This is a genomic window from Dysosmobacter sp. HCP28S3_G4, from assembly GCF_052065175.1.
Classification (GTDB): Bacteria; Bacillota; Clostridia; order Oscillospirales; family Oscillospiraceae; genus Oscillibacter.
Map to the genome: position 1 here is coordinate 1 of NZ_JBQHUP010000015.1, position 50,927 is coordinate 50,927.

Annotated in this window: 41 protein-coding genes, 1 tRNA gene and 1 pseudogene; 23 read left to right on the forward strand and 20 right to left on the reverse strand. The window is 61.5% G+C overall.

Annotated features, from left to right (window positions below):
- The 7 genes and pseudogenes from ACTNBU_RS05275 to ACTNBU_RS05305 form a co-directional block, all read right to left on the reverse strand.
- A pseudogene (locus ACTNBU_RS05275) lies at positions 1–339 on the reverse strand (transketolase family protein); the annotation flags it as partial.
- 17 nt (positions 340–356) lie between these two features.
- Complete coding sequence (locus ACTNBU_RS05280) at positions 357–1,193, reverse strand: transketolase (protein WP_441031528.1); 837 nt, start codon at positions 1,191–1,193, stop codon at positions 357–359.
- Between the two features lie 230 nt (positions 1,194–1,423).
- Positions 1,424–2,710, reverse strand: coding sequence for a TRAP transporter large permease (locus tag ACTNBU_RS05285; protein ID WP_441031530.1), 1,287 nt, complete (start codon positions 2,708–2,710; stop codon positions 1,424–1,426).
- Entirely contained in the window at positions 2,711–3,181 is a 471-nt protein-coding gene (locus ACTNBU_RS05290) for a TRAP transporter small permease (RefSeq protein ID WP_441031531.1), read from the reverse strand.
- An 11-nt stretch (positions 3,182–3,192) separates the two neighbouring features.
- Entirely contained in the window at positions 3,193–4,188 is a 996-nt protein-coding gene (locus ACTNBU_RS05295) for a DctP family TRAP transporter solute-binding subunit (protein WP_441031533.1), read from the reverse strand.
- 540 nt (positions 4,189–4,728) lie between these two features.
- Positions 4,729–6,039, reverse strand: a complete 1,311-nt coding sequence (locus tag ACTNBU_RS05300; RefSeq protein WP_441031534.1) for an MATE family efflux transporter — start codon at positions 6,037–6,039, stop codon at positions 4,729–4,731.
- 80 nt (positions 6,040–6,119) lie between these two features.
- Positions 6,120–7,457: a serine hydrolase domain-containing protein gene (locus ACTNBU_RS05305; RefSeq protein WP_441031536.1), complete on the reverse strand. Its 1,338-nt coding sequence runs from the start codon at positions 7,455–7,457 to the stop codon at positions 6,120–6,122.
- Positions 7,458–7,678: 221 nt separating this feature from the next.
- Between ACTNBU_RS05305 and ACTNBU_RS05310 the strand changes: the two genes are divergently transcribed.
- On the forward strand, positions 7,679–8,434 hold the full coding sequence (locus tag ACTNBU_RS05310) for a MurR/RpiR family transcriptional regulator (RefSeq protein WP_441031538.1): 756 nt from the start codon (positions 7,679–7,681) through the stop codon (positions 8,432–8,434).
- Positions 8,434–9,528 (forward strand): agmatine deiminase, encoded by a 1,095-nt coding sequence (gene aguA / locus ACTNBU_RS05315; RefSeq protein WP_441031540.1) that lies wholly within the window; start codon positions 8,434–8,436, stop codon positions 9,526–9,528. Before ACTNBU_RS05310 ends, aguA begins: the two co-directional genes overlap by 1 nt.
- A gap of 88 nt (positions 9,529–9,616) precedes the next feature.
- On the opposite strand, the gene ACTNBU_RS05320 is transcribed toward aguA, so the two are convergent.
- The 4 genes from ACTNBU_RS05320 to ACTNBU_RS05335 form a co-directional block, all read right to left on the reverse strand.
- Entirely contained in the window at positions 9,617–10,954 is a 1,338-nt protein-coding gene (locus tag ACTNBU_RS05320; RefSeq protein ID WP_441031542.1) for an MFS transporter, read from the reverse strand.
- A 373-nt stretch (positions 10,955–11,327) separates the two neighbouring features.
- Positions 11,328–11,735, reverse strand: a complete 408-nt coding sequence (locus tag ACTNBU_RS05325) for an RbsD/FucU family protein (RefSeq protein WP_441031543.1) — start codon at positions 11,733–11,735, stop codon at positions 11,328–11,330.
- Between the two features lie 209 nt (positions 11,736–11,944).
- On the reverse strand, positions 11,945–12,070 hold the full coding sequence (locus ACTNBU_RS05330; protein ID WP_441031545.1) for a hypothetical protein: 126 nt from the start codon (positions 12,068–12,070) through the stop codon (positions 11,945–11,947).
- Entirely contained in the window at positions 12,067–13,350 is a 1,284-nt protein-coding gene (locus ACTNBU_RS05335) for a rhamnulokinase (RefSeq protein ID WP_441031547.1), read from the reverse strand. Before ACTNBU_RS05335 ends, ACTNBU_RS05330 begins: the two co-directional genes overlap by 4 nt.
- Before the next feature lie 206 nt (positions 13,351–13,556).
- On the opposite strand from ACTNBU_RS05335, the gene ACTNBU_RS05340 reads away from it, so the two are divergent.
- A complete protein-coding gene (locus tag ACTNBU_RS05340) occupies positions 13,557–14,552 on the forward strand; it encodes an AraC family transcriptional regulator (protein WP_441031549.1) in 996 nt (331 codons plus the stop codon).
- A 90-nt stretch (positions 14,553–14,642) separates the two neighbouring features.
- Here the strand turns inward: ACTNBU_RS05340 and mnmA are convergent, their stop codons facing one another.
- Together mnmA and cysK are read right to left on the reverse strand one after the other, a co-directional pair.
- The gene (gene mnmA / locus ACTNBU_RS05345; protein ID WP_441031551.1) at positions 14,643–15,722 is read right to left on the reverse strand and encodes a tRNA 2-thiouridine(34) synthase MnmA; all 1,080 of its coding nucleotides are present in this window, start codon (positions 15,720–15,722) and stop codon (positions 14,643–14,645) included.
- Positions 15,723–15,820: 98 nt separating this feature from the next.
- Positions 15,821–16,753, reverse strand: a complete 933-nt coding sequence (gene cysK, locus ACTNBU_RS05350) for a cysteine synthase A (RefSeq protein ID WP_441031552.1) — start codon at positions 16,751–16,753, stop codon at positions 15,821–15,823.
- A gap of 446 nt (positions 16,754–17,199) precedes the next feature.
- On the opposite strand from cysK, the gene ACTNBU_RS05355 reads away from it, so the two are divergent.
- A complete protein-coding gene (locus ACTNBU_RS05355) occupies positions 17,200–17,628 on the forward strand; it encodes an RrF2 family transcriptional regulator (protein ID WP_441031554.1) in 429 nt (142 codons plus the stop codon).
- A 67-nt stretch (positions 17,629–17,695) separates the two neighbouring features.
- On the opposite strand, the gene ACTNBU_RS05360 is transcribed toward ACTNBU_RS05355, so the two are convergent.
- Together ACTNBU_RS05360 and ACTNBU_RS05365 are read right to left on the reverse strand one after the other, a co-directional pair.
- Positions 17,696–19,675, reverse strand: a complete 1,980-nt coding sequence (locus ACTNBU_RS05360) for a peptidoglycan DD-metalloendopeptidase family protein (protein WP_441031555.1) — start codon at positions 19,673–19,675, stop codon at positions 17,696–17,698.
- Between the two features lie 117 nt (positions 19,676–19,792).
- The gene (locus ACTNBU_RS05365; protein ID WP_441031556.1) at positions 19,793–20,044 is read right to left on the reverse strand and encodes a hypothetical protein; all 252 of its coding nucleotides are present in this window, start codon (positions 20,042–20,044) and stop codon (positions 19,793–19,795) included.
- 22 nt (positions 20,045–20,066) lie between these two features.
- On the opposite strand from ACTNBU_RS05365, the gene pta reads away from it, so the two are divergent.
- A complete protein-coding gene (pta, locus tag ACTNBU_RS05370) occupies positions 20,067–21,047 on the forward strand; it encodes a phosphate acetyltransferase (RefSeq protein ID WP_441031557.1) in 981 nt (326 codons plus the stop codon).
- A 102-nt stretch (positions 21,048–21,149) separates the two neighbouring features.
- Here the strand turns inward: pta and ACTNBU_RS05375 are convergent, their stop codons facing one another.
- Both ACTNBU_RS05375 and ACTNBU_RS05380 read right to left on the reverse strand, forming a co-directional pair.
- Positions 21,150–23,231 (reverse strand): sodium-translocating pyrophosphatase, encoded by a 2,082-nt coding sequence (locus tag ACTNBU_RS05375; RefSeq protein ID WP_441031558.1) that lies wholly within the window; start codon positions 23,229–23,231, stop codon positions 21,150–21,152.
- Between the two features lie 241 nt (positions 23,232–23,472).
- Positions 23,473–24,144 carry a hypothetical protein gene (locus ACTNBU_RS05380; RefSeq protein ID WP_441031559.1) on the reverse strand — a complete coding sequence of 224 codons (672 nt, stop codon included), beginning with the start codon at positions 24,142–24,144 and terminating at the stop codon, positions 23,473–23,475.
- Positions 24,145–24,898: 754 nt separating this feature from the next.
- Here ACTNBU_RS05380 and ACTNBU_RS05385 point away from each other — a divergent pair.
- From ACTNBU_RS05385 to ACTNBU_RS05425, 9 genes are all read left to right on the forward strand, one after another.
- Positions 24,899–25,759, forward strand: a complete 861-nt coding sequence (locus ACTNBU_RS05385) for a metallophosphoesterase (protein ID WP_441031561.1) — start codon at positions 24,899–24,901, stop codon at positions 25,757–25,759.
- A gap of 45 nt (positions 25,760–25,804) precedes the next feature.
- Entirely contained in the window at positions 25,805–27,670 is a 1,866-nt protein-coding gene (gene mnmG / locus ACTNBU_RS05390; RefSeq protein ID WP_441031567.1) for a tRNA uridine-5-carboxymethylaminomethyl(34) synthesis enzyme MnmG, read from the forward strand.
- Between the two features lie 35 nt (positions 27,671–27,705).
- Complete coding sequence (locus ACTNBU_RS05395) at positions 27,706–29,052, forward strand: MurT ligase domain-containing protein (protein WP_441031569.1); 1,347 nt, start codon at positions 27,706–27,708, stop codon at positions 29,050–29,052.
- Between the two features lies 1 nt (position 29,053).
- Entirely contained in the window at positions 29,054–29,788 is a 735-nt protein-coding gene (locus ACTNBU_RS05400; protein ID WP_441031570.1) for a type 1 glutamine amidotransferase, read from the forward strand.
- A gap of 435 nt (positions 29,789–30,223) precedes the next feature.
- Positions 30,224–31,690, forward strand: coding sequence for an anthranilate synthase component I (gene trpE / locus ACTNBU_RS05405; protein ID WP_441031572.1), 1,467 nt, complete (start codon positions 30,224–30,226; stop codon positions 31,688–31,690).
- Positions 31,687–32,256 carry an anthranilate synthase component II gene (locus ACTNBU_RS05410; protein WP_441031574.1) on the forward strand — a complete coding sequence of 190 codons (570 nt, stop codon included), beginning with the start codon at positions 31,687–31,689 and terminating at the stop codon, positions 32,254–32,256. The genes trpE and ACTNBU_RS05410 overlap by 4 nt, the downstream gene beginning before the upstream one ends.
- 31 nt (positions 32,257–32,287) lie before the next feature.
- Entirely contained in the window at positions 32,288–33,322 is a 1,035-nt protein-coding gene (gene trpD, locus ACTNBU_RS05415; protein ID WP_441031576.1) for an anthranilate phosphoribosyltransferase, read from the forward strand.
- A complete protein-coding gene (gene trpC / locus ACTNBU_RS05420; protein WP_441031578.1) occupies positions 33,319–34,101 on the forward strand; it encodes an indole-3-glycerol phosphate synthase TrpC in 783 nt (260 codons plus the stop codon). Before trpD ends, trpC begins: the two co-directional genes overlap by 4 nt.
- Positions 34,098–34,706, forward strand: a complete 609-nt coding sequence (locus tag ACTNBU_RS05425) for a phosphoribosylanthranilate isomerase (protein WP_441031580.1) — start codon at positions 34,098–34,100, stop codon at positions 34,704–34,706. Before trpC ends, ACTNBU_RS05425 begins: the two co-directional genes overlap by 4 nt.
- Before the next feature lie 418 nt (positions 34,707–35,124).
- On the opposite strand, the gene ACTNBU_RS05430 is transcribed toward ACTNBU_RS05425, so the two are convergent.
- Positions 35,125–35,209: transfer RNA gene (locus ACTNBU_RS05430), tRNA-Leu, on the reverse strand.
- A gap of 150 nt (positions 35,210–35,359) precedes the next feature.
- Here ACTNBU_RS05430 and ACTNBU_RS05435 point away from each other — a divergent pair.
- On the forward strand, positions 35,360–36,208 hold the full coding sequence (locus ACTNBU_RS05435; protein ID WP_441031582.1) for a pyridoxamine kinase: 849 nt from the start codon (positions 35,360–35,362) through the stop codon (positions 36,206–36,208).
- On the forward strand, positions 36,205–37,413 hold the full coding sequence (locus ACTNBU_RS05440; RefSeq protein WP_441031584.1) for an MFS transporter: 1,209 nt from the start codon (positions 36,205–36,207) through the stop codon (positions 37,411–37,413). Before ACTNBU_RS05435 ends, ACTNBU_RS05440 begins: the two co-directional genes overlap by 4 nt.
- A 64-nt stretch (positions 37,414–37,477) precedes the next feature.
- Here the strand turns inward: ACTNBU_RS05440 and ACTNBU_RS05445 are convergent, their stop codons facing one another.
- Positions 37,478–38,773 carry a helix-turn-helix domain-containing protein gene (locus ACTNBU_RS05445; RefSeq protein WP_441031585.1) on the reverse strand — a complete coding sequence of 432 codons (1,296 nt, stop codon included), beginning with the start codon at positions 38,771–38,773 and terminating at the stop codon, positions 37,478–37,480.
- A gap of 142 nt (positions 38,774–38,915) precedes the next feature.
- On the reverse strand, positions 38,916–41,072 hold the full coding sequence (ftsH, locus tag ACTNBU_RS05450) for an ATP-dependent zinc metalloprotease FtsH (protein ID WP_441031587.1): 2,157 nt from the start codon (positions 41,070–41,072) through the stop codon (positions 38,916–38,918).
- 292 nt (positions 41,073–41,364) lie between these two features.
- On the opposite strand from ftsH, the gene rlmB reads away from it, so the two are divergent.
- The 7 genes from rlmB (at position 41,365) to ACTNBU_RS05485 (ending at position 50,809) form a co-directional block, all read left to right on the forward strand.
- Positions 41,365–42,135, forward strand: a complete 771-nt coding sequence (gene rlmB, locus ACTNBU_RS05455) for a 23S rRNA (guanosine(2251)-2'-O)-methyltransferase RlmB (RefSeq protein WP_441031589.1) — start codon at positions 41,365–41,367, stop codon at positions 42,133–42,135.
- A gap of 62 nt (positions 42,136–42,197) precedes the next feature.
- Positions 42,198–44,474: a hypothetical protein gene (locus tag ACTNBU_RS05460; RefSeq protein ID WP_441031591.1), complete on the forward strand. Its 2,277-nt coding sequence runs from the start codon at positions 42,198–42,200 to the stop codon at positions 44,472–44,474.
- Between the two features lie 306 nt (positions 44,475–44,780).
- The gene (locus ACTNBU_RS05465; protein ID WP_441031593.1) at positions 44,781–46,856 is read left to right on the forward strand and encodes an elongation factor G; all 2,076 of its coding nucleotides are present in this window, start codon (positions 44,781–44,783) and stop codon (positions 46,854–46,856) included.
- Positions 46,857–47,075: 219 nt separating this feature from the next.
- Complete coding sequence (locus ACTNBU_RS05470; RefSeq protein WP_441031595.1) at positions 47,076–47,663, forward strand: NADH peroxidase; 588 nt, start codon at positions 47,076–47,078, stop codon at positions 47,661–47,663.
- Between the two features lie 248 nt (positions 47,664–47,911).
- Complete coding sequence (locus tag ACTNBU_RS05475; RefSeq protein WP_441031597.1) at positions 47,912–49,402, forward strand: glucosyltransferase domain-containing protein; 1,491 nt, start codon at positions 47,912–47,914, stop codon at positions 49,400–49,402.
- A 23-nt stretch (positions 49,403–49,425) separates the two neighbouring features.
- Positions 49,426–50,379: a glycosyltransferase family 2 protein gene (locus ACTNBU_RS05480; RefSeq protein ID WP_441031598.1), complete on the forward strand. Its 954-nt coding sequence runs from the start codon at positions 49,426–49,428 to the stop codon at positions 50,377–50,379.
- Complete coding sequence (locus tag ACTNBU_RS05485) at positions 50,357–50,809, forward strand: GtrA family protein (RefSeq protein ID WP_441031600.1); 453 nt, start codon at positions 50,357–50,359, stop codon at positions 50,807–50,809. The genes ACTNBU_RS05480 and ACTNBU_RS05485 overlap by 23 nt, the downstream gene beginning before the upstream one ends.
- Positions 50,810–50,927 lie beyond the last annotated feature (118 nt).

Consider the following 50,927-nt stretch of genomic DNA (forward strand, 5'->3'; position numbering starts at 1 on the left):
AGTCACGCCGCCGTGAGAGCAGGCGATCTTGACGTTGAGGTTGGGATAGCAGATCTCCTGACGGATCATCTCGCACATCCGCATGGAGCCGAACGCCGCGTAGGTGACGACGTACGGGAGCTTGCCGCAGGTGGCAAGGCCGGCGGCGACGCCCGCGCCGTTCTGCTCAGCGATGCCGACGTTGACATGCTGCTCGGGCAGTTCCTTCATGAACTGCGTGGTCTTGCAGGACTTGCCGATATCGACGTCCACCACCAGAATGTTCTTATTCTCTTTGCCCAGCTCGACGATAGCCTCGCCAAAGCCGTCACGGGTCGCTTTTTTCATGACTTCACTCATTGCTGTTCCCTCCTCGCTTACTGAGCCAGCTGGGCCTTCAGCTCAGCCATTGCCTGCTTGTACTGCTCCTCGTTGGGAGCGACGCCGTGCCAGGAGCAGACGTTCTCCATAAAAGAAACGCCCTTGCCCTTGATGGTATGAGCGTAGATGCACTTGGGCTTGCCGTTCTTGGAGGCGTAGCACTTATCCAGCGTTGCCACGATCTCCTCCATGTTGTGGCCGTCGATCTCGAGGGTCTCCCAGCCGAAGGCCTTGAACTTCTCACCCAGGTCGCCGTTGGGCATGACCTCGTCGCAGGTACCGTCGATCTGGAGGTTGTTGAAGTCCACGAACGTGATCAGGTTGTCCAGCTTGTACTTGTGGGCGGTATTGGCAGCCTCCCAGATCTCGCCCTCCTGGGCCTCGCCGTCGCCCACCACACAGAATACATGATAATCCTTTTGATCCATCTTTCCGGCCATGGCCATACCGACCGCGCAGGCCAGACCCTGACCCAGAGAGCCGGTGGAGATGTCGATGCCGGGGCACTTGTTCATAGAAGGGTGGCCCTGGAGCATGGAGCCTTCCTTCCGCAGAGTGTCCAGCTCAGACTCCGGGAAGAAGCCCACAGAGGCCAGACAGGCGTACTGGATGGGGCACACATGGCCTTTGGAAAGAACCATCCGGTCACGATCCGGCCAGCGGGGATTCTGGGGATCCAGGTTCATGTACTTGAAATAGCAGGCAGTGACAAAGTCTGCCGCCGAAAGGGCGCCGCCCGGATGACCGGACTGGGCCTTATAGATCATATCAATGACCTTCATGCGCATCTGTACGGCGGTGTTTTTCAGTTCCTGAATGGAAATGTCTTTCACAAAAATCACCTCAATAAAAGTTTAGTTCTGCGCCTTCTTTGCAATATGTCGGACAAATGACAACTACAGTATATCGATTTGTCTGACAAAGTCAATAGCATTTTTGAGATTTTCACTTTTGGAAAAATATCGACACATTTTTTGGGGAAATTGACAGTTAGAAAAGCTCCGGACGGGAGCGTTTTCCCGTCCGGAGCTTCGTTTTGTCAATCAGCCCACAGGTTGACAGATCAGGACACAAACATTGTGGAGATGCCGGGGATATACGTGACCAGGAGGAGGACCGCCAGTTCAGCGACGAGACAGGGGATGACCCCCTTGGTGATCTCCTCAATCTTGATGTCACCGATGCCGCAGGCCACGTACAGGTTCACGCCAACAGGCGGCGTGAACAGACCGATCGCCAGGTTGACGATCATGACGACGCCCAGATGGATGGGGCTGATGCCCAGTTCCAGCGCAACGGGTGCAAACAGCGGCGTGAAGATATAGAGGGCGGAGGTGGAGTCCAGGAAGCAGCCGGCAATCAGGAGCACGATGTTGACGATGATAAAGAAGATGATCCAGTTGCCGCCGGTAATGCTCAGCATGAAGTCCTTGATCGCCAGATCCAGTCTGGCCCGGGTGAGTACATAGCCGAACAGGGTCGCACCCATGGTGATGAACATGACGGTGGCGGTGGTGCTGCAAGAGTCGATGAGGATATCCTTCATCTTTTTCAGGTTGATCTCGCCATAGACGAAAACGCCTACGATCAATCCGTAGAACACGGAGACGGCTGCCGCCTCCGTGGGCGTGAAAATGCTGCCATAGATACCGCCCAGAATGATGACGGGCATCAGCAGACCCCAGAAGGCGTCCTTAAACGCTTTCAGACGCTCCTGCGCCGATGCCTTGGGCTGCACCTTCAGATCCATTTTCCGGCCGAGAAACAGCGCGGCCGCAATCAGACCGATGCCCATCAGAAGACCGGGGACCAGGCCGGAGATAAACAGATTCGTGATAGACGCATCGGCGATGGAGCCGAACACTACGAAGGTGATGGACGGCGGGATTACCACGCCGATCGCGCCGCCCGCGGCCATCAGGGCGCAGGCAAAAGGCGCGGAATAGCCAGCTTTCACCAGAGCGGGGATCATGATGAGGCCCAGGGCCGCCACCGTAGCGGGGCCGGAGCCTGAGATGGCCGCGAAAAAGCAGGATACTGCCACGCAGACCATAGCCATGCCGCCGCGGATGTGGCCCAGACATTTTTCGGCCAGGTTGATGAGCCGGCCGGAGATACCGGCCTTCTCCATCACGTTGCCGGAGAGAATGAAGAAGGGAATCGCCAGCAGGACAAATTTACTGCTGGCAGAAGAGCACAGCCGGGGCAAAACGCTCATGATGGCCTCCAGGGGCTTGCCTGCCCCCTGGACCAGAATGGCGCCCACGCTGGACATACCGAGACAGACGGCGATGGGGGCGCCGAATACCAGCAGCAATACGAAGATACCCAGTAATACGATGCCGACCATTTATTTGTCCTCCTCTGCGCGATATTCCTTGTACATATCCGTCATGCCCTCCAGGAATGCAATGGCAGCGAACGCCGCACCCACAGGCACGAAAGAGCCGTAGATCCACTCGGGCCACTGCATGGTGGCGGTCTCCTGACCCATCTGGTACTGGCTGATGACCATCTGAACGCCGAAGATCACGATCAGAAGGCAGAACAGGGCGGAGATCCCGTACATGGATATATTAATGACCAGTCGTGCGCGGGGACTGACGCGATCCGTAATAATGGACAGGCCAAGATGCGCTCTCCGTCGGGCGGCGATGGCCGTGCCCATAAAGCTCATCAGGACGAACAGATATGTGGAGATCTCATCGGAGACGGCCAGAGAGTGGTTGAACACATAGCGGGCGATCACGTTGGCAAAGACCAGCACAGCCATGACAGAGACGCAGACGCAGGCAACAAATTTTTCGATCTTTTCTAACATACGCTACCTCCTTATTTGATGCCAAAGGCGGCGCAGGCTTCCTCACCGTACTCTGCCTTCAGCCCGGCAGACACGTCGGCGACTGCTTCCTGGAACGCCTTGAGCTGTTCCTCAGTCAGAATATCCACCTGCATGCCGGCATCCCGGAAGCCCTTGATCAGCTGGTCTTCCTCGTCCTCCAGCCGGTCACGGCCCCACTCGCAGGACTCCGTGGCGCACTCCTGAAGCAGCTGGCGGGTATTCTCCTCCAGGCTCTCCCAAATCTTCGAATTGGCCACAAAAAGGTCATTCTCATAGCTGTAATTCCAGATGGTCATATAGGATTGGATCTCGTCCATCTTGGAGGATTTCGTGACGGAGCAGCCGTTCTCCTGCCCGTCGATGGTTCCCTGCTGGATCGCGGTGAAGACCTCGCTCCAGCTCATGGCGGTAGGACTGGCTCCAAGTGCCTTGAACACGCTCATGTACACGGCGGAGCCGGGGACGCGGATCTTCAGGTTCTTCAGATCTTCCGGCTTCGTGACGGGGCGCTTGCTGTTGGTGAGCTGCCGGAAGCCGTTATGGAAGGAGCCCAGATAAGTGATGCCCTTCTCCTTCAGGAGCTTTGCGTAGTATTCGCCGCCGGTGGAATCGATCACTTCCCGGGCCTGCTGATAGGATGTAAAGGACCACGGCAGAGTAGCGACAGACATCTTGGGTTCCAGATTTGCCAGAACGCAGGTGGCGTAGGCCCCCAGGTCTGAGCCGCCCACGGCGATATATTCCACGCCTTTGGTACTGTTGCCGCCGGCCAGGGTATCATTGGGGAAGACGTCGATGACGATATTTCCGTCGGAGCGCTCCGCCACCATGTCGGCAAAATGGTGCGCGACCAGAGAGTCAATCTGTGTGTCGGTTCCGTTGACTGCCATAGAGAGGTTGATCTTCTGGTATTCGCCATCACCTCTGCCGGATGTCTCCGTACTGCCGCAGCCAGACAGACTGGCGGCCAGCAGTGCAGCTTCCAACAGGGCAACTATGATTACTTTCCCATGCTTCATACACAGGTACCTCCAGTGATCGTTGTTTTTTGTCATTTGTCCTATGTCCGATAAATGTAAAACGATTATACGTTTCTGCCAGAACAATGTCAAGAGACGACAACACTTCTGGCATTTCTGACAAAATTATCTGCCAATTTTATGGAGAAAGTCAATGGGTCCTCCCTGCAAGCCGTTGATGGACTCCACAATGACCGCGGATCGGATCGTCTTTCGAGAAAAATGTCCCATGAGGGTGGCTTCCGCAGATGGCACGTGCCGGAGCGCGGGAACCGACCCTGATGGGACTGTTTTGCGGCAATGGGAGTATGCGACAAAGATCACAAGAGCAAGCCCTCCCTGAAGCAGACAGGCAAGACCTTCTCCATCCCGGGCGCTTCCGGACATAAGACCTCCCCCAGTTCCCAATACGGCCCGCAGGCCGTATGAGAGCTGAGGGAGGTCTTGTCGTGTAAAGTGTTGCCCCTGAGCAGTGCGCCCTCACCGGCTGACGGCAGAGACTGCGGCTCACTTGCTCCGCAGATACTGCCGGAGGAAGAACAGGGACATGCACAGGCACAGGATCTCGGAGAAGATGGGGGTGAACCAGATGGCGTCGCCGCCGCCGATGGCGGCCAGCGTCAGCAGGCACATGCTCTGGAGGACCAGACCGCGCCCCATGGAGATGCAGATGGCGGGCTTGGGCCGTTCCAGGGCTGTCAGGAAGCCGCCGATGACCACATTGAAGCCCACCAGCAGATAGGAGACGCTGTACTGACGGAAGGCGCGGACGGAGTAGGCCACCAGCTCCGGATTGGACTCCTTGAGAAACGCCTTCACGATCTGGGGGGCGGCGGCATAGAGGCCCGTGAAAGACACCAGCGCCAGGATCGCCGCGGAGACAAGCCCGTACTTCAGCAGACGATGGCAGCTGCCGGTCTCCTTCTTGCCGAAGTAAAAGCTCACCAGCGGCTGGGACCCCTGGGAGATCCCCACCATCAGATTGATGATGACGGTGTTCATATAGGCGATGATGGTATAGGTCACCACACCGTCGGCGCCGATGCAGCGCAGCAGCGTGCGATTGAACAGGAAGATCATCAAGCCGGTACACAGCTCTGTGATGCCGTCGGAGAAGCCAATGGGCAGGATGCGCCGGTAGATGTGAGGATTAAACCGGAATCTCCGGGGATGGAAGGTGCACTTCTTCCCGAAGAAGTGGATGAGGTAGATGACGCAGGTGAGGAACTGGGAGAGTCCCGTGGCCACCGCCGCGCCGAATACGCCAAGCCCCAGATGGAAAATGGCGATATAATCCATCACGCAGTTTGCAAGGCATCCTGTAATGACGGTGTACATGGCCACCTGGGGATACCCGTCCGTCTTGATCAGGATCTCCAGATTATAGGAGATCAGAAAGCACGCACTGAAGGGAGCCAGTCCCATAAGGTATTTCTTGACGTAGTCCAGCGTCACGGAATCGGCGCCCAGCAGTCTGGCGAAGGGCTCCATAAACAGGAACACCAACGCCGTGATGAGCACACCGAGGCATAGGAGCACGGTGAGATTCTGCGAGAAGAGGGCGTCAGCCTCCTGCCGCTGTTTCTGGGCCAGACAGATGGCGATGACGGTAGAGGTGCCGACGGCAAACATCACCGCGATGGAGAACAGTGCGTTGGTGAACGGGAGGGCCAGATTGACGGCGCTCATGGCATATTCCCCGACGCCCCGGGCTACCATCAGACCATCCACCATGGAATAGAGGGAGAAGACCATCAGCGATGCGGCAGTCGCGGAGACGAACCGCAGGAAGCTGGCGAGCAGATTTTTTCCTGCCAATTGCAAAATAAAACAACCTTTCTAATTTTTCAGGAGAGTTTCTGCCGGCCTTCCGGCAGATGGTGAGAACAGGGACCCGGTCACAGCTCCGGGAACAGATTGTCCAGCAGGGCGCTGCACAGCCGCTCTTCCCATTGATACATTCCGGAATAGTTTCCGTGATGCTCCGTGTCGGGCGCGCCCTGCCCGTTGATCACATAGAAGATCCCGCACTTGCGCTGACGGTCCACGAACAGACCGGCCAGCAGTCCGTAGGCTTCACCGAAATGGCCGGACATGACCACGTTGCGCTCCGGCAGGAAGCGGTCTCGCTGGCCGGAAGTGAATTTCTGGATGCCCGGGCCATAACAGGTCATCAGCCCGTCGTAGGTGTCGCCGTTCTGCTTCTGGGGGTCATAGGTCCAGCACGGGGTGAACATGGTATCCACGGATTCTTTGCTCAAAATGCGATTTCCATTCACCAGACCGTCTGTCAGAAACAGCTCCGCCAGAGCCTGCAGCTCCTCCATGGAGATGCGCAGGCCGCCCTGGGGAGAGAACAGTGTGCCGTTGTCGCCGATGCGATACGCGCTCAGATCCGCCAGGACGTTCTCGCCGCCCAGGTCCGGATTGGTGATGAGCACCTTGTCCCGGGGCTGGACCTGATCCTGATAGTCGTCGATCTGGGCCGCCCAGGGCTGGGAGGCGTCCCAGCAGTCTCCGTTTTTGGACTGGTAGAGGGGGGAGAGGTCGTGCAGCTGCTGGGCTGTAAAGTCTCCCACGTTGAAGCTGGCCTGAAGGCCCATGGGCTCCAGCACGTTTTTCTTCATGTATTCATCGAAGCGAAGACCGCTGATCCGCTCAAAAATGGTGCCGATGATACCGTAGTTCAGATTGGTATAGGCAAAGAAGCGGCCGGGACCGCGGTCGATCCCGTCGGAAGAACCGGCGAAATGCTCGCCGCCGGCATAGTATTTGCCGTCCGGCAGGAAGAACTGTTCGATGTTGTCCTCCGGCGGAGTGGAGTAGACGCTTCCGTCTCTGATGGACGAGGTGTGAGACAGCAGCATCCGCAGGGTGATGGGCTCGTCGGGATAGTTGGGATTGCGCAGCCGGAAGCCCAGATAGACGCTGACGTCCGCGTCCAGATCCAGGGTCCCCTGTTCCACCAGCTGCATGACGCCTACGGCAGAGAAGACCTTGGAGATGGACGCCGTGCGGAAGCGCGTGTCCGTGCGGAAGGGCAGGTTGTTTTCCGGATGCGCGGCATCCACGCGGCGGAAGCCGAAGCATCCCTCATACAGGAGTTTTCCGTCCTGAAAGGCCATCACGCCGCACCCGGGTACGGGCATGACCGGATCATTGACGATGGCGCGCAGATCGTTTTCCAGCGCGGAGATCTGGGCGCTCTGCCGCAGATCGGGAAGAATTTTTTCCATGAGAGCAAAGCCTCCTTCTGATTCAGCCGGCGGACGGCAAATCCCTCCGGCGATTTTGGGGTTTATCATTTACAATCTGGCAAAAGTTATATAAAATGGATATTGTGATCAGCGCTGAGATCCCGCAGCAATAATTTTACAACACCGCCACGCTTCTTGGAAAGGTTATACCTGCTATGAAAGAAGATTTTTTTTCCGTTGTCGTCCCATATCTATCTTCTTTGAATGAGACTGAGCTGAAGATATTCGACTACGTGGCGCAGAACATGCACGCCGTGAAAGATAAGAGCATCCGGATCCTGGCGCACGAGTGCTACGTGTCCACGACCACCATATTCCGGTTCGTGCAGAAGCTGGGGTTTGCCGGCTATGCGGACTTCATCAACTCGCTCCGGCTGGCCGATTATCCCACCCAGGAGACGAACGACGCCGGTCAGGAACTGCCAAACGACTGGATCGGGCGCTACTCCGCGGACATCACGCAGTCGCTCCGCTCCATCTCCCCGGACAAGATCGCAATGCTGCTGGATCTGATCCGGGAGCGCAGGATCGTTCTGCTCAGCGACAGTCTCGCCGGCATCGCGGCGGAGTACGCCCAGCGCATGTTCTGCCTTTGCGAGTACCACGCGGAGCGGCCTGTCCACGCCTATGAGCTGAAAGGACTGATCCATTCCGTGGAGGAGAGCGACGTGCTGATGGTGTTTTCCACAGCGGAGCAGAGCCGTGAAGCGGTGGAGCCGGTGACGCGCATTCTGGCGGACAAGCGGCCTGCCGTGATCTCCGTCTCCAATGAACACGGCGGCATCCTTCAGCGGATGAGCGACCTGGACATCCCTGTGTACTCCCAGCAGTCGCCCGTCGCCGCCATGATCGCGGTCATCGATCTGATATTCTATCATCTCCGGCAGGACCGGAACAATCAGGATACCGAAGTAATCAGCGGCGAAGCGATGCCGCAGAAAGGTTGGAATGAGTAATGGCTGTTTTGCATACACTTCCGGCCGCCGAGGGATTTCGTCTCGTGCCGGAATATGCGTGGCACGCGGGCAGCTGGATGGTCTGGCCCCAGCGCCCGGACAACTGGCGCCTGGGCGCCAAGCCGGCCCAGCGCGTGATCTGTGAAATCGCACGGGAGATCAGCCGGTTTGAGCCGCTGACGGTCTGCGTCAGGGCCGACCAGTACGAAAACGCCCGGAATCACCTCTGCCCCGAGGTCCGCGTCATCGAAATGACCACCAACGACGCCTTTGTCCGGGATTTCGGCCCCACGTTCATCACAAACGGCTACAAGGTGCGGGGCGTGGACTGGACCTTCAACGGCTACGGCGGCCAGTTGGAGGGGCTGTATTTCCCCTGGGATGCGGACAACCTGGCCGCGCAGAAGATCTGCGAAGTGGCGGGGATCGACAGCTACCAGCTGCGGGAGTTCGTGTTTGAGGGCTGTGCCTTTTCCTTCGACGGCGAGGATACGCTGGCAGTCACGGAGGAGTGCCTCCTCAGCGAGGGCCGCAATCCCAGCCTGTCCAAAGATCAGATCGAGCGCACCCTGGAAAACTACCTGGGCATCAAAAAGGTGATCTGGCTCCATCGCGGGCTCTATATGGACGAGGGAAAGGGCCATATCGACAATCTGCTCTGCTTTATCCGCCCGGGAGAGCTGATCCTGTCCTGGACGGACGATCCCGCTCACCCGCAGTACGAGATCGTGCGGGAGGCGGAGGAGATCCTCTCCAAAGAGACGGACGCTCAGGGCAGAAAGCTCCGCATCCACAAGATCCCGCTGCCCAGCCCTCTGGTCATTACAAGGGAGGAGGCGGACGGCGTGGACTGGTGCAAGGACACGCTGCCCCGTCTGGCGGGGGACCGGCTGGTGGGCTCTTATCTGAATTTCTACATGCCCAACGGCGCACTGATCTATCCCCGGTTTGACGATCCCTGCGATGAGCAGGCCGAGCAGATCTTCGCCCAGCTGTTTCCCCGCCGCAAACGGATCGGCATTCAGGCGCGGGAGCTGTTTTTGGGCGGCGGCGGCATCCACAGCATGGTCCTCTCCCAGCCCAGCGTGAACTGAATACGGATCTGGATATTAAAGAAAGGCTCCTGAGTCAGCTGAACACATGCGGCAGGAGCCTTTCTTTTATGTCGTCAGAAGCGGAAGATCACTTTTTCGCGGCTTCCAGCTCTGCCATCTTGGCATTGTAGACCTTGCGGGAGTAGGGATACTTGATGGCCAGGAAGGCGATGATCAGGCCGAAGACCAGGCCGCCCACGCCGTAGATGGTGCGGATGCCGGAGACGGCACCGGCGCTCTGAACGGCGGCGGTCTCGTCAAAGTGGAAGAAGTCCAGGCCAACGCCCACCAGCCACATGCCGATGGAGCAGCCGAACTTGTTCACGCAGGAGAGCAGAGACGTCATGGCGCCTGCGCGGTTGACGCCGCTCTCCAGCTCGTTGATGGAGATCACGTCGGCGGCGACGGAGTAGATGAGGGTCCAGAAGGTGGAGTTGCCCAGCGCGGAGAAGCACAGAGCCAGGCAGTACAGGGGGATCGTGGGAGGCAGGATCCGGGGCAGGAACATGCCGAAGCCATAGCAGAAGAAACCGAAGATCATCATGGTGCGCTTGTCGATCTTCTTGGAGATGTTGCCGATCACCATGGCCATCACGATCATGTAGAAGCACTTGCCCATGTTGATGACGCCGATCTGGATGTCGCTGAGCTCATAGAAATAGGTCTGGACGTAGATGTTGCCGGAGGCCTGGATACCAACGATGCAGTTGGCAAACAGGGCGATGAGGACCACGATGATGTAGGTCTTGTCGGTCAGGCACTCCATGAAATCCTTGAAGGAGAAGGAGTTGGCCTTGGCCTCCTCGGTGCTGAGGCTGATCTCCTTGCCCTTGGTGCAGACACCGGCCAGGAAGTAGGAGACAAAGCAGAAGGCGGCGGTCACGACGGCGACGATGGCCCAGCCCACCTTTTCCGTGGAGCAGCGGTTTACCAGGATCATGGTGCAGCCGGAGACCACCAGCTCGCCCGCATACATGAAGGCGGAGGAGAAGCCGCGGATGGAGCTCTGCTCATCGTAGTCCTTGGTCAGTTCCTGGCCGATGATGATGTGGTTCATGTCGCACATCGTGAAGAACAGCCAGAAGAAGATGTTGAGGATCACATAGTAGAAAATCTTGACGCCGTCGGACTCGAAATCAAAGGCGGAGAACAGCAGCCAGACGGTGATGCCGAGAGGTACGGAAGCACGCATCATCATCGGACGGCGGGTGCCGGTCTTGACCTTCATTTTATCGCTGAAGAAACCGATAATAGGATCGGTAACAGCGTCCCAAATAACAGCGAACAGAGAAATGGTGCCGGCCACCGCGGGAGCGACCCCGGCAAAGCTGGTCATGAAGTAGATGAAGTAGTAGTAATACAGGTTGTAGGCCAGTCCGGAACCCAGCTGGCCGATACCATAGCCAATCTTTGTTCCTGTTGACAATTTCCGGTTTAAATTATTCATAACTTTCTCCCTCTTGTGCACGTCCTGCTGAAAAGGTGTAAATTTAGGATGGCCGTCCTTGTTGAAAGTCTACAATATTTCTCTTTTTTATGCAAGCGATCCCGGACACCTCGGAACAGTGTTCCGCAAATCCGAAACGCCTGTGTAACAGACATCCCCGAACAACTGTGCTCCGTCGTACTGCGGAAAGCTGATGAGGATGGCGGGCACGATGATGGCCAGGAATACGCGCCGATGAAGCTGGCAAGGTGCTGGCTGGCCGATGACGCTGCGTATTTCAACCGAAGCTCCGCATATAAAAAACCGGACCGGGCGATCCGCCCGGTCCGGTCTTCGTCTTGTTTGTCTGCGCTTACGCCACGCCAACCGTGATGAGGATGTTGGCGAAGGTGCGCTGCTCGCCGGTGGAGATGGCCAGCCGCAGGGTCTTCTCCCCGCAGGCGTCGTAGAACTCGAACCGGCCCATCTTGCCCGGCTCCATGCCGCCCGGCATCTTCCGGAACTCCCCGAAGATCTCCGGCTCAGTCCCGTCCGCAGGCTCCATCACCTGGGCGCTCTCAATGTTGATGACGCTCTGCAGCGTCTCCAGCACGTCCGTCACCGTGGGCAGGCCCGGACGCAGTCCCAGCCACACCTTCTCCGCCTCGCCCGTCTTGGACGCCAGCGGATAGTTGCCGTCGGCGATCAGGACCTTGTCGCCGTGGCCCAGCAGGGACACCACCCGCATCAGCTCCGGATGGATGCACTTTCCCGTCAGCATTCACCGGCCCTCCTTACTTCTCGTTCTCCCGCAGCTGGCCCAGCTTTCCGCCGGGATGGCAGCGGACGTACTTCACAGGATCCCAGTCCTTCTCCACCTGGAGCGCCACGGACAGGGCCTGCAGCGTCAGCTCCTCCGGCGTACGGGCACGGCCGGGATAGTTGCCGGTGGTCTGGATGCCGCCGGTCAGGGGCTTGCTGGGGTCCGTGTCAAATCCCCGGACGTCGTCTCCCTGCCAGCAGTGGAGAGATGGGGACGGTCTTCAGTTTTTCGATGGCGGCCTCGGCGTCCACGCCGCAGGCGGCGTACTTGACTTTTGCTTCGCTGTAGCTCATATGGTTCCCTCCTGAAGGTTCATTTGAATGTTCAAGTTGCCAAGGGCGGTGGCCTCAATGGGCAGGGCGACGACCTCTTTTCCGGTGGCCTCGGCCGTCAGGCGGTTGAGGAACTGGCTCTTGGCGCCGCCGCCCACGATGTACAGCCGGTCATAGTGCTTTCCGGTGTTGCGCTCCAACTCCTCAATGGCCTGCCGGTAGCACAGGGCCAAGGACCGGTACGCGCAGCGGAAATAGTCGGCCTCGCAGGCAGGTTTGCCGGACAGCTGCCGGTCGAAAGCGGCCTTCATGCTCTCTGGAGACATGAACGCCTGGGCGTTGGCGTCCACCGTCTCGTCGAAGCGGCTGGCCTCGGCCTCCTCCACGATGGCGCCGAAGGGCTTTCCGGGGCACAGCTCCTTCTGGAGCTGGTTCACCAGCCACATGCCCATGATGTTCTTCTGATAGCGGTTGTAGCCCACGCCGCCCTCGTTGGACCAGTTGGCCCGTTCACTTTCCGCGTCCGTCAGGGGCTTTTCCGTCTTGACGCCCAGCAGGCTCCAGGTGCCGGAGGAGATGTAAGGGGCTTCGCCTTCCATGGGGATGCCCTCCACGGCGGAGCCGGTGTCATGGGTGGCGCAGAGGACCACGTCCATGCCCTCGTACTGGCCGATGACGGTGCCGGGAGCCTGCAGCTGCGGGAACAGATGCTCCGGAAGCCCCAGAGTGCGGATCAGCTCCATGTCATACTCGCCGGTCTCGGCGTTGACCAGGCCGCCGGTGGTGGCGTTGGTGTACTCGTGGACCTTCACGCCGCAGAGGCGGTACATCAGCCAGCAGGGGAGCATCAGGAAGTCCGTGGCGCCTTCCAGACGGCCCGCCAGCAGGTCCGCGTAAAGCTGATAGACCGTGTTGAAGGGCTGGAACTGGATGCCGGTGTGCCGGTACAGCTGAGAGAAGGGGACCAGCTCATGCACCCGGGGGATCACGTCCTCCGTTCTGCCGTCCCGGTAGCAGTAGCAGGGGAACAGCTCCCGGTCGCCCTGCATGAGGACGTAGTCCACGCCCCAGGTGTCGATGGACAGGCTCCGGATGTCGGGGAACAGCTCCCGGGCCTGTTCGATGCCTGCCTTTACCGACTCCAGCAGACCCCCGGCGTCCCAGAGCAGGTGCCCGTCCTTCCGGACGGCGCCGTTTGGGAAGCGATAGACCTCTTTTGTTTTCAGCTCACCGTCCTCTCTCCAGCCCACGATGTGGCGGCCGGAGGAGGCGCCGATGTCAATGGCAAGATAGTGGTTCAAGCGCTCACCGCCTTCACGTTTGATCTCTGCGTCCGATTATACAGGAAAAAACCGCCCGGAAAAAGGGGCGGTGTTTGTGTAAGAAAAGTATCCTGATTTGCATTGCGGACCGGCGGCGTGTCTGGTATACTGAAGGCAGACACACCTGCGTCCGCCGCGGCGGAATCCGTTGAAAGGAGGGCGGGCCTGCCCGCCGGAAAACAGCCATGATCGACAGTACCATCCTCAACTGGCTCCGGCCCATCACCGCGGAGGAGCGCTCCATTCTGGACGGCAGCGACGCCGTTGACTGGGAACTCTATATCGAGCGAACCGGCAACGTCATCAACGCCAAAAAGCTGCTGGACAGCGGAAAGCTCATCACCATCCGCCCCCACACCCGCTTTGTCCACTTCCCGCCCCACACCCACGACTATGTGGAATTGGTGTACATGTGCCAGGGGCAGACCACCCATATCGCCAACGGCACACGGATCGAGCTTCAGCAGGGCGAGCTGCTGTTCTTCGGCCAGGGCGCCAGCCAGGAGATATTGCCCGCCGGCGAGGAGGATCTGGCGGTGAACTTCATTATCCAACCTCCGTTCTTTGACAAGGCTCTGGAGATGCTGGATGAGGAGGAGACCCCGCTGCGGAAGTTCATCGTGGACAGCCTGAACCGGCAGAATTCCAACTACCTGTATTTCAAGGTGGCCAACGTGCTGCCCATCCAGAATCTGGTGGAGAACCTGCTGTGGACGCTGATCCAGGACGTGCCCAACAAGCGCAACCTGAACCAGACCACCATGGGCCTGCTGCTGATGCAGCTCATCAACCACGCCGACCGCCTGATCTGCGAATCCGAGGAGGACGAGGCACTCATGCGGGTCTTCCGGTACATCGAGGAGAACTACCGGGACGGAAGCCTGACGGAGCTGGCGGGTCTGCTGCACTATGATCTGGCCTGGCTCTCCCGGCAGATCAAGCGGCGCACCGGAAAGTCCTACACGGAGCATTTGCAGGAAAAGCGGATGAGCCAGGCGGCCTATCTGCTGAAGAACACGGCCATGCACGTGGACCGTATCGCCGAGGCGGTGGGATACAGCAATCTGCGGTATTTCCACCAGCTGTTCCGGGAGCGCTACGGTCTCTCGCCGAAAAAATACCGGGATTCCCTGGGGTTGGCCCATGGGCACGCGCCTGATGTGTCCGCTCGTCCGGAATGAAGGGTTTCCGGGGAAGGCTGGACAGGAACAAGAAAACGGAGATCACGTCCCGGCGTTTTTCGCCGGAGAACGGGATCTCCGTTTTGCACTTCACAGGATCGTGGCGCCGCCCAGCACCGCGTCCCCGTCGTAGAACACCACCGCCTGACCGGCGGCAATGGCCCGCTGGGGCACGTCGAAGGTGAGATGGATGCGGTCCGGGCCGGTGATGCGGAGGACGGCGGGCTGCTCCGGCTGGTGATAGCGGGTCCGGGCCGTGACCCGGATGGGACTGTCCGGCGCGGGGATGGACAGCCAGTTCACGTCGTCCGCGTCCAGGTCGGCGGTGAACAGCCGGTCATTGGGAGCCAGCGTCACGGTGTTGGACGCCGCGTCTTTCTTCTGGACGTACACGGGCTCGTCCGCGGAGACGCCCAGCCCCTTCCGCTGGCCGATGGTGTACCGGATGATACCCTTGTGGGTGCCCAGCCGGTTTCCGGCCTCGTCCAGAAAGTCTCCCGGCGGATAGGAATGGCCGGTGTACCGCTCTAGGAAGGCGGCGTAATCCCCATCGGGGACAAAGCAGATGTCCTGGCTGTCATGCTTCCGGGCATTGACGAAGCCCTGCGCTTCCGCAATCTCCCGGACCTGGGCCTTGGTCAGCTCTCCCAGCGGGAGCAGGGTGTGGGCCAGCTGCTCCTGGGTGAGAGAATAGAGGACATAGCTCTGGTCCTTAGGCCCATCCACGGCCTTTTTCAGCTGCCAGCGGCCATTGGACGCCTGGCTGATCCGGGCATAGTGGCCGGTGGCGATGAAATCGCAGCCCAGTTCCCTGGCCCGGCGGTACAGCCCACCGAATTTCAGGTAGCGGTTGCAGTCGATGCAGGGATTGGGAGTGCGTCCCTGCTCATAGGCGTCCACGAAGCGGCGGATGACGTTTTCCGAGAAGTCATCTTTGAAATTGAACACATAGAAGGGCATCTCCAGCCGCCGGGCCACGCTGCGGGCGTCCTCCACATCCTCCAGGGAACAGCAGGTGCGGCTGTCCTGAGAAAGTCCGGCGGTCTCGTTTTCATAGAGCCGCATGATGGCGCCTACGCATTCGTACCCCTGCTCCTTCAGGAGCCAGGCGGTGACGCTGGAATCCACGCCGCCGCTCATGGCGATGAGGACCTTTCCTTTGGATGACATCGTTGTTTCTCCTTTGCATCAGCAGGGTGAAAGGACGGCGGTGCAGATCCGCCGCCCTTTCGGAAGGGGGGAAAATCAGAATAACCGCTTTCCTGGATTTAATCCGCGAACAGCGGCGTGGAGAGATAGCGGTCGCCGGTATCCGGCAGGAGGACCACGATGGTCTTTCCCTTGGCCTCGGGACGCTTGGCGATCTGGATGGCGGCCCAGACGGCGGCGCCGGCGGAGATGCCCACCAGTATGCCCTCGGAGCGGCCGATCTGCTTGCCGGTGGCAAAGGCGTCCTCGTTGGCAACAGGAATGACCTCATCGTAGATCTTGGTGTTCAGCACCTCGGGGACGAAACCGGCGCCGATGCCCTGAATCTTGTGGGAACCGGCACGACCCTCACTGAGGACGGGGGAGTCCTTGGGCTCCACCGCCGCCACCTTGACGGCGGAATTCTGGGATTTCAGGTATTCGCCCACACCGGTGAGAGTGCCGCCGGTGCCGACGCCGGCTACGAAGTAGTCCACCTGACCGTCGGTGTCCTGCCAGATCTCCGGGCCGGTGGTGGCGCGGTGGACCGCCGGGTTGGCGGGGTTCACGAACTGGCCGGGGATAAAGCTGTTGGGGATCTCCTTCGCCAGCTCCTCGGCCTTGGCGATGGCGCCCTTCATGCCCTTGGCGCCCTCGGTGAGCACCAGCTCCGCACCGTAGGCCTTCATGATCTGACGGCGCTCCACGCTCATGGTCTCCGGCATGACGATGATGATGCGGTAGCCCCGGGCGGCGGCCACGGAGGCCAGGCCGATGCCGGTGTTGCCGGAGGTGGGCTCGATAATGACGGAGCCGGGCTTCAGTTTGCCGCTCTTTTCCGCGTCATCGATCATGCCCTTGCCGATGCGGTCCTTGACGCTGCCGGCGGGATTGAAATACTCCAGCTTGGCCAGGATGCGGGCCTCCAGGCCCAGCGCCTTCTCAATGTGGGTCAGTTCCAGCAGAGGGGTACGGCCGATCAGCTGATCGGCGGAAGTATAAATGTTCGCCATGATGTCAGTCTCCTTTATCGATCAGAATTTTAAATCAAATATGTCCGGGACGGCCGGTTCCGTCCCTGCGGCGCAGAGCTGCAGCTGCGACCGGGACATCGGAAGTCTGGTTTCAGGACGACAGAGGATGTGTTGCACATCGTCAAATCCCACCTTTTTTGTATACTATCCGGAGTATACTACAGACAACATACTTTGTCAATATGTTTTTAGGATTTATTTTTCTGAAAAAGAATTGTATTTCTAAAAACATTGTGATAAACTATGTTTATACCCTCAGCAGACAAAGGGCAGCACGCCTGCCAGCGGCTAAAATCAACGTTGGCGGCTCCGCCGCCTTACGGATGGGGCGTGCCCCTCGTGGGCATAACGCCGCCAGCCGCCGAAGATGCCCTGAAAAACCGTGCTGACCTTTGTCTGCTGAGGGTAAAAAGGAGGGCACTGCAATGTTGGTTTCCACAAAAGGACGATATGCGCTGCGGGTCATGGTAGACCTGGCGGAGAATAATACCGGGGAGCCGTTGCTGCTGGTGGACGTGGCCAGGCGGCAGGAGATCTCGGAAAAATATCTGGAGGGCATCATGGCTGTCCTCAGCAAACACGGGTTCGTCACCGCACAGCGGGGTCGGGGCGGCGGCTACAAGCTCAGCCGCAGGCCTGACGAGTACACGGTGGGCAGCATCCTGCGGCTCATCGAGGGGCCGCTGGCGCCGGTATCCTGTCTGGAGGGCGGGAGCAACACCTGCTCCCGGGCGGCGGAGTGCCGCACGCTGCCCATGTGGACAAAGCTAAACGAGCTCATCAACGACTATCTGGACAGCGTCACGCTGGCGGATCTGGCGTTCCAGGGCGGCGGAGGCGACTACGTGATCTGAAGACGCAGAAGTACAAAACGGAAACCGCCCGGACATTTGTCCGGGCGGTTTTGTGCTGTCTGGAGGGTCACAGGTAGTTCAGCGGGTTTTTCCGCACGCCGTTGTACCGGACCTCAAAGTGGCAGTGGTTGCCGGTGGAGTTGCCGGTGGAGCCCATTTTGGCGATCTGCTGGCCCTTGTAGACTTTCTGGCCCACGGACACCAGCAGCCTGCTGTTGTGGCCGTAATAGGTCACGTAGCCGTTGCCGTGGTCGATCTGCACCAGATAGCCGTAGCTGCTCATCCAGCCGGCGTAGATCACCGTGCCGCCGTCGGCGGCGTAGATGGGTGTGCCGTAGCGGTTGGCGATGTCGAGGCCGCCGTGATAGCTGGAGCCGAAGATGGAGCTTCGGTAGCCGAACCTGGAGGTGATGCTGCCGGAGCAGGGCCAGCGGAAGCTGCCGGTGGGCAGCCAGGTGGGACGCTCCTTGGTGCCCCGGGCCTGCTGTTCCGTGACGGGCTCCCGAAGGGTGACGTAAGACAGCACCGTGCGCTCCGTCTCCTCGCCGTTGACGTAGGTGACGTTGGCCGTCACGTCCGCCTTGCCGTACTGACCGGCGGACAGGACTTTGTAATCGCCCTTGTAGATGCTGGAATCGTCGGTGTACTCCACGTCGTAGGGAATATCCGTCAGATAGCTCTCCCGCTGGGTCACCGTCAGCGTCAGATAGGGGACGGCGGCGGACATGGTCAGCACCTCGCCGATGGAGATGCGGTTGATGTTGTAGCCGGGGTTCTTCTCCAGCAGTTCCTTGGAGGTCATGCCGTGGGAGTTGGCGATCTCAGACCAGGTATCACCGCTCTTGACAGTGTAAGTGACCTCCTCTGTCTTGGTACTGTACAGTGTCTCTGCCAGATAGCCCAGGTTCATGATCTTCTCCGTGGGGACATAGCCGGGTTTCACCGTTACATCCTCCTGGAAGCCGCAGGAGATGGTGTTCTCATTGCTGACGCGGGTCTGCAGCTGGTGGAGCAGCTCCTCCAGCGCGCCCTCGTAGGGCGTGGCGCCGATCATCTCGCCGTCCACATACAGAGAATAGCCATAGGTCACCAGACCGATCTTGCTGGACAGTTCCTCCTCAAAGGTGTCGCCGTCCACCACTTCCTTCCGGAGCATCAGGCCGCTGTCATAGCGGAGCAGATTGGTCCCGATGGTGTAGTTCCCGCCCAGAGCCTGGGAAGTGACCTTCTCCAGATCCCGGACGGCATCCTGGGCCGACATCTTGGAGGAGACCTTCGCCACCTCCTGACCGTCATAGGTAACGGTGGTGCCGAAGGTATAGAAGGAAGAAAACAGGGCCAGAACGGCAATGCCCGCCACGGCGCACAAAAAGGGAAGGGCCCGGATGCGCCGTTTTCCCTCGAATTTGGCGTGGAAGCCGTTGGTGCGGCGGACTGCCCTGCGGTGGCGGCCCACCAATGTCTCCCGCAGGCGGCTGCCGATCATGGGCAGCAGGCCGCCCAGCATCAGGAGCAGCTGGATCAGCAGGCGGTTGGACTCCGGGAAGCGCTTGGCCCGCTGCTCCCGGCGGATGTGATGCCAGCGGCGGCGGACATGGCGGACCCAATCCGTCGCCTGCTGCCACAGGGAAACTGGCTCCGCATCTGTCTCCGAGCGTTCCGTGCGAACGGCTTTCGGACGGGGCTCGGTCTCCGGATGGGGCTGATAGACGGCCTTTGCCGCTGTCTTTGCCTCCCGTGTATCCCGGCTCCGGCGAACAGACTCCCGCCGTGCGGTCTCCTCCGCCCGCGCCGCGGTCCGGGGACGGGGAGCATTCCGCTCCTGACGGTCTCCGGCGGCGGTCTCCCGAACCGCCGTCCGCTTCGCGGCTGTATTTGCGGCGTCAAGTGCCTGCTGTTCTGCGGCCTGACGCTCTCTCCGGCGTTTTTCAAGACGGCGCTCCGTCTCTATCCGCTCCATCCGCTGGCTCAGAGTCCACTGGGACCTGTCGCTCCGGCGGGGAGAGCGTTTTCCCTCCTGATCCACTTTTTTCAGCGTGTCGTTCATAGACGCTCCTTTAAGTGTGTTCAGATCTGCGTTCCGGGACAGGCTGTATTGAGAGTCTGTCACGAAATTGTAACAATTTGTTACCGTTCTGTATGATACCCTTTTTTAAAGGAGCCGTCAAGCCCCTTTTGCCTCTGAAAACCGGGAAAAGACTGGCTTTGCCTGAAAAGCGCCGGTTTTTTCAGGCAAAGTGGATCCGGCCGCCGCTCTGCCGCCTCCGTACGGGGCGGAGAGACGGTTTGGCCGTCGTTCTGCTGAAAATGCCCGAGAAAAAGCGGACGAAATGAGAAAATTTTGTTGCGTATTTTTTCGTTTTTTATTGAACGCGGGAAACGGCGCGTGTATAATAACTTCGGAATCTTTATCCAAACTGAGCTTGGAGGAATGAAATATGTTTAACTTTTTGATCCAGAAACTGAAGGCACATCCCCGGAAGATCGTATTCACCGAGGGCACCGACCCCCGCATTCTGGAAGCGTCCGCCCGTCTGCTGTCCGGAACCTTCCTGACCCCCGTTCTGGTGGGCGGCGAAGAGGAGATCAAGGCTGCCGCTGAGAAAGAGGGCTTCAATATTCGCGGCGCGGAGATCATTGACCCCGAGAACTTCGCCGACATGGACAAGATGGTTGCCCAGATGGTGGAGATCCGCAAGGGCAAGATGACCGAGGAGCAGTGCCGCAAGGCCCTGAGCCAGGCCAACTACTTCGGCACCATGCTGGTGAAGATGGGCTACGCCGACGCCCTGCTGGGCGGCGCCACCTACTCCACCGCCGACACCGTCCGTCCCGCCCTGCAGATCATCAAGACCAAGCCCGGCAGCAAGATTGTCTCCTCCTGCTTCATTCTGGTGCGCCCCTCCGCCACCGGTGACAACGAGGTCCTGGCCATGGGCGACTGCGCCATCAACATCAAGCCCACCGAGGACGAGTTGGTGGAGATCGCCGCCGAGACCGCCAACACTGCCAAGCTGTTCGGCATCGATCCCAAGGTGGCTTTCCTGAGCTACTCCACCCTGGGCTCCGGCAAGGGCGAGGATGTGGACAAGATGCGCCACGCCTTCGAGAAGGCCCACGCCGCCTATCCCGACCTGGCCATGGAGGGCGAGCTGCAGTTTGACGCCGCCGTGTCTCCCCGTGTGGCGAAGACCAAGTGCCCCGGTTCCGCTGTGGCCGGTCACGCCAACACCTTCATCTTCCCGGACATCAACGCCGGCAACATCGGCTACAAGATCTGCCAGCGCATGGGCAGCTTCGACGCCTACGGCCCCATCCTGCAGGGCCTGAACGCTCCCATCAACGACCTGAGCCGCGGCTGCAACGCTCTCGAGGTCTACTCCATGGCCATCATCACCGCCGGCCTGTGCAAGGACTGAGCAAAGCTCCGTACATTCTCCGGAGACGATCTGGAAGCAAAAAGGAAGGGACCCGAGAGGGGCCCTTCCTTTTTGCATAAATTTGCATGAAACAGAACCGGCTCACAGCAGGCTCATCAGATTGAAGGAGATGATGAGACCGGAGAACACGATGGAGACGGTGGAGCACAGCTTGATGAGAATGTTCAGGGACGGACCGGCGGTGTCCTTGAAGGGATCGCCCACGGTGTCGCCCACAACGGCCGCCTTGTGGCAGGCAGAGCCCTTGCCGCCGTGATGACCCGCCTCGATATACTTCTTGGCGTTGTCCCAGGCGCCGCCGGCGTTGGACATGAACACGGCCATGGCGAAGCCGGTGACGGAGACGCCGCCCAGCAGGCCTACCACGCCCTCGGTGCCCAAAATCAGGCCGGTGACGATGGGGACGATGATGGCCAGCAGGGCCGGGGCCACCATCTCACGCAGGGCGCCCTTGGTGCAGAGGCTGACGCAGGAGGCGTAATCGGGATCGGCGTGGTACTCCATGATGCCGGCGATCTCCCGGAACTGACGGCGGACCTCCACCACGATGGACTGGGCGGCGGTCTGGACGGCGCTCATGGTAAAGGCGGAGAACACGAAGGTCAGCATGGCGCCAATGAACAGGCCCACCAGCACCGTGGGATTGGTGAGGGACAGGTCCATGTCGATGCCCCGGCCTTCCACGATATTCACGTAAGAGACCAGCAGGGCCAGCGCCGTCAGGGAGGCGGAGCCGATGGCAAAGCCCTTGCCGGTGGCGGCGGTGGTGTTGCCCAGGGAGTCCAGAGCGTCGGTGCGCTCCCGGACCTGCTCCGGCAGGCCGGACATCTCAGCGATGCCGCCGGCGTTGTCCGCCACGGGACCGTAGGCGTCCGTGGCCAGGGTGATGCCCAGGGTGGACAGCATGCCCACGGCGGTGATGCCGATACCGTAGAGGCCCATCCAGAAGTCGGAACTGCCGCCGGCGGCGTAGAAGCTGATGACGACAGCTGCGGCCACGATGAGGATGGAGGCCACCGTGGACTTCATGCCCAGAGACAGACCGCCGATGATGATGGTGGCGGAGCCGGTCTCCGAGGCGTCGGCCAGCTTCTGGGTGGGTTTGTAGGTGTCAGAGGTATAGTACTCCGTGAAGTAGCCGATGGCGCAGCCGCCCACCAGTCCGCAGAGGATGGCCACGTACACGCCCCAGTTGCCCACGGTGGCGTAGGTCAGGGGAGCGGCGCAGATGGCGGACAGTACGGCGGCCAGATAGGTGCCGGTCCGGAGAGACGTCAGCAGGGACTTCTGGGTGGCGTCCTCCTTGGTCTTCACGAAGAAGGAGCCGATGATGGAGCAGACGATGCCCGCCACTGCCAGCAGCATGGGCAGCAGCATGCCGGCAAAGCCGTAACCCGCGGCGGCGCTGAGGGCGAAAGAGGCCAGGATGGAGCCCACGTAGGATTCGTACAGGTCGGCGCCCATGCCGGCCACGTCGCCCACGTTGTCGCCCACGTTATCGGCGATGGTGGCGGGGTTCCGGGGGTCGTCCTCCGGGATGCCGGCCTCCACCTTGCCCACCAGGTCAGCGCCCACGTCGGCGGCCTTCGTGTAGATGCCGCCGCCCACACGGGCGAACAGAGCCATGAAGGAGGCGCCCATGCCGTTCATCACCATGATATTGGCCAGTTCTGCCGCGTCGGTGATGCCGAAGACGTAGTACAGCAGGTGATACCAGATGGAGATGTCCAGCATACCCAGACCCACCACGGTGAAGCCCATGACGGAGCCGGAGGAGAAGGCCACCCGCAGGCCCCGGTTCAGGCTCTCAGAGGCGGCCTGGGCGGTACGGGCGTTGGCGCTGGTGGCGATCTTCATGCCGATGAGACCGGCCAGCATGGACCAGATGCCGCCGGTGAGGAACGCGAAGGGAGTGAATCGGGAGAGCATGTGCTCGCCCAGAAAAGCCATGGCCAGCAAAATGACGAATACGACCAGGAACACTTTGAATACCGTGGTGTACTGTTGCTTCAGGTAGGCGTTGGCTCCCGCACGGATGGAAGCGGCGATTTTCTGCATTTTCTCCGTTCCCTCGGAGCAGCGCAGGACCTTACCGCGCTGGATCCAAGCGAAGACCAGGGCCACCGCAGCGCCTGCAAAGCCCAGCCAGAACAAATTTTCCATATGAATTCCTCCCTCGGGTGATTCGGATTGCTGTACCTATTTTAGCACATTACGGTAAATTTACAAGAAAAATTTAGCTAAATTTAACATACGGAAATTTATGCTTACGTGTACTGCGAAAATTTTACTTTTATACACAGAAAAGGAAGAAATCGGTAAGGTTTTATTCTGTCTCCGTTTTTGAAAAAAACAGGAAGGCGGATCTCCGCCTTCCTGTCGCTGTGCATGGAAACGCCCCGTCTCACGGTGCGTTGACCAGTTTGAAATTAGTGAAGACCCATCGGCCGTCCACGCATTGATAGGGGAAGGAGTAATACTCCTCTCCGGATACGGTCTCCTGACCATCCGCCAGAAGCTCCACCGCCACATTGACGGTCCAGGTGTCCGGAGCGGTTTGTTCCACTTCCACCTCCGCGTCCCCCTTGGCGGGGTCCGGCTGGCGGCTGGAGGGCAGAACGTACAGCGCCCCGTCGATATCCCGGTATTGGGGCAGCACCGCGTCCGGCGGCATCAGGCGGTCGATGACCGCCTGGGAAAACAGATTCCGCAGATAAGTCCGCAGCTGCTCCAGGGTGGCGATGCCGGGATAGTCCACCCGCTGGTATACGGCCGTCCCCACCATGGCGGAGGAACTGCCGCAGGGCAGCGTGTTGAGCTGGAACCAGCCGAAGGCCGTACAGGCCCGGTCGTAAGCCGACAAAACTTCCTCCTGCGTGGGAGGAAGGACCTCGTTTTTCACATCCACAGCCTGAAAGGTCACCACACCGGACGCTTCCGGCGCAGGGGCCGCCGTCTGTGCAGACTGCGCCGCAGAGGACGCCGCGACCGGAGCTGCGGCACTCCCATTACCGCAGCCCGTCAGAAGCAGCAGCGCCAGCAGCGCCGCCGGCAGGGCGTTCTTCCTCGCTCTCATTCTCCTCTCCCCTTTGTCCCACACACTGTTTTCACAGTATCTTTCTATATTTTAAGGTATCATAATCCCACTGGAAAATCCACACATTTTTTCAAATTCAAAGCAGTTTTTTACGGCCGCGAAACGGGCCTCGCAAGGGTTCCCGGCGCGTCTCGGACATGCGGGCCGGGGCATCAAAAAAGACTGCTTTCCGAAGAAGCAGTCCGTGTGCTTTTTGGCGCCCGCCGCCTGCCCCGGCTGTCCCTCAAAGATGGGGGAACAGAGTCCGGGGTAATAAAAAATCCACGCTGCGATCAGCGTGGCTTCCGGTTTTGGCGGTGCTTACCGCTCACTGGGGACCAACGTGGCGCTGCCGAAGATCAGGTCGTCCAGATCGCAGGCGATGGACTTGTCAAACGTCATAGTTGTATCACGCTCCTTTCTTTTCTTGTTCACGGATATCATTATAGAACGCCGCCGTCGGAACAGCAAGGACTTACTTGTATATTTTTTATAAATAGTATGTAAATTATTTGTGCACGATTTCTGGGCAGCCAGGAACTGTTCCTGGAGCCGGGCCGTATCCGCGCTGGGGCGGAACTGCGGAAAGAACTGCCGGATTTTCCTGTATTTGTTCATTTTTTCTCTCGCCAAGCGGCCATGAGGATGCTATAATACTATCCTGATCCATATTCATGGCTTTTCGCACGTTTTGCCGGGACAGAAGCCGTGTCCCGAGTCTGCCGCCGCCGGCGGTGAAAGGAGGCCGTCACTGTTGAAGCCGAGACATCCCCGCAGACGGCGTCCGTTCCGGACATTTCTGATCCTGCTGGCCATACTGGTCCTGGGCGCCGGGTTCGTCCGGTGGGACAACACAGCGCTTCAGGTCACCCGGTTCCAGCCGGTGTTCGCACGCCTGCCCGACGGCTTTGACGGCTGCCGCGTGGCGGTACTCAGCGATCTCCACGGCGCTGTCTTCGGGGAGAACAATGCGACGCTGTTTGAGACGGTGGCGGCGGAGTCGCCGGAGTATATCTTCTACCTGGGGGACCTGGAGGACCGCTACCGGGGACCGGTCCCCGGCTATGCGGAGACGGTGGCGGAGGGACTGACCGCCATCGCGCCCACTTATTACGTCACCGGCAACCATGAGTGGGCCATCGGCGGCGTGCCGGAGCTGAAGGAACGGCTGAGAGCCCGGGGTGTCCAGGTGCTCAGCAACCAGTACACGGCGCTGGAGCGGAACGGAGACACCATCATTCTGGCGGGCATCGACGATCCCAACGGCTACGCCGACCAGAAGACGCCGGAGGCGCTGGCGGCGGAGATCTATGCGGAATACGGCAGTCCCTTCTGGTTGCTGCTGGCCCATCGGAACGACCGCTTTATGGAGCAGTACAGCCTGCTGGGCGCGGATCTGGTGGTGTCCGGCCACGGCCACGGCGGCATCATCCGCCTGCCCTTTACCGACGGCCTGATATCCACGGACCGAACGCTGTTTCCCACCTGCACGGCGGGGCTGTATGAGAACAACGGCTCCGCCCTGTTCGTCACCCGGGGGCTGGGGAATTCCGGCCCCACGTTCCGGCTGTTCAACCGGCCGGAGGTGGCGGTGGTGACGCTGCGAAAGGGATAAAAGACCAACAGAGACGTGACCCGTTGAGAGAAAAGAGTTTTGCCTATGACCGAATTCCACGCTGGACAATTTGATATCGCTGTCATCGGCGCGGGACACGCCGGCATTGAGGCGGCGCTGGCCACCGCACGGCTGGGGCTGCGGACCATCGTGTTCACCATCAATCTGGACGCGGTGGGGAACATGCCCTGCAATCCCGCCATCGGCGGCACCGGCAAGGGCCATCTGGTCCGGGAGCTGGACGCCCTGGGCGGCGAGATGGCGAAGGCCGCCGACGAGTGCTGCATCCAGTACCGCCTGCTGAACAAGGGGAAAGGCCCCGCCGTCTGGTCCCTTCGGGCCCAGGCGGACCGCCGCCGCTATCAGGAGCGAATGAAGCACACCCTGGAGAAGCAGGAGAACCTGACGGTCCGCCAGGGCGAGGTGGTGGAGGTCCGGACGGAGAACGGCGCCGTGTCCGCCGTGGTGCTGGCCACCGGCGCGGTGTTCGACGTCCGGGCGGCGGTCCTCGCCACCGGCACGTATTTGGCGGGCCGGACCATCATCGGCGAGTGCGTGGAGGACTCCGGCCCCGACGGGATGCACCCCGCCCGGCGGCTGACGGACTCCCTTTTGAAGCTGGGCCTGCCCCTGCGGCGGTTCAAGACCGGCACGCCGCCCCGGGTCAACGCCCGGTCCATCGACTTTGACCGGATGGAGATCCAGTACGGCGACGCGCTGCCGGTGCCCTTCTCCTATTCCACGGAGACGCCGCCGGAGAACAAGGCCGTGTGCTGGCTCACCTGGACCACGGAGGAGACGAAGCGCATCGTCCAGGAGAATCTGGACCGGTCGCCCATCTACTCCGGCGTCATCGAGGGCATCGGTCCCCGGTACTGCCCCTCCTTTGAGACGAAGATCGTCCGGTTCCCGGACAAGCTGCGGCATCAGCTGTTCGTGGAGCCCATGGGACTGAACACGGAGGAGATGTACATTCAGGGCTTCTCCTCCTCCATGCCGGAGGAGGTGCAGCTGCGGATGCTCCGCAGCGTACCGGGATTGACCCACGCGGAGATGACCCGGCCCGCCTACGCCATCGAGTACGACTGCATCGATCCCCTGGCCCTGAAGCCCACCCTGGAGACCAAGGCTGTGTCCGGCCTGTACGGCGCGGGACAGTTCAACGGCTCCTCCGGCTACGAGGAGGCGGCGGTGCAGGGCTTCGCCGCCGGCGTCAACGCGGCGCTGAAGCTGCTGGGCCGTCCGCCGCTGATCCTATCCCGGGCGGAGAGCTACATCGGCACCCTCATTGATGATCTGGTGACGAAGGGCACCAACGAGCCCTACCGCATCATGACCTCCCGCAGCGAGTACCGGCTGGTGCTGCGGCAGGACAACGCCGACCAACGGCTGACGAAGATCGGCCACGACATCGGCCTGGTGAGTCAGGAGCGGCTGGACGCGGTGAACGCCAAGTACGACGCCGTGAACCGGGAGATCAAGCGCCTGACCCACACCGGCGTGTCGCCGTCCCCCGAGCTGTCCGCCTTCCTGGCGGAGCGGGGCACGGCGGATGTCACCGACGGCTGTCCCCTCATCGCATTGCTGCGGCGTCCGGAGATCCACTACGGGGATCTGAAGCCCTTTGATCCGGCGTGGCCGGAGCTGTCCGGCGACATCGCCGAGCAGGTGGAGATCTCCGTGAAGTACGAGGGCTACATCCAGCGCCAGCAGAAGCAGGTGGCGGATTTCGCCCGGATGGAGCGGAAGCTCCTGCCGCCGGAGCTGGACTACACCCACATCCAGGGGCTGCGTCTGGAGGCCCGGGAGAAGCTGGCCGCCGTGCGGCCCGTCAATCTGGGACAGGCGTCCCGCATCTCCGGCGTGTCCCCGGCGGACATCGCCGCGCTGATGATCGAACTGGAGAAATAAGTAAGAAGTTTTCCGAAAGAGGAGTGCGATCCCATATGAGAAAATTCCTGGCCATTCTGGTGTGCAAGGCGGGCCGGTTTGTGGGCAAGCTGGTGGGCAAGGGCAGCTCCCTGCCCGGCAAATACGCCCTGAAGATCTGCCCGGATATCCTGAGCCGGGTGGAGCTGCCGCCCCACATCATCGCCGTCACCGGCTCCAACGGCAAGACCTCCACGGTGGAGATGATCGCCGCCATCCTCCGGGCCTCCGGCAAGACGGTGGTGTACAACGAGGAGGGCTCCAACCAGATCGAGGGCGTCACCACCATGGTGCTGACCCACGCCACCATGGGCGGACGGATGAAGGCCGACGTGCTGCTCATCGAGTCCGACGAGCGGTACGCCGCCCGGAGCTTCCGGTTCTTCCACCCCACAGAGTTCGTCGTGTCCAACCTGTACCGGGACCAGCTGACCCGGAACGGCCATCCCGAGTGGGTGTTCGACGCCCTGCGGCCCGCCATGGCTCCGGAGACGGAACTGATCCTCAACGCCGACGATCCCCTGTCCTCCTGCTTCGCCGAGGGGCATGACCCCAAGAAGGTGAAGTGGTTCGGCATGGACGAGTGCTCCATCTCCACCAAAGAGCCCTCCGGCATGTACCGTGACGGAGCTTACTGCCCTATCTGTAAAGGGCACATGGAGTACGACTACTACCACTACAACCAGATCGGCGCCTACCGCTGCACGAAGTGCGGCCATCAGAAGCCCGCCACGGACTACACTGCCACGGCGGTGGATCTGGACCGGGGCGTGCTGACCATCGACGGGGGCGTGGAGATCGCCCTGGCCTTCCGCAGCATCTACAACGTGTACAACATCCTGGCGGCCTACGCCGCCTGCCGGGAGTGCGGCGTGGACAGCGGCATCATCCAGAAGGTCATCAGCAACTATATCCTGAAAAACGGCCGGATGCAGAAGTTCACCCTGGGACAGCACCACGGCACCCTGCTCACCAGCAAGCATGAGAACAGCGTGGCCTACGACACCAACCTCCGGTACATCCGGGAGGAGACCCACGATCCCTGCGCGGTGATGGTCATCGTGGACGCTGTCAGCCGGAAATACTTTACCAGCGAGACCAGCTGGCTGTGGGACATCAACTTCGACCTGCTGAACTGCGGCCACGTGGAAAAGATCCTGCTGTGCGGCCGGTACGCCAACGACCTGGCGGTGCGGTTCAGCTTCACCGGCATCCCGGAGGGGAAATGGGAGCTGTACCCGGACATCAGAGAGGCCGCGGCGCTGCTGGAGTCCCGGGGGGACGAGGACTTGTACGTGGTCACCTGCTTCTCCGACCGGGACAAGCTGCTGGATCTCCCCGCTGTGAAAAAGGAGGCCCTGTGACATGGAACTGAAGATCATTCATTTCTATCCGGATCTGATGAGCCTGTACGGCAGCTATGCCAACGCGGCGCTGCTGCGGCGGCATCTGGAGGACCTGGGCAACACCGTCACCGTGGAGACCGTGGACTGCGGCCAGACGGCGGACATCGCCGGTGCGGACTTCCTGTATATGGGCGCGGGCACGGAGCGCAGCCAGAAGGCGGCGCTGGAGGATTTCCGCCGGTTCGGCGGGGATATCAAATCCGCGGCGGCGGACGGCACGGCCATGCTGTTCGCCGGCACCGCCATGGAGCTGCTGGGCGCGTCCGTCACCGACTGCGACGGGAAGGTGTACGAGGGCATCGGCTTGGCGGGGTTCACCTCCGTGCAGGGAAAGCGGCGCTTTGTGGGAGACGTGTACGGCACCACGCCGCTGTACGGCCCCGCTGTGGTGGGCTACATGAACAAGTGCGCCGTCATCTCCGGTGTGGAGACGCCGCTGCTGTCGTCCCTGAACATGGGCTTCGGCAATGAGACGGAGAAAGGCCCGGAGGGCTATCACGCCGACAACGTGTTCGCCTCGGAGCTGACAGGGCCGCTGCTGGTGAAGAACCCCCTGATGCTGGGGGCGGTCATCGCCACCATCTACCGCCGCCGGGGAACGGCGCTGCCGGAGGACATCCCCGCTTATCCCTATGAGGAGCAGGGCTACGCCATCACGGAGCAGCAGCTGCGGCTTCGGTGGGAGAAAAAATAAGGGCGTTCCGGGGGACTGCGGAGATCTCCGCAGTCCACTGGAAAGCAAAAAGAAATCTATTGACAAATTCCGAGGGATGCACTATACTTTACCAAAACAAACCGTTGAAGCGGAAGTAACGGCGATTGTGCCTTCACAGAGAGCCCACGGTGCTGAGAGTCGGGTAAGAAGCAGATCGTCAAATGGACCGCTGAGGGTGCAGTCAAATGCGCGGAGACGCGCAGAGTATTCTGCAACGTGTGGGCATACGTCAGTTGCCGGGGGTATGTTGGTACCCTGCTGAGGGCATGGCCGCAAGGCCGTGAATCAAGGTGGCACCGCGGATAAAGTGGTTTTATTCGTCCTTGACAGAAGTGATGTTCTGTCAGGGGCGTTGTGTTTTTTACGCCTTTGGCAGAGATGCCAAAGGCGTTTTTGTTTGAAGGAGGTCATGGTATGAAGATCCTGCCCGCTCTGGACGAAGTGAAACGGATCGCCGCAGAGGGACAGTACAAGGTGCTGCCCGTCAGCTGCGAGATCCTGTCCGACCGGTGTACGCCCATTGAGGCGCTGCGCATCCTGAAAAATGTCTCCACCCACTGCTATCTGCTGGAGTCGGTGGCGGAGCGGGAGCGATGGGGCCGATACACGTTTCTGGGCTTTGACCCCAAGCTGGAGGTCACCTGCGTGGACGGAGAGCTGAAGGCGGGGAATCTGCGGCTGAAAACGGACGACCCATCCGCCGTCCTGCGGCAGATCCTGGCGGATTACAAAAGTCCCCGGTTCGACTACCTGCCCTCCTTTACCGGCGGTCTGGTGGGCTATTTCTCCTACGACTATCTGGGCTACAGCGAACCCGCCGTGCGGCGGGAGGTCCGGGACACGGAATCGTTCAAGGACGTGGACCTGATGCTGTTCGACAAGGTCATCGCCTTCGACAACTTCCGCCAGAAGATCATCCTCATCGTCAATATGTCTCTGGACGAGCCGGAGACGGAGTACAACCGTGCGGTGCTGGAATTGCAGCAGCTGGACCGCCTGCTGCGGACCGGCGAGAAAAAGGAGGAGCCCGGCGGAAAGCTGCTGGGGGAGGTAACGCCCCTCTTTGACCGGGAGACCTACTGCGGCATGGTGGAGCGGGCCAAGGAACACATCCGGGAGGGCGACATCTTTCAGATCGTCCTGTCCAACCGGCTCAGCGCCCCCTTTGAGGGCAGTCTGCTGAACACCTACCGGGTCCTGCGGACCATCAATCCGTCGCCCTATATGTTCTACTTCTCCGGCACTGACGTGGAGGTGGCCGGCGCGTCGCCGGAGACGCTGGTGAAGCTGGAAAACGGCGTGCTGCACACCTTCCCCCTGGCGGGGACCCGTCCCCGGGGAAAGACGGTGGCGGAGGACCGGGCGCTGGAGGCGGAGCTACTGGCGGATGAAAAGGAGCTGGCGGAGCACAACATGTTGGTGGACCTGGGCCGCAACGATCTGGGCAAGGTCAGCAAATTCGGCTCCGTGGCCGTGGAGACCCTCCACTCCATTGAGCGGTATTCCCACGTGATGCATATCGGCTCCACCGTGCGGGGTGAGATCCGGGAGGGGCTGGACGCCCTGGACGCCGTGGAGGCGGTGCTGCCCGCCGGGACCCTCTCCGGCGCGCCGAAGATCCGGGCCTGCCAGCTCATCGGCGAGCTGGAGAACAACAAGCGGGGCATCTACGGCGGGGCCATCGGCTACATTGACTTCACCGGGAACATGGACACCTGCATCGCCATCCGCATCGCCTACAAGAAAAACGGCCGGGTGTTCGTCCGCAGCGGCGCGGGCATCGTGGCGGACTCGGTGCCGGAAAAGGAATACGAGGAGTGCATCAACAAGGCGAAGGCCGTGGTCAGCGCCTTGAAACTGGCGGAGGAGGCGGAATTATGATCCTGCTCATCGACAACTACGACAGCTTTTCCTACAACCTCTACCAGCTGGTGGGGGAGCTGGACCCGGACATTCGGGTCATCCGCAACGACGAACTGACCGTTCCGGAGATCCGGGAGCTGGCGCCGTCCCACATCATCCTCTCGCCGGGACCGGGCCGCCCGGAGGACGCGGGCGTCATCGTGGACGCGGCCCGGGAGCTGGGCCGGGACATTCCCACACTGGGGGTATGCCTGGGGCATCAGGCCATCTGCGCCGCCTTCGGGGCCACCGTCACCTACGCCAAACGGCTGATGCACGGCAAGCAGTCCCCAGTGCGGTTCGACCGGGACTGCCCCCTGTTCCGGGACTGTCCGGAGACGGCCCCGGTGGCCAGGTACCACTCCCTGGCGGCGGACCCCGACACCATCCCCGACTGCCTGAAGGTCACCGCCGTCACCGACGAGGGCGAGATCATGGCGGTGCAGCACCGGGAGTATCCCATTTACGGCGTCCAGTTCCACCCGGAGTCCATCATGACGCCGGACGGAAAGACCATGCTGAAAAACTTCATTGAGATCAGATAAGAAACTTTATCGGATAAGGAGATATGACACCATGATCAAGGAAGCAATCGTGAAGATCGTCAACAAGGAAGACCTGACCTACGACGAGGCCTATACCGTCATGAACGAGATCATGAGCGGCGAGACCTCCGCCACCCAGAACGCTGCGTTCCTGGCGGCACTGTCCACCAAGAGCGCCCGGGCGGAGACCACCGACGAGATCGCCGGCTGCGCCGCCGCCATGCGGGACCACGCTGTCAAGGTGGACACCGGCACGGAGATCTTTGAGATCGTGGGCACCGGCGGCGACGGGGCCCACAGTTTCAACATCTCCACCACCTCCGCCCTGGTGGCCGCGGCGGGCGGCGTGAAGGTGGGCAAGCACGGCAACCGGGCCGCCTCCTCCCAGTGCGGCACGGCGGACTGCCTGGAGGCCCTGGGCGTCAACATCAACCAGAGCCCCGCCCGGTGCAAAGAGCTGCTGGAGGAGGCGGGCATGTGCTTCTTCTTCGCCCAGAAGTACCACACCTCCATGAAGTACGTGGGCGCCATCCGCAAGGAGCTGGGCTTCCGGACCGTGTTCAACATCCTGGGGCCCCTGACCAACCCCGGCGGCCCCACCATGCAGCTGCTGGGCGTCTATGACGAGTATCTGGTGGAGCCTCTGGCCCAGGTCCTCATCAACCTGGGGGTCCGGCGGGGCATGGTGGTATACGGCCAGGACAAGCTGGACGAGATCTCCATGAGCGCGCCCACCACGGTCTGCGAGTTCCGGGACGGCTGGTTCAAGTCCTACACCATCGCGCCGGAGGACTTCGGTTTTGCGCGCTGCACCAAGGCGGATCTGGTGGGCGGCACACCGGCGGAGAACGCAGCCATCACCCGGGCCATTCTGAGCGGCGGCGAGACCGGTCCCAAGCGGAACGCCGTCCTCATGAACGCCGGCGCCGCGCTGTACATCGACGGAAAGGCGGAGACGCTGAAGGCGGGCGTGGCCCTGGCGGCGGAGATCATCGACTCCGGCAAGGCCCTGGAGACGCTGGAGAAGCTCATTGCCATCAGCAACCGCCCGGAGGAGACGGCATGACCATCCTGGACCAGTTGGCGGATCACGCCAGGGAACGGGTGGCGGCGGCGAAGGCGGCGCTGTCTCTGGAAGACCTCCGACGGCAGGCGGAGGCCCTCCCCAAGGGGGATTTCGCCTTCGAGAAAGCCATCCGGAAGCCGGGGATGTCCTTCATCTGCGAGTGCAAGAAAGCGTCGCCCTCCAAGGGGCTCATCGCGCCGGACTTTCCCTATCTGGAGATCGCAAAAGCCTACGAGGCCGCGGGAGCGGACTGCGTCTCCGTGCTGACAGAGCCGAAATGGTTCCTGGGCAGCGACGGGTATCTGCGGGATATCGCGGCGGCGGTCTCCATCCCCTGTCTGCGGAAGGACTTCACCGTGGACGAGTATATGATCTGGCGGGCGAAGCTGCTGGGAGCCTCCGCCGTGCTGCTGATCTGCGCCATCCTGACGCCGCGGCAGCTCGGGGAGTATCTGGATCTCTGCGACGATCTGGGACTCGCCGCCCTGGTGGAGGCCCACGACGAGACGGAGATCCGCACGGCGCTGGACGCCGGGGCCCGGATGGTGGGCGTCAACAACCGGAACCTGAAGGACTTCACCGTGGACACGGAGAACAGCCGCCGTCTCCGGACGCTGGTTCCGGAGGGCGTGCTGTTCGTGGCGGAGAGCGGCGTCCGGGACGGAGCGGACGTGAGACGCCTGCGGGACAGCGGTGCCGACGCGGTTCTGGTGGGGGAGGCTCTCATGCGGGCGCCGGACAGGACGGCCAAGCTGGCGGAATTGCGGGGGCTGCTATGACGAAGATCAAGCTCTGCGGCCTCTCCCGGCCCTGTGACATCGAGACGGCCAACCGGTTGCTGCCGGAGTACATCGGCTTTGTGTTCGCGCCGAAAAGCAAGCGCTATGTGCCGCCGGAGACTGCGGCGGCGCTGAAGGGGCTGCTCCATCCCTCTGTTCAGGCGGTGGGCGTCTTCGTCCGGGAGGAGCCGGAGCAGGCAGCGCGGCTGCTGCGGGACGGGATCATCGACATCGCCCAGCTCCACGGCGGCGAAGACGCGGCCTATGTCAGGGTCCTTCGCCGCCTGACGGACCGGCCCATTTTGCAGGCATTTCGGGTGGACAGCGCGGCGGACGTGGCCGCCGCCCAGAAGAGTGAAGCGGACATGATCCTTCTGGACGCCGGCGCCGGCGGCACCGGCACGGCCTTCGACTGGACGCTGCTGCGGGACATCCGCCGGCCCTATTTTCTGGCGGGGGGCCTGCACCCCGGCAATGTCCGGGAGGCGATGGAGCGCCTGTCACCCTATGCTGTGGACGTCAGCTCCGGCATTGAGACCGACGGGCGGAAGGACGCCGATAAAATGGAGGCCTTTATGCGGGAAGTCCGGCGGGAAAGAGCATGACACAGATACGAAGAGCGACACGCCTTTTGAGGCGTGTCGTTCTGTTGCTTATCTTAATGAGATTAGGGAAAATCCGGAGGTTTTGACCTTGATTTTATGGTGCGCGAACACTTTCGAGGTATGCACCTTTAACTCGCCCCAACCCGAACCGGAATCCAGCGGAGCGAATCCGGTTCGGAAGCGAAGAAATTCCCTGTCCGGCTAAGAAGCCTCGCCGTAAGGCGGAGATTCGTGCCAAACAGGGAATTTCTGAGCTGGAAAGGACGAACACTTTCGAGGCGCCAGCTTTCCAGTCCGCACCCAAAACCAAATCACAACCCAGTGAAGCGGTTGTGATTTGGAAAGGAGGAGCAGCGGAATGAGTGCGCTCTGACTTTTGAAAAAAGTCAGAGCAAGCGATATGCAGCTTGCTCCGACGTGGTGCGCCTGAAGGGACTCGAACCCACACGCATTGCTGCACGAGAACCTAAATCTCGCATGTCTACCAATTCCATCACAGGCGCTTATTTACGTTTCACCCATTTTTTCCGGGGAGAATACCGGAACGCAGCGCGTCACAATTTATTATATTATATCACATCCGGCGGCCTTGAACAATAGGGAAAAATGCCGTATAATCAATCCGCTGATTCTTTGCATAAAGGAGTTTTCTCATGATGACACCCCGCGCCGCCGCGATCCATGATATGTCCGGCTTCGGCCGCTGCTCTCTCACTGTGGCGATCCCTATTCTGTCCGCCATGGGCGTCCAGTGCTGCCCGCTGCCCACTGCGTTCCTCTCCACCCATACTGGCGGGTTCACCGGCTTCACCTTCCTGGATATGACGGAGGAGATGCCCAAAGTGGCCGCCCACTGGAAGTCTCTGAATCTGCGGTTCGACGCCATCTACAGCGGCTTTCTGGGCAGCGAGGCCCAGATCGATATCGTGGAGGACTTCATCCGCACTTTCCGGACACCGGATACCGTTGTGGTGATCGATCCGGTGATGGGGGATGACGGCGCGGCCTATCAGACCTACACCCCGGCCATGTGCGCAGGAATGGCCCGGCTGGCGGAGTTGGCGGATGTGATCACACCCAATCTCACGGAGGCGGCCTTTCTGCTGGGAATGGACTATGGAGACCTACCCCGGGGTGAGGCGGGCCTGCGGCAGATCGTCCGGGAACTGAGCATGGAGGGGAAGCGGTCCGTGGCCCTCACCGGAGCGTCCCTGGCGCCGGGGAAGACCGGCGCCATGTGCTTTGACGCCGCCACCGGTGAAACGGAGGCGGTACAGACGGACTTTATCGCCCATCCCCTTCACGGCACCGGCGATGTGTTCGCCAGTGTCCTCACCGGCGGGCTGGTGAAGGGAAAGCCCCTGACGGAAGCCGCCCGGGAGGCGGTGGAATTCATCCGGGCCTGTGCGGTGCGGACGGTGGAACAGAACCTGCCCATGCGGGAGGGCGTGGACTTCGAGCCCCTGCTGGGGTTGCTGACAGAAAGGAGCGGACAGGCTTGAGCGCAGTCAAAATGCCGTCGGAGCGGCGGGTCAATCTGGCCTGCTGCCTGATGCAGATCGGCTTCTGGGGGATGCTGGGGGCTTTCGCGGGTTTCCAGACCGCCGTGCTGCTGGACCGTGGCTTTACCAGCGGACAGGCAGGCATTTTCATCGCTCTGGGCTATCTGGCCGGCATGGCCGCCCAGCCCCTGATGGGCTCCTGGGCGGACCGCCACCCGGAGATGCCCCTGAAGTGGCTGTTCGGCATGTGCATAGTGCCGGCGCTGGCGCTGAACTTCCTGTTCTACTTCACCCGTCCCGGCTTCTGGGGAACGGCACTCATCTTCCTGCTGCTGGGCGCCACGGAGACCAATGCCTATCCTCTCATCGACTCCATGGCCATGCAGTATATCAACGCGGGCATGAACATCTCTTACAGCCTCGGCCGGGGGCTGGGGGCCTTTGCCTACGCCGTGGTGTGCGTGGTGGTGGGACAGCAGACCGCCCGGTTCGGCGTTCAGACTGCCCTGCTGTCCCATGGAGTGCTGCTGGTACTGATGCTGGCCTTCACCCTGTATTTCCCCGCCTTCCCTAAGGAGGCGCTGACGCCCAAGGCGGCCCGGCAAGCGCCCCATTCTGCACTGTATCTGCTGCGGACCAACAAGCCCTTCACCCTGATGCTGCTGGGCTGCTTCTGCGGCATGGTGGCCGTCATGCCTGTGGGTAGCTTTCTGGTGACTATGATCGGTGACCTGGGCGGCGACAGCGGCGACCTGGGTCTGGGCCTGTTCCTGATGGCCGCGTCGGAGCTGCCGGCGGCCTTTGTGTTCCAGAAGCTTTACCGGCGGTTCGGCACCGAGAAGGTCCTGCTGGTGTCGCTGGTGTTCATGATCGCCAAGCCCCTGCTGGTGCTGCTGTCCGGCAATCTGGTAATGCTGCTGGCGGTGCAGCCCATCCAGATGCTGGGCTACGGCCTGTTCACCCCCGCCAACGTATACTTCGCCAATGAGAATGTGGCCCCGGAGGACCGGGCCCAGGGGCAGTCCCTGAAGACTGTGCTGACCAACAGCATGGGCAGCCTGACGGGCACCCTCATCTCCGGCCTCATCATTGACTGGGGCGGCATCCGGGCCATGCTGGTGTTCTGCATTGCCAGCGGCTGCGTGGGACTGCTGTTCGGCATCGCGGCGGTCCGGGCACGGCGGAGCGCTCAAAACGCACGATAACACGCATACAGGTCGGCGGCGCCCCGGAATCTCCGAGGCGCCGTTTGTTGTTCGTATGCACAGGTCAATAGCTCCACCCGGCGGGGTCCGACGCCAGCGTGCAGCTGTCCGGCCAGGTCAGGACCGTCTCGCCGCCCTCGGTCCCCAGGATATAGGGGATGTCCGTGTAGATCCGCTCCCGGCCGTACTCATCCGTGGCCACCACGGCGAAGCACAGCTGGTCGTCCCCGGACATCTGCACCGTGGCCTCGGGAGAGCGGAAGAAGGTGCTGTCAGAGTAGTCGCCGGAAAAGCCCTGGGGCTGTTCGCAGGGCTCCGCCCAGGCGACCAGCGCCCGGTTTTTGAACAGACCCGCCCGGATATCCGTGATCTCCGACCGCCCCACCGCCGCGTTGACGGCGGAGAAGGAGCTGCTCCGGCTGTCCACGGTGAAATAGAGTTCCGGGACCGTGACGTTCCCGTTATCATCTACGGGACGGAACAGGTCCTCATACACCATGATGTTCAGGTCATCCGGGAAGCTGCCGCTGTACAGGCCGTCGTACTGGTCCAGCAGCTGGGTCTGCTGGGTGCCGTCGGGGTAGGTGAACACCACGGAGAGGGTGATGGTGTCGGTCAGACGTACGGTCAGCGAGGCGGAGAATTTTCCGTCAGGTCCAAGGTCGCCGGAAATAAAGGCGGTGCCGCCGCCGGCGCAAGTGGTAAATTCCGCTGTCATGCCCTCCACATAGGTTTTGGGCACGGCATAGGCCTGAAACTGGATGATCCCCTCTTTCAGGTCCGTGCTGATGATCTCCGTGCCGTACTCCGCTGTCAGGCTGTTCTGGGATTTCAGGATCTCCTCCACCCGGCCGGAGATGGAGTCGATCTGGCTGTTCACGCTGCGCTCCACCAGGGAGATGCTGTTGTGGATGCTCTCGTTCTGGATCCGCATGGCCTCCAACTGGTTATACAGATTGACGAGTGTGCAGAACAGGACGGCCACCGCCAGCACCGCACCGGCCTTCAGAAGACCCCGGTGCTTCGGCGGCGCGGGCTTGGGCAGGGCGGCCAGATACCGGTCCACGATCTCCTCCACCATGTTCAGCTGCGTCTCCGTCAGCTCCCGGTCCGGGGCCTCCTGCGGGGCGGGTTCCGGTTCCTCCTCCACCCCCAGCAGCCAGCCCACGGTGACGCCGAACAGCTTCGACAGCGCCACCAGCTTGTCGATCTCCGGCAGGGCCTGGTCCGCCTCCCACTTGTAGATGGACTGCCGGGACACCCCCAGCCGTTCCCCTAGCGCCTCTTGAGAGAGATTCTGTTCCTTCCGCTTCTGCGCGATGCGCTGTCCGATGGTCATGGCGTTCACGTCCTTTCTCATACCGGAGGATAGCATCCGGGCGGTTTTCCCGCCACCAACCGGCGGGCGATTTTTGTCAACCCACGGTTAGCAGGGGACTGAAAGCCCTGTGCCGCAATAGCTTCACGTTATTAAGAAAGCCCCCTTGACAGGGGGCTTTCGGTCATTTGTTCTCTTCGGCGGGGGGGACGTCCTCCGGTCCGCCGGGCTGCTCCGACGTCCCGGGCACGGTGTCCGCCGGGGCGTCCCCCGCCTGGGGGGACTGCTCCGGATCGCTGCCGTCCGCAGGGGCTTCCGGGGCGGAGATCTTCTGGGAGATCATATGGACCTTTCTGGCCGGGGCCTCGATCTCCGCGGGACGGGCGGCGTCGGACCGGGTGGAGGCGTAGGCGTCCTCCACCAGTTCCGGGTCCCGGCCCTCGATGATGGCCACCATCTCGGCGCCAGTGATGGTCTCCTTCTCCAGAAGGTACGCCACCACCTTGTCCATATCCTCCCGGTTGGCCTTCAGGATCTCCACGGCCTCCTGGTAGCACTTGTCCAGGATCTCCTTCACCGCCTGATCCATCCGGGCGGCGGTGTCCTGGGCGCAGTCCATGCCGTAGCCGCCGTCCAGATACTGGTTCCGGCGGGAGGCCAGGGCCATCATGCCGAACTCGTCGCTCATGCCGAACATGGCCACCATGTTCCGGGCCACGTTGGTGGCGTCCTGAATGTCCTGGGACGCGCCGTTGGTCATGGTGTGCATCACCACTTCCTCGGCAGCGCGGCCGCCCATGGAGACGGTAATCTTGGCCATCAGCTCGTCTTTCGTCCGCAGTTCAGTCTTGTCCTCCTCGGGCATCAGCAGGGTATAGCCCAGGGAGCCCTGGGTGTGGGGCACGATGGTAATTTTCTGCACCGGCTCCGTGTTCTTCTGCTTGTAGGCCACCATGGCGTGGCCGACTTCGTGATAGGCTACCAGCTTCTTCTCAAATTCGGTGAGGACACTGCCCTTTTTCTCCGTACCGGCGATGACCAGCTCGAAGGCGGCCAGGAAGTCCTCCTGGGACACCAGCTTGCGGCCCTTCCGGACGGCCCGAAGGGCGGCCTCGTTCACCAGATTGGCCAGATCCGCGCCCACGCAGCCGGCGGTGGCCAGGGCCACCTTCTTCAGATCCACGTCCTCGCCCAGCTTGATGTTCCGGGTGTGGACCTGGAGGGTGGCGATGCGGCCCGCCAGATTGGGCCGGTCGATGGTGATGCGGCGGTCGAACCGGCCGGGGCGCAGCAGCGCCTGGTCCAGCACCTCGGGGCGGTTGGTGGCGGCCAGAAGAATGACGCCCTTGGTGGGGTCGAAGCCGTCCATCTCCGCCAGCAGCTGGTTCAGAGTCTGTTCCCGCTCGTCGTTGCCGCCCATGCGGTTGTCACGGGATTTGCCGATGGTGTCGATCTCGTCGATGAACACGATGCAGGGGGCCACTTTGCTGGCCTCCTTGAACAGGTCGCGGACACGGGACGCGCCCACGCCCACGAACATTTCCACGAAGTCGGAGCCGGAGATGGAGAAGAAGGGCACATTGGCCTCGCCGGCCACGGCCTTGGCCAGCAGCGTCTTGCCGGTGCCCGGAGGGCCAACCAGCAGGGCACCCTTGGGGAGCTTGGCGCCGATCTCCGTATATTTCTGGGGATTGTGGAGGAAGTCGATGATCTCCGTCAGGGACTCCTTGGCCTCGTCCTGACCGGCCACGTCTCGGAAGGTGACGCCGGTGGACTTCTCCATGTACACCTTGGCGTTGGCTTTGCCCACGCCGCCGATGCCGCCGATACCGCCGCCCTTTTTCGCCATGATCCGCATGGCCAGGGAGAACATGCCCATGATCAGGATGAAGGGCACCACGTAGGAGATCAGGATGCTCAGCATCAGCGGCATCTGGGTCTTGTGGGGCTCCGTGTACGTCACATGATGCTCGTTCAGCAGGGCCGTCAGCTCCTCGTCGCCGGACCAGCGGTTGGTGTACAGCTCCACGGTGCCGGGATCGTAGGTGTTGCCGTCTTCATCCGTGTAGGTGTAGTCCTTGACAGGGGTGATGAGCAGGAGGTTGTTGTCCCGGTCATACTCCACACGGTCCACCTGATCGGCCTCCACCATGGCCCGGAAATCGCTGTAGGCGATCTCCGCCTGGCTGGTGGCGTCCATGGACTGGTTCATATAGTTGCCGAAGTAGCTGAGGGCCACCGTCAGGATCAGGGCCCAGGCCACCAGGACCAGAAGGCCCCGCATATTGCTGCCTTTTCCGCCCCGGCCGTTTTTCTTGTTCTGGTTGTCGTTTTGGTTCATTCTGGAAACTCCTTTCCGGGAGAAACGCCGTTGTTTCAGCGGCGGAACCACGCTCAAAGTATAACGCAGTATACCACACAAACCCGGTTCTCACAAGAACGAGGGGTGTATTTTCTATGAAATTTCTGTGAACTCCACTTTCCTGCGGGGAAAACCTATGCTATACTACAAACCATATGAGGACTGCCGTCCCGTCCGGGCAGAAGGACCCGGCGAAACGGGGACGGCCTTTGCGGCGTGAGAGATCCAATCCGCCGTCATTTCCGGAAATTCCGTCCGAAAAGGAGACAGTATGGACAACGAGAGAAAAGACCGGCTGGAGGCCGAAGCCGACGGCCTCATCGAGGGCCGCAACGCCGTCATCGAGGCCCTGCGGGCCGGCGGGGCCATTGACAAGATCTATCTGGCCAAGGGAGACACGGACAAGACCCTGGGCCATATCGCCTCCACGGCCAGAGCCGCGGGCGTGGTCGTGGTGGAGGCGGACCGGCGGAAGTTGGACGCCATGAGCCGCACCCACGCCCACCAGGGCGTCATCGCCCTGGCCGCCGTCCGGGAGTACGCCACGGTGGAGAGCATCCTCCAGTCCGCGGCGGACCGGGGGGAGCCGCCGCTGCTGGTGGTCTGCGACGAGATCTCCGACCCCCACAACCTGGGCGCCATCATCCGCACCGCCGAGTGCGCCGGCGCCCACGGCGTCATCATTCCCAAGCGGCGCAGCGCCGGCCTCACCGCCGTGGTGGGGAAGACCTCCGCCGGCGCGGTGGCCTATCTGCCGGTGGCCCGGGTCCCCAACATCGCGGCGCTGCTGAAGGATCTGAAGAAGCAGGGCGTCTGGGTGTTCGGCACCGCGGCGGAGGGCACCACCTCCCTGTATCAGGCGGACCTGAAGGGCCCGGCGGCTATCGTCATCGGCAGCGAGGGCGACGGCATGACCCGTCTGGTGCGGGAGAACTGCGATTTTCTGGTGAGCATCCCCATGAAGGGCCGTATCAGTTCCCTGAACGCCAGCGCGGCGGCAGCCATCCTCCTGTATGAGGCGGTGCGCCAGCGGCTGGGATAACGGGACGGCGCCGGAGAGACCGGCGGCATGCGTCGGGAGATTGGAACGCAAGAGAGGAAGCCATGGCGCAGAAAGACGATAAAAGAGAATACGACGACGTGATGGACGAGGCCCGGTGGATGACCGAGGGCGCGGCGGTTCCGCTGAACGACCCGGACTTCTCTCTGGAGGAGATCCTGGCGGAGTACGGCGGCAGTCGGGAACAGAAGCTGATGCGGGACGTGGAGCGTGCCGCGGAACCGGAGCCGCCTGCCGTGGAGGAGCGTCAGCGTCTGGAGCCGGAAAAGACGGATGAGGAGATACCGCCCGCCGGAGGAACAGAGAAGGTTCGGACAAAGCCGGAGCCTCAAGGGGAAAAGGTGAGGACATCCCAGCCGAAAGCAGAGACTGTCCGTCCGGAACCGAAGCCGCCGGAGCAGGAACCGCCCCACACCGGCAGCAAGCAGACGCCGTCCCCGCCGGAGCAGGATCTGACGGCGGACCTGCCGGAGCCGCCCCGCCCCGTCTCCATGGAGGACGTGGTGGGCCGCACTGTGGACGCGGTGCGGCAGGAGCAGAAGCAGCGCCGGGAGGCGCGTCCGTCTGACAGACGGCCCCGGCGGGGGTTGTTCACCCGGAAGCGGATGGAGCCCCAGGACACGGAGGAGCTGTACCAGCGTCCGGAGCGGATGCCGGAACCGGAGCTGCCGCCGGAGCCGGAGGAGGAACCCATCGGGCCGGAGCCGCCGCTGTCGGAAGCGGCCACGGATACCCGCCTGCGGGAAAAGCAGCGCAGGAAGGCGCTGACGCCCTCTGCCGTCATCACGGCGGCGCTGGCCGCGGTGCTGCTGGCGGACAGCCGGGGATATGTGCTGCCGCTGTGGACGGGCAATGCCCGTCTCCAGACGGCGGTCCAGCTGGCGGCGGTGCTGCTGGTGAGCCTGCTGTGCCGGAACGTATTTCAGCGGGGCTTCGGGCTGCTGACCCGCCGGAGATGGTCCGGAGAGCTGCTGGCGTCGGTGTCGGCCATCATCACGGGTCTGGACTGCTGCGCCCGTCTGCTGCTGCCGGACCGGACGGATGCCGCGCCCTACGCCCTCACCGCCTGCGCCGCCCTGCTCTTTGCCCAGTGGGGCATCGCCCAGAGCGAAAAGGCACTGTTCGATACCTACCGGGCCGCCTCCATCACGGAGACGCCGCCTTATCTGGTGACCAACACGCCCCAGGGCGCCTGCAAGCAGCGGGGACGGGTGGAGGGCTTTTACACCGATTCTATTCAGGATGACCTGTCCCTGATGTGGCAGACCCTGCTGGTGCCGGTGATCTTCATGGGCACCATCGTCTTCGCGGGGCTCAGCTCTCTGGGACAGGGCCGGAAGGCCGACCTGCTGCTGTGCTGGTCCGCCATTCTGTCCGCCTCCGCGTCTTTGGCGCTGCCCCTGTCCTGGAGCCTGCCCTGGTCCAAGCTGGCCAAGCGGCTGCAGAAGGCGGGCTGCGCGGTGGCCGGCTGGGCCGGCGCCGAGGCCATCACCCGGAAGCGGGCCATGATCCTAACGGATCTGGACCTGTTCCCGCCGGGGTCTGTCCACCTCAACGGCATCAAAGTCTACGGCGAGGAGCTGCCCCACGCAGTGTCCTACGCCGCGTCTCTGGCCAGGGAATCCGGCAGCGGGCTGCTGGCGCGTCTGTTCGAAGGCGCCCTCCGCAGCGAAGGCGGCCGGTATTACAAGCTGAACGATTTCAGCTTCTATGAGGAGGGCGGCTGCTCCGCCAACATCCGGGGCGAAACGGTCATGCTGGGCACGGCGTCCTTCATGCGGAAGATGGAGGTCCGCCTGCCGGGGAATATCAACCTGAAGACCGGCCTGTATCTGTCGGTGGACCGCCAGTTGGCGGCGGTGTTCGCTGTGAAGTACACCGCGGCGGACAACGTGGACTGGGCGCTGCGGATGCTGAAGCGGAACCATGTGACGCCCATCCTGGCATCCCGGGATCCCAACATCACCCCGGCGCTCATCAAGCGGAAGTTCAGCAAAGGCATCAAGGTGGAATATCCGCCTCTGGCGGGCCGGCTGGCACTGTCGGAACAGGAGGACGGCCGGGGCCGTCCCAGGGCGCTGCTGCTGCGGGAGGGCCTGTTGCCCTACGCCGACACGGTGGTGGGTGCCCGCCGCCTGCGCCGCGGCGTCCGGGGCTGCACCATCCTGGCACTGCTGGGCAGCATCGCGGGAACGCTGCTGGCCTATTATCTGGCCTTCCGGGGCGACTTTGCCCTGATGCGGCCGCTGACGCTGCTGGAGTTCCAGCTGCTGTGGGTGATTCCGGTGCTGCTGCTGTCCGACTGGACGGGAAGATACTGACGGGCCGTCCGGAGACGGTGATCTTTTCAGCGGCGAGGGGAAACGGAGGATTCCGTTTCCCCTCGTTTTTTCACGAAAAAGCCCCCGGCACACAGGCACTGCATGGCTGCAAAATGTGCCTTTTTGCGGAAATTCTTTGCCCTGTTGACAAAATTTCGCGCCGAATTTTCTCCCACCTGCCCAAAATGTGGAACCTGCCAAAATTGTAGTTGTATTGGACCGGCAAATGTTGTATAATTTCTACATTAGGCAATTCCGGCCATCCATTGGCCGCACTGTCAGCACATTTGAAGGAGTGGAACAACCATGAGCTATTCTGTACAAAACATCCGTAACGTCTGTCTGCTGGGCCACAGCGGCAGCGGCAAGACCGCTCTGGCGGAGAGCCTGCTCTACATGACCGGCGCCATCGAGCGCATGGGCAGAGCCGCGGACGGAAATACGGTCTGCGATTACGACCCTGAGGAGACCCGCCGTCAGATCTCCATCTCCGCCGCTGTTGCGCCGCTAGAGTACAAGGGTTGCAAGATCAATGTGCTGGATACACCGGGCGCATTCGACTTCTCCGGCGAGGTCATGGAGTCCCTGCGGGCCGCCGACGCCGCCATCATCGTCTGCTCCGCCAAGGACGGCATTTCCGTCGGCCTGGAGAAGGCGTGGAAATACTGCGAGGAGCGGAATATGCCCCGTTTCGTCTACATCTCCAAGACGGATGAGGACAACTCCGATTACAACCAGACCTTCGACGCCCTGCGCGAGCGCTTCGGCAAGAAGATCGCCCCCGTGGTGGTGCCCATCTGGGACGCCAACAAGAAGGTCACCGGCATCATCGACGTGCTGAACAAGCGCGCCTATGAGATGCAGAACCTGAAGCGCGTGGAGATCGAGGTCCCCGCCGACAAGGAGGACGTCATTACCGAGTTCAACGACGCCCTGAAGGAGTCCGTGGCCGAGACCAGCGAGGAGTTCATGGAGAAATTCTTCGGCGGCGAGGACTTCACCTACGCCGAGATGATCCAGGGCCTGCGCCAGGGCGTCCGTGAGCTGAGCCTGTTCCCGGTGCTGTGCGGCTCCGCCGTCAACTGCCTGGGCTCCCTGATGCTGATGGACAACATCGTGGACCTGCTGCCCAACCCCATGGAGGGCAACTATCACAAGGCCACCCGTCAGGACGGCGAGACCGAGGAGTTCGTGGTCTCTCCCGGCGGCGTGCCCACTGCCTTCGTGTTCAAGACCATCTCCGACCAGTACGGCAAGTACTCCTTCATCAAGGTCCTGTCCGGCGAGATCAAGCCCGATATGCCCATGGTGAACAGCCGCACCGGCGCGGCGGAGAAGCTGGGCCGTCTGTATGTCATGCGCGGCAAGAAGGCCACGGAGGTCAAGGAACTGAGCTGCGGCGATATCGGCGCCATCGGCAAGATGGACAAGGTCAAGACCGGCGATACTCTCTGCGACGCCCGTAAGGTGGTGGCGCTGAAGAACATCCCCTTCGCGGAGCCCTGCTACTCCGTGGCCATCGCCCCCAAGACCCGGGGTCAGGACGACAAGATCGCCCAGGGTCTGGCCCGCCTCAACGAGGAAGATCCCACCTTCAGCGTGGTCAACAACGCCGAGACCCATCAGATGGTGCTCTCCGGCGCCGGCGATATGCAGATCGACGTGCTGGTCAGCAAGCTGAAGACCCGCTTCAACGTGGAGGCCGAGCTGAAGCCCACCCGCGTCGCCTATCGTGAGAAGATCCGCAAGACCGTCCAGAAGCAGGGCCGTCACAAGAAGCAGACCGGCGGCAGCGGCCAGTTCGGCGACGTGTGGATCCGCTTCGAGCCCCAGCAGGAGCAGGACGACATGATCTTCGCCGAGGAAGTCTTCGGCGGCTCTGTGCCTAAGAACTTCTTCCCCGCCGTGGAAAAGGGCCTCCGGGAGGCCTGCGTCCATGGTCCGCTGGCAGGTTATCCCGTGGTGAACCTGAAGGCTGTCCTGTACGATGGCTCCTATCACCCCGTGGACTCCTCCGAAATCGCCTTCAAGACCGCGGCGCAGTTGGCCTATAAGGCCGCCATGCCCGAGGCCAGCCCTGTCCTGCTGGAGCCCATCGGCGAGCTGAAGGTCACCGTGCCCGACAGCTACATGGGCGACGTCATCGGCGATCTGAACAAGCGCCGGGGCCGCGTGATGGGTATGGATCCCACCGGCGACGGCAGCCAGGTCATCTCTGCCGAGGTGCCCATGGCCGAGATGGGGACCTATGCCATCGATCTGCGGTCCATGACTCAGAGCCGCGGCAGCTTCACCTTCCACTTCGTCCGCTATGAGGATTGTCCTCCCGCGGCCCAGGAGAAGGCCATCGCTGAGGCCAAGGCCCTGGCTGAACAGCAGTAAGCCAAACGTCAAAACACGCCGGGGGACGGCTTTCCGCCGTCCCCCGCAGAATTTTCCGGCGTGACCTCAGGTGAAGTCAGCCGGGGAAAAAATTTGCTCGATGTTGCATATACAACTTTCAAATATTAGAATATTCGGTTATACTCAAGTCATCCCAAGAGGGAACAGATAAAATAACTGAGAATATAGTTTAATTTAAAAATGAGGAGGATAAAGATTATGAAAAAGTGGGTCTGCTCTGTCTGCGGCTATGTGTATGAGGGCGAGAATCCCCCCGAGAAGTGCCCTGTCTGCGGCGTTCCCGGCTCCAAGTTCAATGAGATGAAGGCCGACGCCAAGCTGGCCGCCGAGCACGAGTATGGCATCTATGCCAAGACCGTGAAGGATAACGCCGATATCAGCGCCGAGGACAAGGCTTACATCCTGGAGCAGCTGAAGGCCAACTTCCAGGGCGAGTGCTCTGAGGTCGGCATGTATCTGTGCATGGCCCGTATCGCCCACCGCGAGGGCTATCCCGAGATCGGTCTGTACTGGGAGAAGGCCGCCTATGAGGAGGCTGAGCACGCTGCCAAGTTCGCCGAGCTGCTGGGCGAGGAGTGCGAGCCCAACATGAAGGCCGACACCAAGTCCAATCTGGCCTGGCGTGTGGACTGCGAGTTCGGCGCCACCCAGGGCAAGTTCGATCTGGCCGCCTGCGCCAAGAAGAACGGCCTGGACGCCATCCATGACACCGTCCACGAGATGGCCCGCGACGAGGCCCGTCACGGCAAGGCTCTGAAGGGCCTGCTGGAGCGTTACTTCAAGTAAGAGACTGCACGAACCGGGGGCAGAGACCTGTAAGGTCCCTGCCCCTGTCTTTATCCGCAAAGGGGGAGACGGAGCACCGGCTCCGTCTTTTTTGCTCCCGATCCCGAAGATCCTCTGCCGCCTTGCGCCGGTATGGACAGGTATGCTATAATAATGTATTACCGATCAGTTGACGATCAAATGACAACCCGAACGAAGGAGCGTTTTTGCCAATGGGGACTGGCCAGCTGGAATTTTACCGAAACAGAGTGAAGTGGAGCTGGAAACTGGCCTTTCTGGCCGCGTTCATCACCGGCTTTCTGGTGCACATCTACAAGTTCACCAACACGCTGTATATCCGGGACTCACCCCTGAATGTCTACACCTCCCAGAATATTGTGGGCTCCGGGCGGTGGTTCCTGTCCATCGCCTGCGGCTTCAGCTCCTGGTTTGACCTGCCCTGGGTCAACGGACTGTTCAGTCTGGCCCTCATCGCCCTGACGGCGGCGGTGGTGGTGGATCTGTTCCGGATGGAGAACCCCATCCTGATCCTGTTGACCGGGGGACTTCTGGCATCGTTCCCCGCCGTCACCGCCACCTTTTTCTATGAGTTCACGGCGGACGGCTATATGCTGGCTATGCTGCTGGCGGCGCTGTCCGTGCGTCTGACGGTGATGGAGGACCGAAACTGGCGGCATCTGCTGCTGGCCATGGTGTGCCTGTGCCTGTCCTGCGGTACCTATCAGGCCTATGTCTCATTTGCTCTGCTGCTGGCAATCTGCCATTTCTGGCAGGAGCTGCTGGAGGGACAGCGGTCCATGGCGGACTGCCTCCGCTGGATCGGACGTCAGGCGGTGCTGTATATCGTGGGACTGGCCGCCTATTACGGTATCTGGAAGCTGTGCCTGCGGCTGGAGAATGTCCAGGCCACCAATTACCAGGGCATCGACCAGGTGGGCCGTCTCAGCCCGGAGACCATCCGCAAGGCGGTGGGGACATCCCTGAATACCCTGCGGCAGTTCCTGCTGGACTGGGACATCCTGAGCCAGGGCTGGACGGTGTACGCCGCCCTCAACGCATTGTTTCTGCTGGCCGCGGCCATCGCCGTGGTGAACGCGGTCCGGAAAAGCGGCCTGTGGCGGAAGCCGGGACAGCTGGCGCTGTTTCTTCTGGCGGGAGCGGCTATGCCCTTTGCCGCCTGCATCTGGCAGTTCACCTCACCGAATGTGGAGTACCACCCCCTGATGCTCCAGAGTCTGGCGGTGATCTATATTTTTACCGGACTGCTGTATGACCGGTGGTTCTCCGTCCGGTGGAGCACGCTGGCCGGCGGGCTTCTGGCGGTGATCATGGTCTGGTTCGGCATCCAGGCCAACATCAGCTATTTCTATCTGGACCGGTGCTACAAGACCTCCTACCAGCAGGGCTGCGAGATGATGGCCCGCATTCACATGCTCACCGACGAGGAGGTCCCCTCCGTGGCGGTGTTCGGCCGGTCCTATGCTAATAAGGCGCTGGAGGGCGCACCCGGCGTCCGGGCGGTCCACAATATGAGCGGGCTCTTGCAGACGGACATTCTGTACGACCAGGGCCACTGGACCCGGTTCATGGAGGCCGCCATGGGCTTCCGGTTCACCTACGTCTCCGACGAGACCCGGGCGGCGCTGGAGCAGTCGCCGGAGGTGGCGGAGATGGGCTGCTGGCCGGCGGCGGACTCCGTGAAATGCATTGACGGCAGCATCGTCATCAAGCTGTCGTGATCCTGAGCGACGAGAAAGGCGGTATGATGGAAAAACTGCTGACAGTGATCCTCCCGGCCTACAACGAGGAGGACAATATCCACCCGGCGGCGGAGACCATCTCCGGGCTGCTGGAGCGGGAACACATCCCCTTTGAGCTGCTGTTCGTCAACGACGGCTCCAAGGACGGCACCTGGACGGCCATCCAGCGGGAGAGCGCCCTGAACGGCGCGGTGCGGGGCCTCCGGTTTTCCCGGAACTTCGGGAAGGAGTCCGCCATCTTCGCGGGACTGGCCAACGCCCGGGGCGGCTGCGCCGTGGTCATCGACTGCGACCTCCAGCATCCGCCGGAGAAGATCGTGGAGATGTACCACCTGTGGGAGCAGGGCTACGAGGTGGTGGAGGGCGTCAAGAACGACCGGGGCGAGGAGAGCCCCTTCCACGCCTTCGCCGCCCGATGCTTTTACGATCTCATCAGCAAGGCGGTGGGCATTGACATGTCCAGCGCCTCGGACTTCAAGCTGCTGGACCGGAAGGCCATCAACGCATTGCTGACCATCCGGGAGAAGAATGTGTTCTTCCGGGCGCTGTCCTTCTGGGTGGGCTTCAAGACCACCACCGTGGAATTCGAGGTCCGGGAGCGGACGGCGGGCAGCTCCAAGTGGTCCACCCGGTCCCTGATGCGGTACGCCGTCAACAACATTACCTCCTTCTCCGCCGCACCCATGCAGGTGGTAACGGTGCTGGGGGTGCTGATGCTGCTGATCTCCGTGATCTTGGGCGTCACCACGCTGGTGCAGAAGCTCCGGGGCACCGCCCTGGGGGGCTTCACCACGGTCATCATCATCCAGCTGTTCACCGGCAGCATCATCATGATCAGCCTGGGCATTATCGGCTACTACATCGCCAAGATGTACGAGGAGGTCAAGGGCCGGCCCAAATTCATTGTCGCAGAGACCTGCGGGGAGAAAAACGATGCGGAATCCCTTATTGGATAAGACCTTTGTGCGCTTTCTCATGGTTGGCGTGGTGAACACCCTGTTCGGCACCGCCATCATGTTCGTGTTCTACAACGTGTTCCACCTGAGCTACTGGATCTCCTCGGCGTCCAACTACTTTTTCGGCAGCATCCTCAGCTATTTTTTGAACCGGTATTTCACCTTTCAGAACAGAAGCCGGGGATGGAGAACGGTGGTGCGGTTCACAGTGAACATCACCGTCTGCTATCTGGCGGCTTACGGACTGGCCAAGCCCCTGGTGCGCTGGGCGCTGTCCGGCGCGGGGAAGACCATCCAGGAGAACGGCGCCATGCTGGTGGGCATGTGCCTGTTCGTGGTGCTGAACTATCTGGGCCAGCGGTTTTTCGCCTTCCGGGAGGACGGCGGAAAAAAGACTGATCAAGATGAAACAACGGGAGGACACCTTTGAGGCGTCCTCCCGCAGCTTGTCGAAAAACCCTGTCTGAAGGAAAAGAGTCCTTTTTTGCAGGGGGAGTACGAGGGGGCGGGAGCCCCCTCGTGTTGGATTGAATGCCTGCAAAAAGCCT

Excerpts from the sequence above, each read along its gene's own strand:
- ACTNBU_RS05285 (WP_441031530.1), bottom strand. The coding sequence starts at position 2,710 with ATGGTCGGCATCGTATTACTGGGTATCTTCGTATTGCTGCTGGTATTC.
- ACTNBU_RS05290 (WP_441031531.1), bottom strand. The coding sequence starts at position 3,181 with ATGTTAGAAAAGATCGAAAAATTTGTTGCCTGCGTCTGCGTCTCTGTC.
- ACTNBU_RS05305 (WP_441031536.1), bottom strand. The coding sequence starts at position 7,457 with ATGGAAAAAATTCTTCCCGATCTGCGGCAGAGCGCCCAGATCTCCGCG.
- aguA (WP_441031540.1), top strand. The coding sequence starts at position 8,434 with ATGGCTGTTTTGCATACACTTCCGGCCGCCGAGGGATTTCGTCTCGTG.
- ACTNBU_RS05325 (WP_441031543.1), bottom strand. The coding sequence starts at position 11,735 with ATGCTGACGGGAAAGTGCATCCATCCGGAGCTGATGCGGGTGGTGTCC.
- ACTNBU_RS05330 (WP_441031545.1), bottom strand. The coding sequence starts at position 12,070 with ATGAGCTACAGCGAAGCAAAAGTCAAGTACGCCGCCTGCGGCGTGGAC.
- ACTNBU_RS05340 (WP_441031549.1), top strand. The coding sequence starts at position 13,557 with ATGATCGACAGTACCATCCTCAACTGGCTCCGGCCCATCACCGCGGAG.
- mnmA (WP_441031551.1), bottom strand. The coding sequence starts at position 15,722 with ATGTCATCCAAAGGAAAGGTCCTCATCGCCATGAGCGGCGGCGTGGAT.
- cysK (WP_441031552.1), bottom strand. The coding sequence starts at position 16,753 with ATGGCGAACATTTATACTTCCGCCGATCAGCTGATCGGCCGTACCCCT.
- ACTNBU_RS05355 (WP_441031554.1), top strand. The coding sequence starts at position 17,200 with ATGTTGGTTTCCACAAAAGGACGATATGCGCTGCGGGTCATGGTAGAC.
- ACTNBU_RS05360 (WP_441031555.1), bottom strand. The coding sequence starts at position 19,675 with ATGAACGACACGCTGAAAAAAGTGGATCAGGAGGGAAAACGCTCTCCC.
- pta (WP_441031557.1), top strand. The coding sequence starts at position 20,067 with ATGTTTAACTTTTTGATCCAGAAACTGAAGGCACATCCCCGGAAGATC.
- ACTNBU_RS05375 (WP_441031558.1), bottom strand. The coding sequence starts at position 23,231 with ATGGAAAATTTGTTCTGGCTGGGCTTTGCAGGCGCTGCGGTGGCCCTG.
- ACTNBU_RS05380 (WP_441031559.1), bottom strand. The coding sequence starts at position 24,144 with ATGAGAGCGAGGAAGAACGCCCTGCCGGCGGCGCTGCTGGCGCTGCTG.
- mnmG (WP_441031567.1), top strand. The coding sequence starts at position 25,805 with ATGACCGAATTCCACGCTGGACAATTTGATATCGCTGTCATCGGCGCG.
- ACTNBU_RS05395 (WP_441031569.1), top strand. The coding sequence starts at position 27,706 with ATGAGAAAATTCCTGGCCATTCTGGTGTGCAAGGCGGGCCGGTTTGTG.
- ACTNBU_RS05400 (WP_441031570.1), top strand. The coding sequence starts at position 29,054 with ATGGAACTGAAGATCATTCATTTCTATCCGGATCTGATGAGCCTGTAC.
- trpE (WP_441031572.1), top strand. The coding sequence starts at position 30,224 with ATGAAGATCCTGCCCGCTCTGGACGAAGTGAAACGGATCGCCGCAGAG.
- ACTNBU_RS05410 (WP_441031574.1), top strand. The coding sequence starts at position 31,687 with ATGATCCTGCTCATCGACAACTACGACAGCTTTTCCTACAACCTCTAC.
- trpD (WP_441031576.1), top strand. The coding sequence starts at position 32,288 with ATGATCAAGGAAGCAATCGTGAAGATCGTCAACAAGGAAGACCTGACC.
- trpC (WP_441031578.1), top strand. The coding sequence starts at position 33,319 with ATGACCATCCTGGACCAGTTGGCGGATCACGCCAGGGAACGGGTGGCG.
- ACTNBU_RS05425 (WP_441031580.1), top strand. The coding sequence starts at position 34,098 with ATGACGAAGATCAAGCTCTGCGGCCTCTCCCGGCCCTGTGACATCGAG.
- ACTNBU_RS05435 (WP_441031582.1), top strand. The coding sequence starts at position 35,360 with ATGATGACACCCCGCGCCGCCGCGATCCATGATATGTCCGGCTTCGGC.
- ACTNBU_RS05445 (WP_441031585.1), bottom strand. The coding sequence starts at position 38,773 with ATGAGAAAGGACGTGAACGCCATGACCATCGGACAGCGCATCGCGCAG.
- ftsH (WP_441031587.1), bottom strand. The coding sequence starts at position 41,072 with ATGAACCAAAACGACAACCAGAACAAGAAAAACGGCCGGGGCGGAAAA.
- rlmB (WP_441031589.1), top strand. The coding sequence starts at position 41,365 with ATGGACAACGAGAGAAAAGACCGGCTGGAGGCCGAAGCCGACGGCCTC.
- ACTNBU_RS05460 (WP_441031591.1), top strand. The coding sequence starts at position 42,198 with ATGGCGCAGAAAGACGATAAAAGAGAATACGACGACGTGATGGACGAG.
- ACTNBU_RS05465 (WP_441031593.1), top strand. The coding sequence starts at position 44,781 with ATGAGCTATTCTGTACAAAACATCCGTAACGTCTGTCTGCTGGGCCAC.
- ACTNBU_RS05470 (WP_441031595.1), top strand. The coding sequence starts at position 47,076 with ATGAAAAAGTGGGTCTGCTCTGTCTGCGGCTATGTGTATGAGGGCGAG.
- ACTNBU_RS05480 (WP_441031598.1), top strand. The coding sequence starts at position 49,426 with ATGATGGAAAAACTGCTGACAGTGATCCTCCCGGCCTACAACGAGGAG.
- ACTNBU_RS05485 (WP_441031600.1), top strand. The coding sequence starts at position 50,357 with ATGCGGAATCCCTTATTGGATAAGACCTTTGTGCGCTTTCTCATGGTT.